This window comes from Pseudomonas sp. S4_EA_1b, assembly GCF_016307435.1.
Classification (GTDB): domain Bacteria; phylum Pseudomonadota; class Gammaproteobacteria; order Pseudomonadales; family Pseudomonadaceae; genus Aquipseudomonas; species Aquipseudomonas rhodesiae.
On the sequence record NZ_JAEILC010000081.1, the window covers coordinates 1 to 42,481 of the forward strand.

General features: G+C 60.6%; 42 protein-coding genes and 1 pseudogene. 35 read left to right on the plus strand and 8 right to left on the minus strand.

The features are described from left to right. A partial coding sequence (locus YA0848_RS23465; protein WP_232925168.1) for a hypothetical protein occupies nt 1-709 on the plus strand: 709 nt, incomplete at its 5' end. Nucleotides 710-800: 91 nt separating this feature from the next. Here YA0848_RS23465 and YA0848_RS23470 read toward each other — a convergent pair. Continuing rightward, a complete protein-coding gene (locus YA0848_RS23470; protein ID WP_034099909.1) occupies nt 801-3,695 on the minus strand; it encodes a ribonucleoside-diphosphate reductase subunit alpha in 2,895 nt (964 codons plus the stop codon). 786 nt (nt 3,696-4,481) lie between these two features. Here YA0848_RS23470 and YA0848_RS23475 point away from each other — a divergent pair. Both YA0848_RS23475 and YA0848_RS23480 read left to right on the plus strand, forming a co-directional pair. After that, a complete protein-coding gene (locus YA0848_RS23475; RefSeq protein ID WP_034114870.1) occupies nt 4,482-5,207 on the plus strand; it encodes a response regulator in 726 nt (241 codons plus the stop codon). Next, on the plus strand, nt 5,204-6,820 hold the full coding sequence (locus YA0848_RS23480) for an ATP-binding protein (protein ID WP_047882815.1): 1,617 nt from the start codon (nt 5,204-5,206) through the stop codon (nt 6,818-6,820). The genes YA0848_RS23475 and YA0848_RS23480 overlap by 4 nt, the downstream gene beginning before the upstream one ends. Here the strand turns inward: YA0848_RS23480 and YA0848_RS23485 are convergent, their stop codons facing one another. Further along, nucleotides 6,821-7,546, minus strand: coding sequence for a 4'-phosphopantetheinyl transferase family protein (locus YA0848_RS23485; RefSeq protein ID WP_040269231.1), 726 nt, complete (start codon nt 7,544-7,546; stop codon nt 6,821-6,823). Nucleotides 7,547-7,681: 135 nt separating this feature from the next. On the opposite strand from YA0848_RS23485, the gene YA0848_RS23490 reads away from it, so the two are divergent. The 3 genes from YA0848_RS23490 to YA0848_RS23500 are packed head-to-tail and all read left to right on the plus strand — an operon-like array spanning nt 7,682 to nt 10,029. Next, complete coding sequence (locus YA0848_RS23490) at nt 7,682-7,990, plus strand: hypothetical protein (RefSeq protein ID WP_169903829.1); 309 nt, start codon at nt 7,682-7,684, stop codon at nt 7,988-7,990. An 18-nt stretch (nt 7,991-8,008) separates the two neighbouring features. Next, the gene (locus YA0848_RS23495; protein WP_034099904.1) at nt 8,009-8,686 is read left to right on the plus strand and encodes a response regulator; all 678 of its coding nucleotides are present in this window, start codon (nt 8,009-8,011) and stop codon (nt 8,684-8,686) included. Then, the gene (locus YA0848_RS23500) at nt 8,683-10,029 is read left to right on the plus strand and encodes an ATP-binding protein (RefSeq protein ID WP_034099903.1); all 1,347 of its coding nucleotides are present in this window, start codon (nt 8,683-8,685) and stop codon (nt 10,027-10,029) included. The genes YA0848_RS23495 and YA0848_RS23500 overlap by 4 nt, the downstream gene beginning before the upstream one ends. A gap of 99 nt (nt 10,030-10,128) precedes the next feature. On the opposite strand, the gene YA0848_RS23505 is transcribed toward YA0848_RS23500, so the two are convergent. Beyond that, a complete protein-coding gene (locus tag YA0848_RS23505; RefSeq protein ID WP_034099902.1) occupies nt 10,129-11,127 on the minus strand; it encodes an AraC family transcriptional regulator in 999 nt (332 codons plus the stop codon). Between the two features lie 340 nt (nt 11,128-11,467). On the opposite strand from YA0848_RS23505, the gene YA0848_RS23510 reads away from it, so the two are divergent. The 3 genes from YA0848_RS23510 to YA0848_RS23520 all read left to right on the plus strand — a co-directional run bounded on the left by YA0848_RS23510 (nt 11,468) and on the right by YA0848_RS23520 (nt 14,503). After that, entirely contained in the window at nt 11,468-12,799 is a 1,332-nt protein-coding gene (locus YA0848_RS23510) for a dicarboxylate/amino acid:cation symporter (protein WP_034099901.1), read from the plus strand. Between the two features lie 136 nt (nt 12,800-12,935). Further along, nucleotides 12,936-13,922: an XdhC family protein gene (locus YA0848_RS23515; protein ID WP_169903830.1), complete on the plus strand. Its 987-nt coding sequence runs from the start codon at nt 12,936-12,938 to the stop codon at nt 13,920-13,922. After that, on the plus strand, nt 13,919-14,503 hold the full coding sequence (locus YA0848_RS23520; protein WP_040269227.1) for a nucleotidyltransferase family protein: 585 nt from the start codon (nt 13,919-13,921) through the stop codon (nt 14,501-14,503). The genes YA0848_RS23515 and YA0848_RS23520 overlap by 4 nt, the downstream gene beginning before the upstream one ends. Nucleotides 14,504-14,562: 59 nt before the next feature. On the opposite strand, the gene rne is transcribed toward YA0848_RS23520, so the two are convergent. Further along, nucleotides 14,563-17,763, minus strand: coding sequence for a ribonuclease E (gene rne, locus YA0848_RS23525; protein WP_082238724.1), 3,201 nt, complete (start codon nt 17,761-17,763; stop codon nt 14,563-14,565). Between the two features lie 767 nt (nt 17,764-18,530). Here rne and rluC point away from each other — a divergent pair. Genes rluC through YA0848_RS23540 form a run of 3 tightly spaced genes read left to right on the plus strand, consistent with a single transcriptional unit; the run spans nt 18,531 to nt 21,144 of the window. Next, on the plus strand, nt 18,531-19,490 hold the full coding sequence (gene rluC / locus YA0848_RS23530; protein WP_034114867.1) for a 23S rRNA pseudouridine(955/2504/2580) synthase RluC: 960 nt from the start codon (nt 18,531-18,533) through the stop codon (nt 19,488-19,490). After that, the gene (locus tag YA0848_RS23535) at nt 19,477-20,139 is read left to right on the plus strand and encodes an HAD-IA family hydrolase (RefSeq protein ID WP_034099897.1); all 663 of its coding nucleotides are present in this window, start codon (nt 19,477-19,479) and stop codon (nt 20,137-20,139) included. The genes rluC and YA0848_RS23535 overlap by 14 nt, the downstream gene beginning before the upstream one ends. A 21-nt stretch (nt 20,140-20,160) precedes the next feature. After that, on the plus strand, nt 20,161-21,144 hold the full coding sequence (locus YA0848_RS23540; protein ID WP_034099896.1) for a S49 family peptidase: 984 nt from the start codon (nt 20,161-20,163) through the stop codon (nt 21,142-21,144). A gap of 133 nt (nt 21,145-21,277) precedes the next feature. Here the strand turns inward: YA0848_RS23540 and YA0848_RS23545 are convergent, their stop codons facing one another. Then, nucleotides 21,278-21,856, minus strand: a complete 579-nt coding sequence (locus YA0848_RS23545) for a Maf family protein (protein WP_169903831.1) — start codon at nt 21,854-21,856, stop codon at nt 21,278-21,280. Between the two features lie 105 nt (nt 21,857-21,961). Between YA0848_RS23545 and YA0848_RS23550 the strand changes: the two genes are divergently transcribed. The 20 genes from YA0848_RS23550 to YA0848_RS23645 all read left to right on the plus strand — a co-directional run bounded on the left by YA0848_RS23550 (nt 21,962) and on the right by YA0848_RS23645 (nt 39,479). Beyond that, nucleotides 21,962-22,492, plus strand: a complete 531-nt coding sequence (locus YA0848_RS23550; protein ID WP_034099894.1) for a YceD family protein — start codon at nt 21,962-21,964, stop codon at nt 22,490-22,492. Between the two features lie 13 nt (nt 22,493-22,505). Next, entirely contained in the window at nt 22,506-22,688 is a 183-nt protein-coding gene (rpmF, locus tag YA0848_RS23555) for a 50S ribosomal protein L32 (RefSeq protein WP_003179396.1), read from the plus strand. Between the two features lie 4 nt (nt 22,689-22,692). Further along, on the plus strand, nt 22,693-23,703 hold the full coding sequence (gene plsX / locus YA0848_RS23560) for a phosphate acyltransferase PlsX (protein ID WP_082136201.1): 1,011 nt from the start codon (nt 22,693-22,695) through the stop codon (nt 23,701-23,703). Between the two features lie 127 nt (nt 23,704-23,830). Beyond that, the gene (gene fabD / locus YA0848_RS23565) at nt 23,831-24,769 is read left to right on the plus strand and encodes an ACP S-malonyltransferase (RefSeq protein ID WP_047882809.1); all 939 of its coding nucleotides are present in this window, start codon (nt 23,831-23,833) and stop codon (nt 24,767-24,769) included. A 31-nt stretch (nt 24,770-24,800) separates the two neighbouring features. Next, on the plus strand, nt 24,801-25,544 hold the full coding sequence (gene fabG / locus YA0848_RS23570) for a 3-oxoacyl-ACP reductase FabG (RefSeq protein ID WP_034099891.1): 744 nt from the start codon (nt 24,801-24,803) through the stop codon (nt 25,542-25,544). Nucleotides 25,545-25,737: 193 nt separating this feature from the next. After that, a complete protein-coding gene (gene acpP, locus YA0848_RS23575; RefSeq protein ID WP_016973676.1) occupies nt 25,738-25,974 on the plus strand; it encodes an acyl carrier protein in 237 nt (78 codons plus the stop codon). A gap of 128 nt (nt 25,975-26,102) precedes the next feature. Next, a complete protein-coding gene (gene fabF, locus YA0848_RS23580; RefSeq protein WP_034099890.1) occupies nt 26,103-27,347 on the plus strand; it encodes a beta-ketoacyl-ACP synthase II in 1,245 nt (414 codons plus the stop codon). Continuing rightward, nucleotides 27,347-28,162, plus strand: a complete 816-nt coding sequence (gene pabC / locus YA0848_RS23585) for an aminodeoxychorismate lyase (RefSeq protein ID WP_169903835.1) — start codon at nt 27,347-27,349, stop codon at nt 28,160-28,162. The genes fabF and pabC overlap by 1 nt, the downstream gene beginning before the upstream one ends. Before the next feature lies 1 nt (nt 28,163). Next, nucleotides 28,164-29,273 (plus strand): endolytic transglycosylase MltG, encoded by a 1,110-nt coding sequence (gene mltG / locus YA0848_RS23590; protein WP_034099888.1) that lies wholly within the window; start codon nt 28,164-28,166, stop codon nt 29,271-29,273. Between the two features lie 19 nt (nt 29,274-29,292). Then, on the plus strand, nt 29,293-29,925 hold the full coding sequence (tmk, locus tag YA0848_RS23595; protein ID WP_034114864.1) for a dTMP kinase: 633 nt from the start codon (nt 29,293-29,295) through the stop codon (nt 29,923-29,925). Beyond that, the gene (locus tag YA0848_RS23600) at nt 29,918-30,907 is read left to right on the plus strand and encodes a DNA polymerase III subunit delta' (protein ID WP_034099886.1); all 990 of its coding nucleotides are present in this window, start codon (nt 29,918-29,920) and stop codon (nt 30,905-30,907) included. The genes tmk and YA0848_RS23600 overlap by 8 nt, the downstream gene beginning before the upstream one ends. 65 nt (nt 30,908-30,972) lie before the next feature. Next, nucleotides 30,973-31,758: a TatD family hydrolase gene (locus tag YA0848_RS23605; protein WP_034099885.1), complete on the plus strand. Its 786-nt coding sequence runs from the start codon at nt 30,973-30,975 to the stop codon at nt 31,756-31,758. 443 nt (nt 31,759-32,201) lie between these two features. Next, complete coding sequence (locus YA0848_RS23610; RefSeq protein WP_034099884.1) at nt 32,202-32,861, plus strand: TetR/AcrR family transcriptional regulator; 660 nt, start codon at nt 32,202-32,204, stop codon at nt 32,859-32,861. A 107-nt stretch (nt 32,862-32,968) separates the two neighbouring features. After that, nucleotides 32,969-33,937 carry a GTP 3',8-cyclase MoaA gene (locus YA0848_RS23615; RefSeq protein WP_034099883.1) on the plus strand — a complete coding sequence of 323 codons (969 nt, stop codon included), beginning with the start codon at nt 32,969-32,971 and terminating at the stop codon, nt 33,935-33,937. Nucleotides 33,938-34,024: 87 nt separating this feature from the next. Then, complete coding sequence (locus tag YA0848_RS23620; RefSeq protein ID WP_025854156.1) at nt 34,025-34,630, plus strand: DUF4823 domain-containing protein; 606 nt, start codon at nt 34,025-34,027, stop codon at nt 34,628-34,630. 27 nt (nt 34,631-34,657) lie between these two features. Further along, nucleotides 34,658-35,218 carry a DUF1285 domain-containing protein gene (locus YA0848_RS23625; RefSeq protein ID WP_034099882.1) on the plus strand — a complete coding sequence of 187 codons (561 nt, stop codon included), beginning with the start codon at nt 34,658-34,660 and terminating at the stop codon, nt 35,216-35,218. A 70-nt stretch (nt 35,219-35,288) separates the two neighbouring features. Next, complete coding sequence (locus tag YA0848_RS23630; protein WP_184316513.1) at nt 35,289-36,002, plus strand: GntR family transcriptional regulator; 714 nt, start codon at nt 35,289-35,291, stop codon at nt 36,000-36,002. Next, a complete protein-coding gene (locus YA0848_RS23635; RefSeq protein ID WP_047882805.1) occupies nt 35,999-37,000 on the plus strand; it encodes an ADP-ribosylglycohydrolase family protein in 1,002 nt (333 codons plus the stop codon). The genes YA0848_RS23630 and YA0848_RS23635 overlap by 4 nt, the downstream gene beginning before the upstream one ends. A 102-nt stretch (nt 37,001-37,102) precedes the next feature. Continuing rightward, nucleotides 37,103-38,569 carry a purine-cytosine permease family protein gene (locus YA0848_RS23640; protein ID WP_047882804.1) on the plus strand — a complete coding sequence of 489 codons (1,467 nt, stop codon included), beginning with the start codon at nt 37,103-37,105 and terminating at the stop codon, nt 38,567-38,569. After that, the gene (locus YA0848_RS23645) at nt 38,562-39,479 is read left to right on the plus strand and encodes a PfkB family carbohydrate kinase (protein WP_047882803.1); all 918 of its coding nucleotides are present in this window, start codon (nt 38,562-38,564) and stop codon (nt 39,477-39,479) included. The genes YA0848_RS23640 and YA0848_RS23645 overlap by 8 nt, the downstream gene beginning before the upstream one ends. 51 nt (nt 39,480-39,530) lie before the next feature. On the opposite strand, the gene YA0848_RS23650 is transcribed toward YA0848_RS23645, so the two are convergent. From YA0848_RS23650 to YA0848_RS23660, 3 genes are read right to left on the minus strand one after another with little or no spacing between them, the layout of a single operon-like run. Further along, the gene (locus YA0848_RS23650; RefSeq protein ID WP_169903833.1) at nt 39,531-39,911 is read right to left on the minus strand and encodes a termination factor Rho; all 381 of its coding nucleotides are present in this window, start codon (nt 39,909-39,911) and stop codon (nt 39,531-39,533) included. A 50-nt stretch (nt 39,912-39,961) separates the two neighbouring features. Further along, nucleotides 39,962-40,228, minus strand: a complete 267-nt coding sequence (locus tag YA0848_RS23655; protein WP_034114858.1) for a hypothetical protein — start codon at nt 40,226-40,228, stop codon at nt 39,962-39,964. A 51-nt stretch (nt 40,229-40,279) separates the two neighbouring features. Then, the gene (locus YA0848_RS23660; RefSeq protein ID WP_034114857.1) at nt 40,280-40,612 is read right to left on the minus strand and encodes a hypothetical protein; all 333 of its coding nucleotides are present in this window, start codon (nt 40,610-40,612) and stop codon (nt 40,280-40,282) included. 219 nt (nt 40,613-40,831) lie between these two features. Here YA0848_RS23660 and YA0848_RS23665 point away from each other — a divergent pair, with 219 nt between their 5' ends. The 3 genes and pseudogenes from YA0848_RS23665 to YA0848_RS23675 all read left to right on the plus strand — a co-directional run. Further along, nucleotides 40,832-41,311 carry a GNAT family N-acetyltransferase gene (locus YA0848_RS23665; protein ID WP_034099874.1) on the plus strand — a complete coding sequence of 160 codons (480 nt, stop codon included), beginning with the start codon at nt 40,832-40,834 and terminating at the stop codon, nt 41,309-41,311. A gap of 167 nt (nt 41,312-41,478) precedes the next feature. Continuing rightward, entirely contained in the window at nt 41,479-42,300 is an 822-nt protein-coding gene (locus YA0848_RS23670; protein WP_034099873.1) for an SDR family oxidoreductase, read from the plus strand. 38 nt (nt 42,301-42,338) lie between these two features. After that, a pseudogene (locus YA0848_RS23675) lies at nt 42,339-42,481 on the plus strand (arabinose ABC transporter substrate-binding protein); the annotation flags it as partial.

Sequence of the window (42,481 nt, forward strand, 5' to 3'; positions counted from 1 at the left end):
TGGCAGGGTCAACCCTACGGACTTCGGTCCCGTGCAGGCTATGACCAACAAGCCGTTTACTGAAGGCGCCAAGTACACTGATTATAAAATCGACAAAAGCAATCCGGGGCAAAAACCTGGCATGTCTAGAGAGGCCGGCAATATCTGGAGCGGTTTCAAGCAAGGTCCTGATGGGAACTGCACCACAGTGGCTGCAATAAAGGCTGCAATGATGAAGTTTGGTCAGAAACCCACCGATATTTTCAAGGACGTGACAGCCAATGGCGATGGTTGGGATATACAGATGCGAGATGGGTTCCAACTCCATCTAAGCAAGAGCGAACTGCAGCAGGCCACCCAGCAGGCTCGGTTCATGGGTGATGATGCGGGCATGATGACCGATGCCAACTTCTTATACGCAGCAAGTGCAAAGCGGGCTCATATGGAGGGCAATCAGGGATGGGGATTTGGTAATGACGCTAATGCACGCAGAAGCTTCGCAGATGCGTTGGTCAGTTTGAATGACGGTGAAATGCTCTCCGAGGGACTTGATCGCCTGGGGTTGAAAGGTTTGTACCGGCAATCTTCAAGTTCTGAGCTTGCGAGCGGCGTGCTTGGCGTCGTGGCTTATGGCGGCCATGCGATGGCATCCATTGGCGGACATGTGGAGCTATGGGGCGGACGAGGCGGCCAGCCTCAGTATGGTGGCGAGGCGTATGCATTCAAATAATGGCAAAGACCGTTCAGGATTCGTGGCGCTGTAAAAACAAAAAAGCCCGTCAATCCAAAGGGATGACGGGCTTTTTAGTCATGAGCTCAGCTTATTGGCAAGCTTCGCAATCCGGCTCGTCGATAGCACAGGCCTTTGGCACTGGCGCTGGGCCGGCCGGGGCGGCGAGTACCGAATCATCACCGTGGTTGCCGCTGGACACTGCGTTCAGCTTACCGGTGTTGATGGTCGACTTCTCGGTGCTGGTTGCGGCCAGGGCGCGGAGGTAATAGGTGGTTTTCAGGCCACGGTACCAAGCCATGCGGTAGGTCACGTCCAACTTCTTGCCCGAAGCGCCGGCGATGTACAGGTTCAGGGACTGCGCCTGGTCGATCCACTTCTGACGACGGCTGGCAGCGTCAACGATCCACTTGGTGTCCACTTCGAAGGCAGTCGCGTAGAGCTCTTTGAGTTCTTGCGGGATGCGCTCGATCTGCTGCACGGAACCGTCGTAGTACTTCAGGTCGTTGATCATCACCGAGTCCCACAGGCCGCGGGCTTTCAGGTCGCGAACCAGGTACGGGTTGATCACGGTGAATTCGCCCGACAGGTTCGATTTCACATAAAGGTTCTGGTAAGTCGGTTCGATCGACTGCGACACGCCGGTGATGTTGGCGATGGTGGCGGTCGGTGCGATGGCCATGATGTTGGAGTTACGAATACCTTTCTGCACACGGGCACGTACCGGCGCCCAGTCCAGGGTTTCGTTCAGGTCAACGTCGATGTACTTCTGGCCACGGGCTTCGATCAGGATCTGTTGCGAGTCCAGCGGCAGGATGCCCTTGGACCACAGCGAACCCTGGAATGTCTCGTAGGCGCCGCGCTCGTCGGCCAGGTCGCAGGAAGCCTGGATCGCGTAGTAGCTGACCGCTTCCATGGACTTGTCGGCGAACTCGACCGCAGCGTCCGAACCGTAAGGAATGTGCTGCAGGTACAACGCGTCCTGGAAGCCCATGATCCCCAGGCCCACTGGGCGGTGCTTGAAGTTGGAGTTCTGCGCCTGTGGCACCGAGTAGTAGTTGATGTCGATCACGTTATCGAGCATGCGTACGGCGGTGTTGACGGTGCGTTCCAGCTTGGCGGTGTCCAACTTGCCGTTGACGATGTGGTTCGGCAGGTTGATCGAGCCCAGGTTGCAAACGGCGATCTCGTCCTTGTTGGTGTTCAAGGTGATCTCGGTGCACAGGTTGGAGCTGTGGACCACGCCCACGTGCTGCTGCGGGCTGCGCAGGTTGCACGGGTCCTTGAAGGTCAGCCACGGGTGGCCGGTTTCGAACAGCATGGACAGCATCTTGCGCCACAGGTCTTTGGCCTGGATGGTCTTGAACAGCTTGACCTTGCCTGGGTACTCGGTGAGGGCTTCGTAGTACTCGTAGCGCTCTTCGAAGGCCTTGCCGGTCAGGTCGTGCAGGTCCGGCACTTCGGAGGGCGAGAACAGGGTCCACTTGCCGTCATCGAAGACGCGCTTCATGAACAGGTCAGGAATCCAGTTGGCGGTGTTCATGTCGTGGGTACGACGACGGTCGTCACCGGTGTTCTTGCGCAGCTCGATGAACTCTTCGATGTCCATGTGCCAGGTTTCCAGGTAGGCACACACAGCGCCTTTGCGCTTGCCACCCTGGTTAACGGCGACGGCGGTGTCGTTCACCACTTTCAGGAACGGTACGACGCCCTGAGACTTGCCGTTGGTGCCCTTGATGTAGGAGCCCAGTGCACGCACCGGCGTCCAGTCGTTGCCCAGGCCACCGGCGAATTTGGACAACATGGCGTTGTCGTGGATCGCGTGATAGATGCCCGACAGGTCGTCCGGCACGGTGGTCAGGTAGCAGCTGGACAGCTGTGGGCGCAGGGTGCCGGCGTTGAACAGCGTCGGTGTCGAGGACATGTAGTCGAAGGACGACAGCAAGTTGTAGAACTCGATGGCGCGGTCTTCTTTGTGCTTCTCTTCGATCGCCAGGCCCATGGCCACGCGCATGAAGAACACTTGCGGCAGTTCGAAGCGGATACCGTCCTTGTGGATGAAGTAACGGTCGTACAGGGTTTGCAGACCCAGGTAGGTGAACTGCTGGTCACGCTCGTGGTTGATGGCCTTGCCGAGCTTTTCCAGGTCGAAAGTGGCCAGGACCGGGTTCAGCAATTCGAATTCGATACCCTTGGCGATGTACGCAGGCAGGGCCTTGGCGTACAGGTCGGCCATTTCATGGTGGGTGGCGCTTTCGGCGACTTTCAGGAAGCCCAGGCCTTCGGCACGCAGGGTGTCCATCAGCAGGCGCGCGGTTACGAACGAGTAGTTCGGCTCGCGTTCAACCAGGGTACGGGCAGTCATCACCAGCGCGGTGTTGACGTCGGTCAGGGCCACGCCGTCGTACAGGTTCTTCAGGGTTTCGCGTTGGATCAGGTCGCCGTCGACTTCTTCCAGGCCTTCGCAGGCCTCGGTGATGATGGTGTTCAGGCGGCCGAGGTCCAGCGGCGCAAAGCTGCCGTCGGCCAGGGTGATGCGGATCGACGGGTGCGCTTGTACCGCTGCTTCTTCGGCGGGAGTGCGCACGGCACGTTCCTTGGCGCGCGAATCGCGGTAGATCACGTAGTCGCGGGCGACTTTCTGTTCGCCGGCACGCATCAGGGCCAGTTCGACCTGATCCTGGATTTCTTCGATGTGGATGGTGCCGCCCGAGGGCATGCGACGCTTGAAGGTTGCGGTGACTTGTTCGGTCAGGCGGGCAACGGTGTCGTGGATACGCGACGAGGCGGCAGCGGTGCCGCCTTCAACTGCAAGAAACGCTTTGGTGATGGCGACGGTGATTTTGTCATCGGTGTAAGGAACGACAGTGCCGTTACGCTTGATCACGCGCAGTTGGCCAGGTGCAGTGGCGGACAGATCCATAGTCGAATCGGCGGCCTGCGGCACGGAGCCCTGCGGGTTCTCGCGAGTTGTGTCGGTTTGCATGGGGGGGTGTCTCCACATTCTATATTTATTTGGGCACCATCACGGTGCCCACCGTTCCGTCCTGAAGCACTTACAGCAGGCCTGGGCCTGGCATAACAACTTCGGGACAGTAGGAAGGGGGCTGTTCGCGCCGCTTCCATGCCGAAGTCTTCGGTTCGGGGCTCAATGCCCGTGGCCGTATTCCTGGTAGGTGACAGTTGCCGGATTCAAGCACTGCAACACCCATACCGTTTTACGCTGTTGAAGCTTGAAAACGGTCGCCATCCGCGTGCGCGGTTTGGGCTTTCAAAAATTGCTTTGGTTCAACCAAACGGGAGCAAGAAATGACTTGAGTTTCTTGTCTGATCTGTGTTTGGTGGTTTCGCTTAAAACCCTACATGTAGGGGTTTTTTAGCGCCGAGCTACAAGATAATGCGTTTTGGAGGGCTTAGCAACGCACGGCCTGTGGATAACGCTGTGGGTAAAATGTGTATGAAACGTGGAACGCCCGCGTAGGCCGCAGCACTGCTGGATTCAGCCGTTTGTCACTGAATATTCCAAGATGAAAACAGCCGGTTGGATTTTTGAGGGCGCGAACCCTATCACAAAAAAAGGTGATCACCGAATGGATTTCCTGGCTTGTGTTTGAAGGCTGGCCCATGGCTACAATCGGCGGTAGTTTGCCCTTGCCAGATGACAGCTGTAGGAGCGCGCCTTCCTGCAGACGAGCTCGGCGATCACCCTGGCATCTTGCATAGACGCGGGCCCCTTGGGCTTCTCCAACAATAAATACAACCGAGGTAGCGGATGGAGCATGACGCCTGGCAAATCCTGATCGTCGAAGACGACGAGCGATTGGCCGAGTTGACCCGTGATTACCTGCAAAGCAACGGTCTGAGGGTTGCGGTGGAAGGCAATGGAGCGCTGGCGGCTGAGCGCATCATCGACGAGCAACCGGACCTGGTGATCCTCGACCTGATGCTGCCTGGCGAAGACGGCCTGAGCATCTGCCGCAAAGTGCGCGAACGCTATGACGGCGTGATCCTGATGCTCACCGCGCGCACCGACGACATGGACCAAGTGCTCGGCCTCGACCTGGGCGCCGACGATTATGTGTGCAAACCCGTGCGTCCGCGCTTGTTGTTGGCGCGTATCCAAGCGCTGTTGCGCCGCAGCGAGCCGGCAGAACCGGCGACGGTGGAGCTGCAACGGCGCCTGCAGTTCGGCCCGCTGGTGGTGGACAACGCCCTGCGCGAAGCCTGGCTGCATGACACCGGTATCGAGCTGACCAGCGCTGAGTTCGACCTGCTGTGGCTGCTGGTGGCCAACGCCGGGCGCATCCTGTCCCGCGAAGAAATCTTCATCGCCCTGCGTGGCGTCGGCTATGACGGCCAGGATCGCTCCATCGATGTGCGCATCTCGCGGATTCGCCCGAAAATCGGCGACGACCCGATCCACCCACGCCTGATCAAGACCATCCGTAGTAAAGGCTACCTGTTCGTCCCCGAAGCCGCCGCTGACATGCCGCTGTGAACTCGATCTTCCTGCGTATCTACGGCGGCATGTGCGCCGCGCTGATCCTGGTGGCGTTGCTTGGCGTGCTGGCGCTGCACCTGCTTAATGAGGTGCGCAGTGGTCAGTATCGCGAACGCTTGGCCCACGGCACGTTTGCCTTGATGGGCGACAACCTGCAGCCCATGAGCGCCATTGAACGTCAGCGCGCCCTGGCGGTATGGGAACGTCTGTTAGGCATTCCTCTGGAGTTGCGCACCCTCGCCGAAGCCCGCCTGGACCTCAGCCAGCGCACGCGCCTGCAACGCGGCCAAGTTCTGGTGGAACAGACCGGCCCCCACGCGGCGCGGGTGGTGCGCCTGGTCAGCGAGCAGGAACAACTGGTGCTGACCGGCGAAGTGCAGCAGATCAGCGAGCAATTGGCCCGCGCGACTATTTATTTACTGGCCGATGAGCTGGTGCGCTATCCCGAGGCCGAGCAGCCGCAGCGGCTGGCGGATATCAAAGAAGCCAAGGGTTTCGGCTTCGACATGCATTTGATGACCCTCGACCAGGCCGACATGGACGATGATCAGCGTCGGCGCGTGTCCGAGGGCGACACGGTGATGGCACTAGGCAAGGGCGGCGATTCGATCCGCGTGTTCGCCGGTATGGTCGGCACGCCGTGGGTGCTGGAAATCGGCCCGTTGTACCAAATGAACCCGTACCCGGCGCAATGGCTGATCCTGATTGCGTTGATCGGCCTGACCCTGATCGGCTTAATCGTCTATTTCTTAGTCCGTCAGTTGGAGCGCCGGCTCAAAGGGCTGGAAGCGGCGGCTACCCGTATCGCCAAGGGCAATCTGCAAGTGCGCGTACCGGCCCGTGGCGCGGACTCGGTGGGGCGCTTGGCGGCGGCGTTCAATGGCATGGCCGAGCACTTGCAGCAATTGCTGGCGATCCAGCGCGAACTGGTGCGTGCGGTGTCCCATGAACTGCGCACGCCAGTGGCGCGCCTGCGCTTTGGCCTGGAGATGCTAGGCGATGCCGCCACGCCGGAAGCGCGACGCAAGTACCTGGACGGTATGGACAGCGATATCCAGGATCTGGATGGACTGGTGGACGAAATGCTCACCTACGCACGCCTGGAGCAAGGCTCGCCGGCGCTGAATTTCCAGCGGGTGGACCTCAATGCGTTGCTCGATCAGGTGATCGGCGAATTGTCGCCACTGCGCCCGCAGATCACCGTCAGTCGTGGCATTTGTCTGTCATCGGTGCATTGGGATGATGCCTGGGTCGATGCCGAGCCGCGTTATCTGCATCGCGCGTTGCAGAACCTGGTGTCCAATGCCATGCGTCATGCCCAGGGGCAAGTGTTGATCAGTTATCAGGTGGGCCAGGTACGTTGCCGCATCGACGTGGAGGATGACGGCCCCGGCGTGCCGCAAAGCGCTTGGGAGCGTATCTTCACGCCGTTCCTGCGCCTGGACGACAGTCGCACCCGCGCTTCGGGAGGCCATGGTTTGGGCCTGTCTATCGTACGACGCATCATTTATTGGCACGGCGGGCGGGCGTTGATCGGTAAGAGCAACAACCTGGGCGGGGCGTGTTTCAGCCTGAGCTGGCCGCGGAGCCAAGAAAAACCGGCAGATTGATCAATGGGGCTGGTTGGATACCGCGACGACGCTCAAGAGCTGACCATCGTCAAGCGCAAACTGCCCCTGCAACTCTTTGCCCTGGCACCACTCATGGGACAGGTCCGTCAGCAACCGCAGGCGCACCTGGCCTGTTTCGGACCACTCCAGCAACTCGGCGTGCTCAAAGTAAAAGCGCTTCTGCACAATCGGATAGAGCGCCTTGAACAGGCTCTCCTTGATGGAAAACGTCAAGGTCACCAGCAGGGCGACCTGCTCTGGCGCCAGGGCGACCATGCGTTGCAACTCATCGGCGGTCAGGATTTCCGCGGCCAGGCGTTGCGCCCGCTCCAGGCTCAGCAGGTTCTCCAAGTCCATCCCCAGGCCGCGCCACTGCGCCTTGTGCCCGACAATCGCGGCGGCGTGGCCGGTGCTGTGGGTGATGGAGCCGCTGATAGACGTGGGCCATACCGGCGCGCGGTCTTCGCCAATGGCCGGGATGCAGTCGTGGTGACCGAGCTGATGCAGCGCGGCGCGGGCGCACACACGACCGGCGAGGAACTCGGCCTGACGCTTGGCGACCGAACGCTGGATACTGGCCGGCGGCGGCACGGCGCAACGTTGGAAATCATCCGCTACCAGTGACGCAGGATCGAAGCGGGTGCTGAGGAATACCGTGCCCGGCAAGCGTTCGGGTAACGGCCAGCGGGCGTCAAGTGGGGTGCAGCAAGCGGGTAGAGGATTCATGGGCGCTATTTTGCCCAGTTGCCGCGCCACAGGATAGCCCGCGCCGGTTCAGGTTGGGTTCAGAGCCTGTTCAGGGGGAGTTCAGGGGCGCTTGCGTAGTCTGGCTCTACAGCCAAACGCGTATGAGGTAACACCATGACTGCGATCAAAAAGCTGATGCTGGCCTTGACCCTGCTGAGTGCCACCGCTGGCGCCCAGGCATCCGAAGGCGCTTTCGCCGAATTCGGCAGGGAGAAAACCAGGAAGCCCAGTAGCCTGATCCATCGTGTGAACTTCGAAGAGGTCAGCAGCCAGGTCTCGCCCTGGGGCCAACCCTTGGGCGCCACCGCCGCGCAGCCAGCCTACCGCGTCGGTTATGCGCACCTGACCGGCCAATTCAATGGCATTAAACTGCGCCCGCAAGACCTGCAGGGCCGCTATGATGTCACCCAGTCGGACAGTTGATTTGCTTTGGAGAGCCTTATGAAATTGCTGGTGGTGGAAGATGAGGCGCTGCTGCGCCATCACCTGTTTACCCGCCTGACCGACAGTGGCCATGTGGTCGAGGCTGTGGCCAACGCCGAGGAAGCCTTGTACCAGACCGGCCAGTTCAATCACGACCTGGCCATCATCGACCTGGGCCTGCCTGGCATGGGCGGCCTGGACCTGATTCGCCAGTTGCGCGCCAAGGGCAAGACGTTCCCGATTCTGATCCTCACCGCGCGCGGCAACTGGCAGGACAAGGTCGAAGGCCTGGCCGCCGGCGCCGACGACTATGTGGTCAAACCCTTCCAGTTCGAAGAGCTGGAAGCGCGGATGAATGCGTTGTTGCGCCGCTCCAGCGGGTTTACCCAGTCCACCATCGTCGCCGGGCCGTTGCTGCTGGATATCAACCGCAAGCAAGCCTCCCTCGACGAGCAACCCCTGGCGCTGACCGCCTACGAATACCGCATCCTCGAATACCTGATGCGCCATCACCAGCAAGTGGTGGCCAAGGATCGTTTGATGGAGCAGTTGTACCCGGACGACGACGAGCGCGACCCGAATGTCATCGAAGTGCTGGTCGGCCGCCTGCGCCGCAAATTGGAAGGCCCGGCCGGGTTCAAGCCAATCGACACCGTGCGTGGCCTGGGCTACCTGTTCAATGAGCGCTGCCGTTGATTCGCTCGTTACGTGTGCGCTTGATGCTGGCGGCCGCCACCCTGGCCGTGCTGTTTATGCTCGGTTTGCTGCCGGCAATGCAAGGCGCCTTCAGCCTGGCGTTGCAGGATTCCATCGAGCAGCGCCTGGCGTCGGACGTCACCACGCTGATCTCCGCCGCGCGGGTGGAAAACAACCACTTGCTGATGCCTGCGCAATTGCCCGATGAGCGCTTCAACCTCGCCGACAGTCGGCTGCTGGGTTACATCTACGACCGCGAAGGCCATTTGGTATGGCGCTCGCGCGCGACCCGCGAAGAAAACATCAACTACAAACCGCGCTATGACGGACGCGGCAATGAGTTTGCGCGGATTCGCGAAGACAACGGCCAGGAATTCTTCGTGTATGACGTCGAGGTCAAGTTGCTCGGCGGCAAGAGCGCGGCGTTCAGCATCGTGGCCCTGCAACCGGTGCGCGAATACCAACTGACCCTCGAAGGCCTGCGCGAAAACCTCTATCTGGGCTTCGGCGCGGCATTGCTGGTGTTATTGACTCTGTTGTGGCTGGGCCTGACCTGGGGCTTGCAGGCGCTACGGCGGTTGAGCCAGGAACTGGACCAGATTGAAGGCGGCACCCGCGAGAGTTTGTCCGAGCAGCACCCCCGCGAGCTGCTGCGCCTGACGGGCTCGCTCAACCGCTTGTTGCACAGCGAACGGGAACAGCGGGCGCGTTACCGCGACTCCCTCGACGACCTGGCCCATAGCTTGAAAACCCCGCTGGCGGTCTTGCAGGGCGTGAGCGAAGACATGGCTCAACGCCCTGCGGACCGCGACCAGGCCAGGGTGCTGCAAACACAGATCGAGCGCATGAGCCAACAGATCAGCTACCAGTTGCAACGCGCCAGCCTGCGTAAAAGCGGCCTGGTGCGCCATCAGGTGCGCCTGGAGCCGGTAGTGCAAAGCCTTTGCGATACCCTGGGCAAGGTGTACCGCGACAAAGCGGTGACGGTGTCTTTCCAGCTACCAGAGGAGTGTGACGTGCCCATCGAGAAGGGCGCCTTGCTCGAACTACTTGGCAACCTGCTTGAAAACGCCTACCGCCTGTGCCTGAGCCAGGTGCGCGTCAGCCTGGTGGAAAGCGACGACGGCACCGAGTTGTGCATCGAAGATGACGGCCCCGGTGTGCCGCCGGACCAACGTGCGCGCATCCTGCAACGTGGCGAGCGTCTGGACCGCCAACACCCGGGTCAGGGCATCGGCCTGGCGGTGGTCAAAGACATCATCGAAAGTTACGGCGCGCGCTTGACCCTGGACGATTCACCCCTGGGCGGCGCGGCGTTCAGGATTCACTTTCCGGCCGTGTGATCAGTTGTAGCTGGTTCGCTCGCCCGCATTTTTGATGCGCGAACCCGTACAAATGGGGAAGGGAGCTTGCTCCCGATGAGGCGCACCAACACCACCTCTCTAACTCTCCTGCTCGCGATAGGCGCCCGGCGTCAGCCCCGTCCACTTCTTGAACGCCCGATGAAACGCCGAAGGTTCGGAGAATCCCAACTGTTCGGCAATTTCCTGCAATGACAAGTCCGCCCGTCCCAAGTGAAAAATGGCGATGTCTCGCCGCAGTTCATCCTTGAGTGCCTGGAAACTGGTGCCTTCTTCGCGCAGATGTCGGCGCAGGGTCTGCGGGCTGATGTGCAGGTGCTGGGCAACCGCTTCAAGGTCCGGCCAAGGCGTGCGGTCGCGGCTCAGCAGGCGGCGCAACTGGCTGCTCAGGCTGTCGCCTTCGTCCGGGCGTGAGAGCAGGTCGGCGGGGGAGCGTTCGAGGAAATGCTTGAGGGTACGCTCGTCCTGCAGCAGTGGCAGGCTCAAATAGCGCACCGGAAACACCAGGCTGCTGTTCGGTGCACCGAATACCTGAGGGCACGGGAACAGCAGATCATATTCGCTGGCGTGGGCCGGTTTCGGGTAGGCGAAGGTGGCCTGGTGCAGTCGAATGCGCTGGCCAATCAGCCAACTGCCCAGCCGATGCCAGATGACCAGTAGGCATTCACTGAGGAAGTGGTCCGGGTCCCAGAGTTGGGTGTGGTCCAGGCTTAAGTGCGCCATTTCCCCTTCACGCGTCAGCTGCCAGCGGGGCCCCTGCGGGAACAGGCTATAAAACAACAAGCCGCGTTCCAGAGCCTTCTCCAAGGTACGGCAGTGGATCAGCGCGTGGCACATCATGGCGAAGGTGCCGCGTTTGCTGGGGCCTTCAGCAAACCCCAGGTATTCGTCGTCCAGCGCCAACCAGAGCAATTGCAACAGTCGGGTAAATTGTTCCGGTGCGATGCGTGCGCGTGGTTCGCTCAACAGCTCCTGGGCAATGCCCACCTGCTGCAGCAGGGCCGAATAGTCGTAACCGACCCGCCGCGCACCGCCCAGGGCTGCGCGGGCAAAGTGGCTGGCGATGGTACGTTCGCGCATAGGGGGCCCTCGTCCATAGAACGGCCGATGGTAGCCACCACCTAGGGGGAGCGACAAGGCGGATATCCGCCAAATTGCAGGATGGTATCGGTCGGTACGGCGGAAATCCGCCATGTGCTCGTCTACTTGGAGGGGCCGCTTGTAAACGCAGGGCCCGCTGTCTTAAGGCATAAAGCGGATTTGCGCAAAGTGGCACGACGTTTGCGATAGGTAAGACAGCGCAGGACTTATCTCACAGCCCTCGCAAACAACAAATCCCTCCAGTGCAGGAGGGTTCGCAATTCAAGTGTCGTGGGCAATGGCGGATATTTGCCACACGGGACGATTGAGGAATTTTGCAATGACGACTCGTCAGCCACTCTACAAATCCCTGTATTTCCAGGTGATCGTTGCAATCGTTATCGGTATTTTGCTCGGTCACTTCTACCCGCAGACCGGCGTGGCCCTCAAGCCATTGGGTGACGGGTTCATCAAACTGATCAAAATGGTCATCGCCCCAATCATCTTCTGTACCGTTGTCAGCGGCATCGCCGGCATGCAGAACATGAAATCGGTGGGCAAAACCGGTGGCTATGCGCTGCTCTACTTCGAAATCGTCTCCACCATTGCCCTGCTGATCGGCCTGGTCGTCGTCAACGTCGTGCAACCGGGCGCCGGCATGCACATCGACGTGTCGACCCTGGACGCGTCCAAAGTGGCTGCTTACGTCACCGCCGGTAAAGACCAGAGCATTGTCGGCTTTATTCTTAACGTGATCCCGAACACCATCGTCGGCGCCTTCGCCAACGGCGACATTCTGCAAGTGCTGATGTTCTCGGTGATCTTCGGCTTTGCCCTGCACCGCCTGGGCGCTTACGGCAAGCCGGTGCTGGACTTTATTGATCGCTTCGCTCACGTGATGTTCAACATCATCAATATGATCATGAAGCTGGCGCCGATCGGTGCCCTGGGCGCCATGGCGTTCACCATCGGTGCCTACGGCGTGGGTTCCCTGGTGCAACTGGGCCAGTTGATGATCTGCTTCTACATCACCTGCGTGCTGTTTGTGGTCCTGGTGCTGGGCGCCATCTGCCGCGCTCACGGTTTCAGCGTGCTGAAATTGATCCGCTACATTCGTGAAGAGCTGCTGATCGTTCTGGGTACATCCTCCTCCGAATCCGCGTTGCCACGCATGCTGATCAAGATGGAGCGCCTGGGTGCGAAGAAATCCGTAGTAGGTCTGGTGATCCCGACCGGCTACTCCTTCAATCTCGACGGTACCTCGATCTACCTGACCATGGCGGCCGTGTTTATCGCTCAGGCGACCGACACCCATATGGACATCACCCACCAGATCACCCTGCTGCTGGTGCTGCTGCTGTCCTCCAAAGGTGCTGCGGGCGTGACTGGTAGTGGTTTCATCGTACTGGCTGCAACCCTGTCGGCCGTTGGCCACCTGCCGGTTGCCGGTCTGGCGCTGATTCTGGGTATCGACCGTTTCATGTCCGAAGCCCGTGCGCTGACCAACCTGGTGGGTAACGCCGTTGCCACCATCGTTGTGGCCAAGTGGGTGAAAGAACTGGATACCGACAAGCTGCACAGCGAACTGGCATCTGGCGGGACCGGTATTTCCGAAACCCGTGAACTCGATGACCTGGGTGTGGCCGAAGGTCCTGCACCGGTGGTCAAGTAAGCCGCTGATGGCGTGAACTGACGCCCCCAGCTCTGCGCAAACGCCCCGACTTGTTCGGGGCGTTTGCGTTTCTGGCGCGCGGCACCCGGGTTATTTTTTGGTTACAGTAAGCGCGATATTGCCCGCGGGAGGCTTGATGGACAGTGTGGATCTGAATGTGCTGCGCAGTGTGCTGGAGTGGCGTCGTGCCGGGCAGCGAGTGGTGTTGTACAGCGTGGTCCAGACCTGGGGCAGCGCGCCGCGTCCACCGGGCGCCATGTTGGCGCTGCGCGGCGATGGTATCGTCATCGGCTCGGTGTCTGGCGGTTGCATCGAAGATGACCTGATAGCCCGCTTGCACGACGGCCGCCTGGCGGACGACGGGCCGCCGGTGCAGTTAGTGACCTACGGCGTGACCCAGGACGAGGCCGCGCGTTTTGGCCTGCCCTGCGGCGGCACCTTGCGCCTGACCGAAGAGCGGGTGCTGGACTGGCAATGGGTCGCCGACCTGCTGGCGCGTTGCGAAGCCCATGAGATCGTCGCGCGGGAACTGAACCTGGCCACGGGCGAGGTTACCTTGAGCAGCGCCACCAAGACCGATGGCCTGAGTTTCGACGGTGAACGCTTGCGCGCCATCTATGGCCCGCGCTGGCGTCTGCTGCTGATCGGCGCCGGGCAATTGTCGCGGTACGTGGCGGAAATGGCGCGCTTGTTGGATTTCGAAGTGCTTATCTGCGATCCCCGCGAAGAGTTCGTCTACGGTTGGGAGGCGCAACGCGGGCGCTTCGTGCCCGGTATGCCCGATGAAGCGGTACTGTCTATCCAGACCGACGAGCGTACGGCCATCGTTTGCCTGACCCATGACCCGCGCCTGGACGATATGGCGCTGCTGACGGCGTTGGATTCCCGGGCGTTCTACATTGGCGCGCTGGGCTCGCGGGTCAACAGTCAGAAGCGCCGGGAGAACTTGTCGGCGCTGGGCCTGTCGGCGCAGGCGATAGCGCGGCTACATGGGCCGATCGGCTTGCATATCGGCAGTCATACGCCGTCGGAAATCGCACTGTCGCTGATGGCGGAAATTGTCGCGATCAAAAACGGTGTAGCACCGATGCAGAAAAAGCCGCTGCCGGTGGTGGCCGAATGACCGTCACCGCGATTGTGCTGGCGGCGGGGCAGGGCAGTCGTTTCCGCGCCGAGGCGGGAGCTGATCAGGATAAATTGCTGGCGCCTTGCCTGGGGCTGGACGGGGTGACGCGGCCGGTGATCGAGCAGGTGTTGGTGAATTTGCCGACGTGCGTGGTAGAGCGCTGGCTGGTGACGTCGCCGGAGCGTGCCGAGGTGATTCAGTTGGCCGAGGCACATGGGTGTAAGGTTTTGCAACTGACGTCGGCAGGCATGGGCGACAGTATCGCAGCGGCGGTAGCGGCCAGCGCTACGGCCGAAGGTTGGTTGGTGGTACTGGGGGATATGCCCTTTATCCAGTCATCCAGCATCGAGCAAGTGATTCAGGGGCTGCCGGAGCAGGGCATTCGCGTGCCAGTGCAGGATGGCCGTTATGGTCACCCTGTGGCGTTTGGGCGTGACTTCGGGCCGGGGTTGAAGGCGCTAGCGGGTGATCGAGGTGCCAGGCTCTTGTTTACACCGACGGCTGTGAGGGAGGTGCCGGTGAATGATCCAGGCGTGTTATGGGATGTGGATGTACCAGAGCGACTGAATTACCGCTGATCCGATATAAAAAAGCCCCGCCTGATCACTCAGGCGGGGCTTTTTAGTGGCGGTTGGAATCAGACGAGAGGTTTAGGCTCGTGTTCTTCTTCCTGAACTTTGCGCTCGGCCACTTCTTCGACAGCAGAGTGCTCAGTCACGGTTTCTGCAGCCGGGGCTGGCGCCTCGACAGCTTCAACCACAGCCGGTGCAGCAGCTGCCGCAGCGGCGGCCGCCTCGGCTTCCTTGCGACGACGACGCACTTCACGCGGGTCGTTCGGCGCACGGCCGTTTTCGGTCAAGGCGCTGGCCGGTGCGGCTTCAACTACCGGCGCGGCGACTTCGGCAACCACGGGCGCTTCAACCACAGGCGCAGGTTCAGCCACCGGAGCGGCCTCCACCACGGGTGCAGGCTCGGCAACTACCACTTCGGCAACCGGTGCCGGTGCTTCTTCCGCCGCCGGCGCAGGCGCTTCAACCGGCGCAGCAGGTTCGGCGGTCCACTGGAAGGCGGTCTGTTCTTCACGAACTTCGCGCACTGCCGGGGCGGCTTCTTCTACAGCCGGCGCTTGTGCAGCGGCTTCAACCACGGGTTCAGGCTCAGCCACTGGCGCCACTTCAACCGCAACCACGTCGGTCACTGGCTGGGCGTCGCGAACCGGTGCGACTTCCACTTCCGGTACCACGGGGGCTTCGATCGGAGTTGTTGCTTCTACTACCGGCGCTTCAACTGCTGGGGTCTGCACCACAGGCGTTTCGGCGACAACGGTGTCCTCGACAGCGGCGGTAGCGCGTTCAGCCTGCTGATGAGCCTGGGCTTCAGCCGGTGCACTGATAACCGAGCTGGCAACCGCTGCGGTAACGGCCAGACCTGCAGCCAGTTCAGTAGTGGTCGGCTCGCTGTTGGCGCCTTCGGTGTTCTCGCCGGTCTCTTCCGAGCCTTCGATCACATTGCCGTTGGCATCACGCTGACGCTCACGACGGTTGCTGCGACGACGCTGGCCACGGGAGCGGCGGCGTGGACGATCGCCTTCGGCGTTGTCCTGACCGTCTTCCTGCAGCTGCTCTTCGCCGGTCAGCACTTCCTCTTCGCTTGCGGCAGCGGCCTGCTCGGCGCGCGGTTGACGCTCTTCACGCGGGGCACGAGGCTGGCGTTCTTCTCGTGGCGCACGCTCTTCGCGAGGCGCACGGGCTGGGCGTTCTTCGGTGGCAGCAGCAGCGGCAACGGCCGGGGCGGCATCCAGAGGCTCGCGCAGTTCACGCACACGCTCTTCACGCTCACCGCGAGGCTTGCGATCTTCACGCGGGGCACGCGGCGTACGTGGCGCGCGCTCTTCACGCGGTGCACGCTCTTCGCGGGCTACGGTCGGAGTGTCTTCGCGGGCTTCACGAGGCTGACGCTCTTCACGCGGCGCACGTTCTTCACGCGGTGCACGCTCTTCGCGAGGCTTGCGCTCTTCGTCACGGCGACCGTTGCGGTTACGGCTTTGCTGGCGACCGTTGCGACGCTCTTCGTTGCGCGCTGGGCGCTCGGCGGCAGGTTTTTCGACGACGACCGGTGCGACAGGCTCTTCCTTGGTGGCGAACAAGCTAACCAGGGATTTCACCAGGCCTTTGAACAGGCTTGGTTCAGGCATCGCGGCTGGTGCGGCAACCGGTGCAGCGGCCTCAACCGGAACCGGTGCGTTGGCACGGGCTGGAGCGGTCTTCACGGCGGCTTCCTGGCGGACCAGGGTGCGGGTTGCGGCGGCTGGCTGGACTTCTTCCACCTCGGCAGCGGCAGCAGCGATTTCGTAGCTGGACTGACCGCTGTGGGCTTCCGGGCTGTCATCACGCAGACGCTGCACTTCGAAGTGCGGCGTTTCGAGATGGTCGTTCGGCAGGATCACGATACGAGCGCGGGTACGCAGTTCGATCTTAGTGATCGAGTTGCGTTTTTCGTTGAGCAGGAACGCGGCCACCGGGATCGGCACCTGGGCGCGGACTTCGGCGGTACGGTCCTTCAGGGCTTCTTCTTCGATAAGGCGCAGGATTGCTAGCGACAGCGATTCAACGTCACGGATGATGCCGGTGCCGTTGCAACGCGGGCAGACGATGCCGCTGCTCTCGCCCAGGGAAGGACGCAGGCGCTGACGGGACATTTCCAGCAGGCCGAAGCGCGAGATGCGGCCCACTTGCACGCGGGCACGGTCGGCTTCGAGGCATTCGCGGACTTTTTCTTCCACGGCGCGCTGGTTCTTGGCCGGGGTCATGTCGATGAAGTCGATCACGATCAGGCCGCCGATGTCGCGCAGGCGCAGCTGGCGGGCAATTTCTTCGGCCGCTTCCAGGTTGGTCTGCAGGGCGGTTTCTTCGATGTCGCTACCTTTCGTGGCGCGCGCCGAGTTGATGTCGATGGACACCAGGGCTTCGGTCGGGTCGATCACGATGGAGCCGCCGGAAGGCAGTTCGACCACGCGCTGGAAAGCGGTCTCGATCTGGCTTTCGATCTGGAAACGGTTGAACAGTGGGACGCTGTCTTCGTACAGCTTGATCTTGCTGGCGTACTGCGGCATCACCTGGCGGATGAAGGTCAGGGCTTCGTCTTGGGCTTCGACGCTGTCGATCAGCACTTCGCCGATGTCCTGGCGCAGGTAGTCGCGGATGGCGCGGATGATTACGTTGCTTTCCTGGTAGATCAGGAACGGCGCGGAACGATCCAGCGAGGCTTCCTTGATGGCAGTCCACAGTTGCAGCAGGTAATCGAGGTCCCACTGCATCTCTTCGCTGCTGCGACCCAGGCCGGCAGTGCGCACGATCAGGCCCATGTCGGCCGGGGCGATCAGGCCGTTGAGCGCTTCACGCAGTTCGTTGCGCTCTTCGCCTTCGATGCGGCGGGAGATGCCGCCGGCGCGCGGATTGTTCGGCATCAGTACCAAGTAGCGGCCGGCCAGGCTGATGAAGGTGGTCAGGGCGGCGCCCTTGTTGCCACGTTCTTCTTTTTCCACCTGAACGATGACTTCCTGGCCTTCGCTCAGGACGTCCTTGATGTTCACGCGGCCTTCTGGGGCTTTCTTGAAGTATTCGCGGGAGATTTCTTTGAGGGGCAGGAAGCCGTGGCGCTCGGAGCCGAAATCGACAAAGGCAGCCTCAAGGCTTGGTTCGATGCGAGTAATACGGCCTTTATAGATGTTGGCCTTTTTTTGCTCGCGTGCACCGGATTCGATGTCCAGGTCGTAGAGGCGTTGGCCATCTACCAGTGCAACACGCAACTCTTCGGGTTGAGTTGCGTTAATCAGCATTCTTTTCATGTTGTACCGTCGGTTTCCGGGCTGCCGGAAACGGCGTTCGGCACACACGACTTCTCACGGTCGGTGTCAGGTGCGTCAAGAGTGGTTGGCCACTCCAGTGTCCAGCAAAACCTGCCAATTGGGCGGGAGTCGCGACGGACGCGTCCTGCTTGTTAGCGGCGGTGACAAAGGCACCGCTTCAACAAAAGCTAAGGTCAGGAGGAGGAATCAACCGGCGACTGTGGACGAGATGAAGCGTCTAAATATAAGCCTAGTGCTACACGGTCCGACGGTTGTGCATCTCCACCCTACACGTATCCCTGATAATTCGGGTGCTGCCGCGCGCAGAATCCGCAGCGGGTTGGCATTTACCGTGTTCTCCAATGGGGAGTCCACGCTCATGGCTAAACAGGCCTGAATGAAAACGACTGCGCTCTCACTCAGCTCTTAACAGGCGTTGTTTCCGAAGCATTCGCCATGGTCTGGCTCAAAACTGACTGCACTTTGTGAACTGGCCGTAAATATCGGCGCCAAACGCGAGTATTCACTCTGCTTTTGGCACTCGCTTCAGGCCTCATGTCACCTGCGCTTGTTACAACTTTGAGCTTTCCAGGGTGGCAAACGCCCCGTAGGACGGCCTCGCGTCCTGATGAATTGCGATGGTCAGGGCCGGCAGTTTGCCGCAAGTCCTCTGGCCAGGCCGCTTTTGGCGGCGTTCGCGACTATAGCAGTAATGATTAAGTGCTTCAATTCCATAAAAAATTGTTATCATCGCCGCCATGACGACTACCGCCCCCCCGACCCCCAGCGTTCAGCTGCTTGAGGTCTCGCCGGAATATGCCGGCCAACGCATCGACAATTTTCTCCTGGCCAGGCTCAAAGGCGTGCCCAAGACCTTGATTTACCGCATCTTGCGTAAAGGCGAAGTGCGCGTGAACAAGGGGCGGATCAAGCCCGAGTATAAATTGCAGGCGGGCGATATCGTCCGTGTGCCGCCGGTTCGGGTGCCTGAGCGCGACGAGCCGGTGCCGCTGGCACAAGGCCTGCTTCAGCGCTTGGAAGCATCGATAGTCTTCGAAGACAACAAGCTGATCGTGATCAACAAGCCCTGCGGCATTGCGGTGCACGGCGGCAGCGGCCTGAATTTCGGCGTGATCGAAGCCTTTCGTCAGTTGCGCCCGGATGCCAAGGAGTTGGAATTGGTGCACCGTCTGGACCGCGACACCTCTGGCCTGCTGATGATCGCCAAAAAACGCAGCATGCTGCGTCATCTGCATACCGCTCTGCGCGGCGATGGCGTGGATAAGCGCTACATGGCGCTGGTGCGGGGCCACTGGGCCAGTTCGATCAAGAGCGTTCGTGCGCCGTTGCAGAAGAGCAACTTGCGCTCCGGCGAGCGCATGGTGGAGGTGGACGAGGAGGGCAAAGAGGCGCTGACTCTGTTCAAGGTACTGCGCCGCTTCGGCGACTTCGCCACGCTGGTGGAGGCCAAACCCGTTACCGGGCGTACCCACCAGATCCGCGTGCACACCCTGCACGCTGGTCACTGCATTGCCGGTGACACCAAGTATGGCGATGAAGATTTTTCCAAGGAAATTCGCGATCTGGGCGGTAAACGCCTGTTCCTTCACGCCTATATGCTGACCGTGCCGCTGCCCGATGGCGGTGAGCTCAAGCTGCAGGCGCCGGTTGATGAGATGTGGGCCAAGACCGTGGAGCGTTTGAGTGTCGCACCGTGACTACAAACTGCTGATTTTCGATTGGGATGGGACCCTGGCCAACTCCATTGGTCGCATCGTCGAATCGATGCACATGGCCTCGACCCGCTCGGGGTTCGAGCTGTGCAGCGACCGGGCGGTCAAAGGCATCATCGGCCTGGGCTTGCCTGAGGCGATTCGTACCTTGTATCCGCAGATCGCCGATCAAGAGTTGCTCGCATTCCGTGAGCACTACGCCGATCACTACATTGCGCTGGAGGCCGAACCTTCGCCTCTGTTCGAGGGTGTGCGCCAATCCCTGGAGGCGTTCCGTGCCGATGGCTACCACTTGGCTGTCGCCACCGGCAAGGCCCGTCGCGGTTTGGATCGGGTACTCAAGGCCCACGGTTTTGAAGATTATTTCGATATCACCCGCGCAGCCGATGAAACCGCCAGCAAGCCTCACCCTCTGATGTTGGAGGAGATTCTGGCCCATTGCGCTGTTTCCCCGCGTGAGGCGTTGATGGTGGGGGATGCGTCCTTTGACCTGATGATGGCGCGCAATGCGGGTATGGACAGTGTGGCCGTCAGTTACGGCGCGCAGTCGCCCGAGGCGTTGCAGCAGTACGAGCCCAGGGTCACGATCGATCATTTTTCTGAATTGCACGCCTGGCTCAATCGGGCTCAATAAGTCTTTGCTGGGGTTTATGGCATGAGTGACGAGTGGAAAGCGCCCGAAAAGGCTGAAAGCAGCGACGACAAAAGCTGGAAACTGCTGGAGAAAACCCTGCTGGCCAGTGTGCAGGAGCAGCGTCGCTCGCGGCGCTGGGGGATTTTCTTCAAGCTGCTGACCTTCACTTACTTGTTGATCATGCTGGCGCTGTTCAGTCCATTAATGGATATGGAGAAAAGCGCGACCCGTAGTGCCAACTACACCGCGCTGATCGAAGTGCGTGGGGTGATTGCCGATAAAGAGCCTGCCAGTGCAGACAATATTGTCAGCAGTCTGCGCGCCGCGTTCGAAGACACCAAGGTCAAGGGCGTGATCCTGCGCATCAACAGCCCGGGCGGCAGTCCTGTGCAGTCGGGCTATGTGTATGACGAGATTCGTCGTCTGCGCGCTCTGCATCCGGACATCAAGCTGTACGCGGTGATCTCTGATCTTGGCGCCTCCGGTGCCTACTACATTGCCAGCGCGGCTGACCAGATTTACGCCGACAAGGCCAGTCTAGTGGGCTCCATAGGCGTGACGGCGGCCGGTTACGGGTTTGTCGGTACCATGGAGAAGCTTGGCGTGGAGCGCCGTACCTACACCTCGGGTGAGCACAAAGCGTTTCTTGACCCGTTTCAGCCGCAGAAGCCCGATGAAACGCAGTTCTGGCAGAGCGTGCTTGATACCACTCATCGCCAGTTCATTGCCAGCGTCAAGCAGGGCCGAGGCGATCGTCTGAAGGACAAGGAGCACCCTGAGTTGTTTTCCGGCCTGGTCTGGTCCGGCGAGCAGGCGTTGCCGTTGGGCTTGATCGACGGCTTGGGCAGTGCCAGTTCGGTGGCGCGGGATGTGATTGGTGAGAAAGAACTGGTGGACTTCACTGTTGAAGAGTCGCCGTTCGATCGGTTCTCCAAGAAGCTCGGCGCCAGCGTGGCTGAAAAACTGGCGCTCTATATGGGCTTTCAAGGTCCGACGTTGCGTTGAGATAGTCAGGCTGACATAGCCAAGATGTGGGAGGGGAAGGGCCTGCCCCTGATTGCTGTGGTGCTACAGACAGATTGGCTGATCCAATACTGTCGGGAGAAAGCTCCCTCTCACAATGGGTTTTGCGGTGTTCTTAAGGGACCTGCACGCCTTCGTTGAGCAGCATGTCCACCAGTCGAATCAGGGGTAAACCGACGAGGCTGGTGGCATCCGGCCCCTCGGTGCTCTGGAACAGGCTCACGCCCAAGCCTTCAGCTTTGAAGCTGCCCGCGCAGTCAAATGGTTGCTCGATGCGCAGGTAGCGCTCGATGCGCTCAATGTCCAGCTCGCGCATATGCACGGTAAAAGGCACGCAGTCGACTTGGCAGTGGCCGGTTTCGCTGTTGAGCAATGCCAGTCCGGTAAGAAAGCTGACACGCTTGCCGCTTGCCGCCAGCAACTGCTCGCGGGCGTTCTCGAATGTATGCGGCTTGCCGATGATCCGGCCGTCGAGCGCGGCCACCTGGTCCGAACCGATAATCAAATGCCCCGGATAGCTGGCAACCAACGCTCGGGCCTTCTCTTCGGCCAGGCGTTTGACCAGCTCCACCGCCAGCTCATTTGGACGATGGCTTTCATCGATATCCGGAGAGCTGCAGATGAAGGGTAGGTGCAGGCGGTTCAACAATTGCTGGCGATAAACCGAGCTGGATGCGAGTAATAAAGGCAGCATGGGCGACTCCTCAGGGCAGGCCGGGATTCTAGCGGGGTGACCGGCTGACGCACAGGGCTGAATTTCCTTTGACATGGCCGGGTGCATCCCTATAATGCTGCGCCTATGTTGAATGACCCGATTCCACCTCACGTTGACCCGCGCAAATTGGCTGATCGTGGCACCTCCCTTCAAGGTGAAGTGCTGCTGGCCGATTTGGAGAGACTCTGCGACCCGCTTTCCGACACTGTCGGTACGGTGCAGGCCAAATTCGTTTTTGAACGAGATGAACGTAAATCTGTGGTAATTCACAGCTTTATCGACACCGAAGTCAAAATGGTTTGCCAGCGTTGTCTTGAGCTGGTCACCCTGCCGATCCACAGCGAATGCAGTTACGCCGTGGTGAAGGAGGGTGCGAATACCCAGTCGTTGCCGAAAGGTTATGACGTGCTGGAACTGGGCGAAGATCCTTTGGATCTGCATGCACTGATCGAGGAGGAGCTTCTGCTCGCCTTGCCCATTGTGCCTGCTCATCATCCGGAAGAATGCCAGCAGCCGGCGGGCCTCGATGACGAGCCCGAACCGAGCGAGGACGAGGTAACGCGGTCCAACCCGTTCAGTGTATTGGCGCAGTTAAAGCGTGACCCAAACGTTTAGGAGTTAATCAATTATGGCTGTTCAGCAGAACAAAAAATCCCGCTCCGCTCGTGACATGCGCCGTTCGCACGACGCTCTCGAGGCAAGCACTCTGTCCGTGGAAAAGACCACTGGTGAAGTTCACCTGCGTCACCACGTATCGCCAGAAGGCGTATACCGTGGCCGTAAAGTGATCGACAAGGGCGCTGACGAGTAATCACTTGTCTGCTCTCGTCATCGCGATTGACGCAATGGGCGGGGACTTCGGTCCCCGCAGCATTGTTCAGGCCTGCGTTGCCAGCCTGTCTGCAACACCCTCGCTGCACCTGACCCTTGTCGGTCAACCCTCCCTTCTTGAAGAACTGATTGCCAGCCATCCGGCGGTGGATCGCGCGCGCCTGAGCATTGTGCCGGCCAGCGAAACCATCACGATGGATGAAAAACCGGCGGCGGCCCTGCGCGGTAAACCTGACTCTTCGATGCGGGTGGCCCTGGAATTGTTGCGCGACGGCAAGGTGCAGGCCTGTGTCAGCGCCGGCAATACCGGGGCCTTGATGGCGTTGTCGCGGCATGTGCTCAAGACTTTGCCTGGGATCGACCGGCCTGCCATGGTGGCGGCGATTCCCACGCAAACAGGCTATTGCCAGTTGCTGGACCTCGGGGCAAATGTGGATTGCACTGCTGAGCACTTGTTCCAGTTCTCTGTGATGGGCTCGGTGGCGGCGGAGGCCCTGGGAGTGGCCCGCCCGCGCGTGGCGCTGTTGAACATCGGCACCGAAGACATCAAGGGCAACCAGCAGGTCAAGCTCGCCGCGGCCTTGTTGCAACAAGCGCGGGGCTTGAATTACATCGGTTTCGTCGAAGGTGACGGTTTGTACCGGGGCGAAGCGGACGTGGTGGTGTGCGACGGCTTTGTGGGTAACATCCTGCTTAAATCCAGCGAAGGGCTGGCGACTATGATTGCCACACGCATCGAGTCGTTGTTCAGACAGAGCCTGGTCTCGCGTCTGGTGGGCGCTTTGGCGCTGCCATTGATGCGTCGCCTGCAGGCTGATCTGGCGCCGGCGCGGCATAACGGTGCGAGTTTTCTGGGCTTGCAAGGCATTGTGGTGAAAAGTCACGGTTCGGCGGGGGTGGAAGGTTTTCAGAGTGCGATTGCCCGCGCGGTGATCGAGATCCAGGAAAACCTGCCGCAACGCCTGCACGGCCGTCTCGGGGATCTGTTGCCTTAGGCGAATTGGTCCAGGAATGCTTAAATGTGACCGACCAGTTCAATTGACCATCCAATCTGTCAGTTTCGTGCGCTCCCACCGTAGGAGCGATCATTTTCCGACGACCAGATCATTAGGGGCTTGTTACATGTCTACATCCCTCGCATTCGTCTTTCCAGGGCAGGGTTCGCAGTCCCTCGGCATGTTGGCCGAGCTGGGCGCGCAATACCCGTTGATCCTGGACACTTTCAAGGAAGCTTCCGATGCCTTGGGTTACGACCTGTGGGCACTGACCCAACAGGGGCCGGAAGAGCAACTCAATCAAACCGATAAAACCCAACCGGCGATTCTGACTGCCTCGGTTGCCCTGTGGCGCTTGTGGCTGTCAGAGGGCGGCGCGCGTCCCGCATTCGTCGCCGGTCACAGTCTGGGCGAATACAGCGCGCTGGTGGCGGCGGGCAGCCTGACCCTCGGTGAAGCGGTCAAGCTGGTCGAGCGTCGTGGCCAGTTGATGCAAGAGGCCGTTCCGGCCGGGCAGGGCGGCATGGCCGCTATCCTGGGTCTGGACGACGCGGTGGTGATCGAAGCCTGCGCCGAAGCCGCTCAGGGCGAAGTGGTCAGCGCTGTCAACTTCAACTCCCCTGGCCAGGTGGTGATTGCCGGTGCCAAGGCCGCCGTCGAGCGCGCCATTGAGGGTTGCAAGGCGCGTGGTGCCAAGCGTGCGCTGCCGTTGCCGGTGAGCGTGCCGTCCCATTGCGAGCTGATGCGTCCGGCGGCCGAGCGTTTTGCCGAGTCCATCGCTGCGATCAACTGGCAGGCGCCGCAGATCCCGTTGGTACAGAACGTCAGCGCAGCGGTAGTGGCCGACCTCGACACCCTCAAGCGCGACCTGCTGGAGCAGCTCTACAAGCCGGTGCGTTGGGTTGAGTCGGTTCAGACCCTGGCCGCCAACGGCGCCACCGAGCTGGTTGAGTGCGGTCCGGGCAAGGTCCTGGCTGGCCTGAACAAGCGCTGCGCCGATGGCGTCTCGACATCCAACCTCAATACCCCGGATGCCTTCGCTGCCGCTCGCGCGGCACTGGCCTGAACCCTGAATTCCGAACTTAGGAGAAGCCTGCATGAGTCTGCAAGGTAAAGTTGCACTGGTTACCGGCGCAAGCCGTGGCATTGGTCAGGCGATCGCCCTGGAACTGGGCCGTCAGGGCGCCGTCGTGATCGGCACCGCCACTTCCGCTTCGGGCGCCGAGCGTATTGCCGCGACCCTGAAGGAAAACGGCGTTCAGGGCACTGGCCTTGAACTGAACGTGACCAATGATGAGTCCGTGGCTGCTGTACTGGCCGAGATCACTGCACAGTTCGGTGCGCCGTCGATCCTGGTAAACAACGCCGGTATCACCCGCGACAACCTGATGATGCGCATGAAAGACGACGAGTGGTACGACGTGGTCGATACCAACTTGAACAGTCTGTTCCGCCTGTCCAAGGGCGTTTTGCGCGGCATGACCAAGGCGCGCTGGGGCCGAATTATCAATATTGGTTCCGTAGTGGGTGCCATGGGCAACGCAGGCCAAGTAAACTACGCAGCCGCCAAGGCCGGCCTGGAAGGTTTCAGCCGCGCACTGGCGCGTGAAGTCGGTTCGCGCTCGATTACGGTCAACTCGGTAGCCCCAGGGTTCATCGACACCGATATGACACGCGAACTGCCGGAAGCACAGCGTGAAGCCTTGCTGACGCAGATTCCGCTGGGCCGTCTGGGCCAGGCTCAAGAGATCGCGAATGTGGTCACTTTCCTGGCATCTGACGGTGCGGCATACGTGACTGGGGCTACAATCCCGGTGAACGGCGGGATGTACATGAGTTAAATTGTGACGGATCGCTTCAAAAAAATGTCATACGAGCTGTCTAAAATCCGTTATAAAGCTGCAACTTAATTTATAGGCAGAGGGTCGTTCGGGGTACAGGGTGAAGCTTTCAGTTGAAAAGCTGAAAAGGCTTTCTATACACTTACCCACTGGCCAGCTGCCTGAATTTGTCCATTAGGAGTGAAAACAAGGTATGAGCACCATCGAAGAGCGCGTCAAGAAAATCGTTGCCGAGCAACTGGGTGTTAAAGAAGAAGAAGTGACCAACAGCGCTTCCTTCGTTGAAGACCTGGGTGCCGACTCCCTTGACACCGTTGAGCTGGTGATGGCTCTGGAAGAGGAATTCGAGACCGAAATCCCGGACGAAGAAGCTGAAAAAATCACTACTGTTCAAGCTGCTATCGACTACGTTACTGCCCACCAGGCGTAATAGTTTGTAGTCGTCGCTTGCTGTCAGGGAAAAACCGCACTGCTGTAACGGCGTGCGGTTTTTTCTTTAGCTCCAATGAAAAGTGAGCGCTGAAGCAAAGTGTCGTCATCAAGAAAAAGGAGAGTGCTGTGTCGCGTAGACGCGTCGTAGTCACCGGTATGGGTATGTTGTCGCCACTGGGTACAGATGTGCCGAGCAGTTGGCAGGGCATTCTGGCTGGCCGCAGTGGTATTGGTCTGATCGAACACACGGACCTTTCTGCCTATTCCACCCGTTTTGGCGGCTCGGTAAAGGGGTTCAACGTCGAGGAATATCTCTCGATCAAAGAGTCCCGCAAACTCGACCTGTTCATTCAATACGGTTTGGCCGCTGGTTTTCAGGCAGTGCGTAATGCTGGCTTGGAAGTCACTGACGCCAACCGTGAGCGTATCGGCGTAGCCATGGGTTCGGGCATTGGCGGTTTGACCAATATCGAAGAAACCAGCCGCACGCTGCATGAGACGGGCCCACGTCGGATTTCGCCGTTCTTCGTGCCAGGCTCGATCATCAATATGATTTCCGGCTTCCTGTCCATCCACCTGGGCGCACAGGGACCCAACTACGCAATTGCCACGGCCTGCACCACGGGCACCCACTGCATCGGCATGGCGGCGCGCAACATTGCCTATGACGAGGCGGACGTGATGATTGCCGGCGGCGCCGAAATGGCCGCCTGCGGCCTTGGCATGGGTGGCTTCGGTGCCTCTCGTGCGCTGTCGACCCGCAACGATGAGCCGACCCGCGCCAGTCGTCCCTGGGACAAGGGCCGTGATGGCTTCGTGCTGTCCGACGGTGCCGGTGCCTTGGTATTGGAAGAGCTGGAACACGCCAAGGCGCGTGGTGCCACCATCTATGCCGAACTGATTGGCTTTGGCATGAGTGGCGACGCCTACCACATGACTTCGCCACCGTCCGATGGTGCTGGCGCCGCGCGCTGCATCACCAATGCGTTGCGTGATGCAAAGGTCAATGCCGACCAGGTGCAGTACATCAACGCTCATGGTACCTCGACCCCGACCGGCGACCTGGCGGAAGCCGAGGCCATCAAGTCGGTGTTCGGCGAGCACGCCTACAAGCTGGCGGTCAGCTCCACCAAGTCCATGACCGGTCACCTCTTGGGTGCGGCGGGCGCGGTTGAGGCGATCTTCAGCGTGATGGCCATCAAGGATCAGGTCGCACCGCCGACCATCAACCTGGATGAGCCGGACGAAGGCTGCGACCTGAACTTCGTGCCTCACGAAGCCCAGCCGATGCCGATCGATGTCGCCATCTCCAACTCGTTTGGCTTTGGTGGCACCAACGGCTCCCTGGTGTTCCGCCGGTTCGCCGAGTGATGCACTGCTGGGTCGACGGTCAGCCAGCGGACACCGTGCCCCTGAAAGACCGGGGCCTGGCATACGGCGATGGTCTATTCGAGACCATTGCCGTCAAGGCCGGGCGGCCCGTGCTGCTCGACCGACATCTGCAGCGCCTGGAAGAGGGTTGCCGGCGCCTCGCTTTAAAGGTCGACCACCGCCTTGTACGCAATGAAGTGCTGGCCTACGCCGCCGGCCTCGGCGAAGGCGTTCTCAAGTTGATTCTCACCCGTGGCGACAGCCTGCGCGGTTACGGCATGAACCCTGACGCAGCGGTGCGTCGCATTGTGCAGGGCAGCCCGCCCGCCTCCTATCCCCTGGCCCATGGAATCGACGGCATTCGTTTGTTTTCGTGTGCTACTCGTCTGGCCGAGCAACCGCTATTGGCCGGTCTCAAACACCTGAACCGGCTGGAACAAGTGATTGCCCGTGCCGAATGGCAGGACTCCGAGCATGCCGAAGGCTTGATGCTGGATATGTCCGAACGTGTCATCGAAGGCGTGTTCAGTAATTTATTTATCGTAAGCAACGGTTTGTTACTAACCGCCGATCTGAAGCGTTGCGGGGTTGCTGGCGTCATGCGTGCCGAGATTCTGGCTCAGGCCGAAGCGCTGGGCATCCCGGTGGCCGTGGCCGACATCAATGTCGAGCAGTTACGGCAGGCGGACGAAGTCTTCGTCTGCAACAGCGTTTATGGCATTTGGCCGGTGCGTGAGTGCGCGGCGATGAGCTGGTCGGTTGGCCCGCTCACCCGTAAACTGCAGGGCATTGTTCGCGCCCTATTGGATATTTGAGTTGATACGAAAACTGGTTGTACTGCTGCTGATCGGTCTGTTTTCCGCCGGTCTGCTGTTGGGCTTTTCTGCCTGGAAACTCGACTCTGCCCTCAAGCAGCCCTTGAAGCTGACCCAGGAGCAATTGCTTGATGTACCGGCCGGGGCAACCCCCACCGGTACCTTCAATCGCCTCGAAGCCGACGGTGTGCTCGACGACGCCTTTTGGTTGCGCTTGTACTGGCGCTTCAACCTGGACGGCCAACCGCTGCATAGCGGTGAATATCGCATGACCCCCGGCATGACTGCCCAGGGGCTGATCGGTTTGTGGCAGCGTGGCGAAGTGGTGCAATACAGCCTCACGTTGGTGGAAGGCTGGAACTTTCGTCAGGTGCGGGCGGCGTTGGCCAAGCACGAAAAGATCGTACAGACCTTGGCGGGCCTGACCGACAGCGAAGTCATGGATAAGCTCGGTCATCCTGGTGTATTCCCCGAAGGGCGATTCTTTCCCGATACCTACCGCTTTGTGCGGGGCATGACTGACGTCGAATTCCTGAAAAAAGCCTATAACCGCTTGGACGATGTCCTGGCTCAGGAGTGGAGTAAGCGCGCCGCTGATGCGCCCTACACCGATCCTTACCAGGCGCTGATCATGGCGTCTTTGGTGGAGAAGGAAACCGGCGTACCGGAGGAGCGCGGTCAGATTGCCGGTGTGTTTGTGCGCCGCTTGAAGATCGGCATGTTGCTGCAGACCGATCCCACGGTGATCTACGGCCTGGGCGAGCGCTACAACGGCAAATTGACCCGCGCCCATCTCAAGGAAGCCAACCCCTACAACACTTACATGGTGGCCGGGTTGCCGCCGACACCGATCGCCATGGTCGGCCGTGAGGCGATCCATGCGGCGTTGAACCCCGCACCGGGCAGTAGCCTGTATTTTGTCGCGCGTGGCGATGGCAGCCATATTTTCTCGGATGATCTGGATGCGCATAATGCGGCCGTGCGCGAGTTTCAGCTCAAGCGTCGGGCCGATTACCGCTCCAGCCCGGCACCGGTGGTGAAGCCGCCGGAAGAGGCGGCACCTCCGGCCGAGGCGGTGCCGGACACCGCCGCGCCGCAAAGCCCGCAATGACTCTGACTAAGGACCGCCTGTGACTGGCTTGTTTATTACCCTGGAAGGCCCGGAAGGCGCCGGCAAAAGTACCAACCGCGACTACTTGGCCGAGCGCTTGCGCACCGAAGGGATCGAGGTGGTGTTGACCCGTGAGCCTGGCGGTACGCCTCTGGCCGAACGCATCCGTGAAGTGCTGTTGGCCCCGGGCGAAGAACAGATGAATCCGGACACCGAGCTGCTGCTGGTATTCGCCGCCCGCGCCCAGCATCTTGCCGAAGTGATCCGTCCGGCCCTGGCCCGCGGCGCCGTGGTGATCTGCGATCGTTTCACCGATTCGACCTACGCCTACCAGGGCGGTGGTCGCGGCTTACCCCTGGAGCGCATAGCCACGCTGGAAACCTTTGTACAGGGCAGCCTGCGCCCGGACCTGACCCTGTTGTTCGATCTGCCGGTGGAAGTGGGCATGGCGCGCGCCAGTGCCCGTGGCCGTCTGGACCGTTTCGAGCTGGAAGGCCAGGTGTTCTTCGACGCCGTGCGTCGCGCTTTCCTCGCGCGCGCCAAGGCCGAACCTGCGCGCTATCACCTGCTGGATGCGGCGCAACCGTTGGCCAATGTGCAACAGGCCATCGATGCGCTGTTGCCCGCGCTGCTGGAGCGCGCCCGTGGCTGAAGCCTATCCGTGGCAAGACAGCCTTTGGCAGCAGTTGGCCGGACGTGCCCAGCATGCCCATGCCTATTTGCTGCATGGGCCGGCGGGCATCGGTAAGCGCCATCTGGCCGAGCGCTTGATGGCCAGTCTGTTGTGCCAACGGCCGGTCAATCTGGAGGCTTGCGGCGAGTGCAAATCCTGCTTGTTGCTCAAGGCGGGCAGTCATCCGGATAACTACCTGCTCGAACCGGAGGAGGCCGACAAGGCGATCAAGGTCGACCAAGTGCGCGATCTGGTCAGCTTCGTGGTGCAGACCGCGCAGATGGGCGGGCGCAAAGTGGTGCTGATCGAGCCGGTGGAGGCGATGAACATCAATGCTGCCAATGCCCTGCTTAAAAGCCTCGAAGAGCCTTCCGGCGACACTGTTCTGTTGTTGGTGAGTCACCAGTCCAGCCGCTTGTTGCCCACCATTCGCAGCCGCTGCGTGCAGCAGGCTTGCCCTCTGCCAAGCGAGGCGATGAGTGTGCAATGGCTGGCGCAGGCCCTGCCGGATTGCTCCGCTGAGGAGCGCGTGGAGTTGCTGACCCTGGCGGCCGGCTCGCCACTGGCGGCCGTCAAGCTGCAGGCCCAAGGCGTGCGTGAGCAGCGGGCCCTGGTGGTCGATGGAGTGAAGAAACTGCTCAAGCAGGAGCTGTCCGCCACTCAGTTGGCCGAGACGGCCTGGAAGGATATCCCTCTGCTGCTGTTGTTCGACTGGTTCTGCGACTGGTCCAGTCTGATCCTGCGCTACCAACTGACCCAGGACGAAGCCGGCCTGGGTCTGCCGGATATGCGCAAAGTGGTGCAATACCTCGCGCAGAAAAGCCCCCAGGCCAAGGTGCTGACTATCCAAGACTGGATCCTTGCCCAGCGCCAGAAAGTCCTCGGCAAAGCCAACCTCAACCGTGTGCTGCTGCTTGAAGCGCTGCTGGTGCAATGGGTTGGCCTGCTCGGGCGCCGTTGATCCTTCGATGGCCGACGGGTGTATCGTTGGTCAGACATTTACCGTGACTTAAGTCGTACCTTCTTATGCTCGTAGATTCCCATTGCCACCTTGACCGCCTTGACCTCGCCCAGCATGCCGGGTCCCTTGACGCTGCGCTTGAAGCCGCGCGCCAGCGCGGGGTAGGGCATTTCCTGTGCATCGGCGTCAGCGCCGAAAACGCCGCTGATGTCAAAGCCCTCGCCGAGCGCTACGCCGATGTGGATTGTTCGGTGGGTATCCACCCGCTGGACCTCAAGCCTGGTGAAGCGCCAGCGCTCGATTGGCTGCTGACAGAGCTCAATCATCCACGCGTGGTGGCCATTGGCGAGACCGGCCTGGATTACCACTACGAGCCCGAAGCCGCCGAGTTGCAGCAGGCGTCCTTCCGTTTGCACCTGCAAGCCGCCCAGCAGACCGGTAAACCGGTGATCGTCCATACCCGTGGCGCCCGTGCCGACACATTGACGCTGCTGCGCGAAGCCGCCTTGCCCCAGGCCGGTGTGCTGCATTGCTTCACCGAGGACTGGGACATGGCCAAGGCCGCCCTGGACCTGGGTTTCTATATCTCCTTGTCGGGGATTGTCACGTTCCGCAATGCCGATGCCCTGCGCGACGTGGCGCGACAAGTACCGGCCGACCGTCTGCTGGTGGAAACCGACTCGCCGTATCTGGCCCCTATCCCCCATCGCGGTAAGCCGAACCTGCCGGAGTACGTACGCGATGTGGCGGATTACCTGGCGATGCTGCGCGGCGTGCCCTACGAGCGGTTCGCCGAGCAGACCACCGAGAACTTCAAACGCCTGTTCCCGTTGGCTCATGTCGCCGCTTGAGGGAACAAATCCCAGGCAAAAAAAACCCGGGTTCTGGGGGGTGAATCCGGGCTAAGACCATTAGGAGTAAACAAGGGCACGCAGTCCGTCGGTACCCAGATCGGCGTTTCACTTGGGGGAGATGTCACGCCGACAGTTGAAGTATTGATCAGTATCCGATTCAGTCCAGTCGCCCCTGATCGTTTTTTAAACAGATTTGGAATACGTGCGCTTCAGTTGAGTTCTCATCGACGCCATGGTCATGGGTGCGTGTTGCGTATTATTTCTGACTGATAACCGCTGATTCGTTGGCATGCTGTCATTAAAGTGCAGAGTGGGTTCACATAGGCGTTGCCCAACGACCGTTCAGTCGGGATAATCCCTCGCATCGGCTAAATCGTATCGCCACGTATCCGTGGCCTTGCATGGCCCTCCCTCTACCGACCTCTGCAGACCTCTTCCTCATGCACAAAGAACCCCGTAAGGTCCGTGAGTTTCGCCGCCGAGAGCAGGAAATTCTCGACACCGCGCTCAAGTTGTTCCTCGAACAAGGTGAAGACAGCGTCACCGTCGAGATGATTGCGGATGCCGTGGGTATCGGCAAAGGCACCATCTACAAACATTTCAAGTCCAAGGCCGAGATCTACCTGCGCCTGATGCTCGACTACGAGCGCGATTTGAACGAGTTGCTGCATTCGGCCGACGTGGACAAGGACAAGGAAGCCCTGTCCCGCGCCTACTTCGAATTCCGTATGCGTGACCCCCAGCGCTACCGCCTCTTCGACCGTCTGGAAGAGAAGGTGGTCAAAGGCCATCAGGTACCGGAAATGGTTGAGGAGTTGCACAAGATCCGCGCCTCGAACTTCGAACGCCTGACCCTCCTGATCAAAGGCCGTATCAGCGAAGGCAAGCTGGAGGATGTACCGCCGTATTTCCACTATTGCGCCGCCTGGGCGTTGGTGCACGGCGCCGTGGCGCTGTATCACTCGCCGTTCTGGAGCAATGTGCTGGAAGATCAGGAAGGGTTTTTCCAGTTCCTGATGGATATCGGTGTGCGTATGGGCAACAAGCGCAAGCACAGTTCCGAACCGGCGCTTGAAGCCACGCCCGCCAGTCAAGATTAGCTGCCAGGCGCAGTAACCCAGGAATATACTCAGGCAAGGATCTTGCTAAAAGCTGATTTATAGGTCAGCTTTCAGTGCGCCCGAATTATCCTCTGCCGGAGTGATCCATGATCGTTGATCGTCAAGGCAGGCGTTTTCGCAATTTGCGGATCAGCCTGACCTCAGCCTGCAATTACGCGTGTACCTACTGCGTGCCTGATGGCAAGCGGCTGGTGGCTGCCCAGGACGAACTCTCGGCCGAGGCCATGGCCCGTGGCGTTGCGTACCTGATTGAAGCGGCCGGCATCGAGCGTTTGCGCATCACTGGCGGTGAGCCGCTGGTCAGTCCCAAGCTGGAAGCTTTCCTCGGTGCCGTGGGCCAGTTGGGGCTGGGCGATATCAGCCTGACCACCAATGGCCAACTGCTCGCTCGCAAATTGCCGCTGCTGGTGGATGCCGGCATCCGTCGTATCAACGTCTCCCTCGATACCCTGGACGCCGGCGCGTTCCGCAGCATTGCCCGTGGCGGCGACCTGGCCACCGTGCTCGATGGCATGGATCAGGCTCGCGCCGCCGGGCTCAAGATTAAGGTCAATATGGTGCCATTGCGCGGCCAGAACCTGGATCAGGTGATGCCGCTGCTTGATTACTGTTTGGAGCGCGGCTACGAGTTGCGCTTTATCGAGTTGATGCGCATGGGCCACCTGGCCAGGGATTCCAACGCCTTTCTGCAGCAGTTCGTCAGCCTGCAACAACTGTTGAGCCTGATCGGCGAACGCTACGAATACTTGCAAGCCAATGCCCCAGTGGACGCCACGGCGGTGCGCTATGAAGTGCCGGGCAAAGGCCATTTCGGCGTGATCGCCAACGAAAGCGTGCCGTTCTGCCGTACTTGCTCGCGGTTGCGGCTGTCGTCCACCGGTTGGTTGCATGGCTGCCTGTCGTCGAGCAACCGCCACTATGTCGGCGACTTGCTCGACAAGCCCCGTCATCAGGCGCTGCCGGCCTTGCAGGGTTTGTTGATGAAAGCCCTGGGTGATAAGCAGGAAGTGGCGTTCTCCGGCGGCGCAACCATCATGAAAATCATCGGCGGCTAATGCCGCATGCGCGCGCCTCCCCTGGCCCAGATTCTGCATCTCGTGCCCATTCGCCGGTTTTCCGTCACCGGCTTCTGGAGGAATAGGATGCGTAGTCTGGTTTTGTTGCTGGCGTCGTTGACGCTGAGTGGTTGCATGACCGTCAGCGATATGGCCGAAGGCACCCGCTATCAGATGAGTGACGCCGGGTTGCTGGATCACAGCGACACTCGCCGCACGGCGTCGATTCGTGTGCAGCCGGATTCCTTTATTTTTATCGCCCAGGGCGCGTTTGTGCCGCCGGGCAGTGCCTATCCGCGTCCGAACGTGGTGGCTGAGGAAGCCTTCAATGGTTTCGTCGAATATTTCCCCATGGTGCGTCGCGCCCGCCAACCTGAAGGCCTTGAGCAAGCCATGGCCGAAGCCCGTGCGGCGGGCGCTCATTACCTGCTGTACTGCCGCTTCGCCAAGGCCGACGACCGTATCGGTAATGCCGATGAGTGGGCCGATCAAGAGGCGCTCGACCGTGTTGGCCTGGACAGCGGCGTTATCCAGATCATGTTGATCGAGACCAGCACCCAATATTTGATTGATACTGCACGTATTCGCAGTCGTGGCGGTTTACTGACATTCCACGACAACAAGCCACAAGACTTGATTGCCCGCCCCCTGGCGCAGTACGCACGAGGCTTGCTGGGGATGAGTGATCAGTAGGTCCGGCACGTAAACAAGGGAGAACCCATGACCGATTCCGCCAAGGCCAACGATCTGTTGGCGCAACTGCCTAAAGGCAAGGGCCCGGCACCGGTGCATCTGTGGAACCCGGATTTCTGCGGCAATATCGACATGCGCATCGCCCGCGACGGCACCTGGTTTTACCAAGGTACGCCGATCGGGCGAAAGCCGATGGTCAAATTGTTCTCCAATATCATTCGCCGCGATGGCGATGATTACTTCCTGGTTACCCCGGTGGAAAAAGTCGGGATCGTGGTCGACGACGCGCCGTTCGTTGCGGTGACATTGGAGGTGGAAGGCGAGGGCGAAAGTCAGCGGCTGCGCTTGACCACCAACGTCGACGAGCAGATCGAGGCGGGGCTCGAACATCCCCTACGGGTGGTGATTGACCCGGTCACCGAAGAGCCATCGCCTTATCTGCGCGTGCGCGCTAACCTCGAAGCCCTGGTGCATCGCAACGTGTTCTATCAATTGGTCGAGTTGGCGGTGAGTCGTCCGATCAACGGGCGAAATTGGCTGGGTGTGTGGAGCGGCGGGGAGTTTTTCCCGATTGGCCTGGAGCCCTGAGGCCGCTTATTACCAAGCCCTGACATAATTCGCTTGCCGCTCACCGGGCCTTTCGGTTATCAATTTGTACATGATTAGACATGTGCGATTCGATAAGAAAAAACGCGTCGTCGACGAACTCATCCGCCGCATTGAAGGTGGCATGATGGCCGACGGTTTCCTGCTGCCGGGCGAGCACCAATTGGCCGAAGAGTTCGGGGTCAGCCGAGGCACCTTGCGCGAGGCTCTGGCCGAGCTGAAGCGCCGTAATTACATCGCCACCCAGAGCGGGGTCGGCTCCATTGTCACCTTTGACGGCATGGTGCTCGATCAAGCCAGCGGCTGGGCGCAGGCCCTGGCCGATACGGGGGCGTTGATCACCACTGACGTCCTGCGCCTGGAAGCGGTAACCCGCCCGGACTTGCTCAACCGCTTCGGCAGCGATCAGTTCATCGCCCTCGACCGTCGCCGTCGGACCACCGATGGCACTGCCGTGTCCCTGGAACGCTCGTTGATGCCCGCCTCTGGCAGTCTTGAGAGCCTGCCCCGGGTCGGCCTGATCGACAATTCTCTGACCATTACCCTGGCGGCCTATGGCTATGTCGGCGCTGATGGCGACCAGTGGATCGGTGCCGAGCCATTGAGCGACGAAGACGCCGAGCTGCTGGGGCGCCCAGTCGGCACGGTGTTTTTGAAGGCGTCGCGAACCACTTTCGACCGTCGCGGACGTTTTATGGAGTACGTCGAAAGCGTGCTTGACCCTGTGCACTTTCGCCTGCACCTGCAATTCGGACCCGCCAAATGACCCCGCATAATCGCGCCCTCGGCGCCTTTTACGGCCTGGCCCTGGGCGATGCCCTCGGCATGCCGACCCAGTCGCTCAACCGCGAGCAGGTACGCGCGCGTTTCGGCGCGATCACGGCGCTGGTCGATGCCCACGCCGACCAACCCATTGCCCCCAACATGCCCGCCGGCTCGGTCACCGATGACACCGAGCAAGCGATTCTGGTGGGCGAGTTACTGGTGCAGGGCCAGGGCACGATCGAGCCTGCGATCCTCGCCCAGCGCCTGATCGACTGGGAAGCGAGCATGCGCGCCAAGGGCTCCCAGGACTTGCTCGGTCCCTCCACCAAGCGCGCGATCGACATGATCCTCGCCGGCCATACTCCAGAGGAATCCGGGCGTTATGGCACCACCAACGGCGCGGCCATGCGTATCACCCCCGTGGGCATTGCCGCCGATGTCAACGACTCGGTTCGATTTGTCCAGTCGGTGATTCAGGCGTGCCAAGTCACCCACAACACGACCCTGGGCATCTCCAGCGCGGCAGCGGTGGCTGCGGTGGTTTCGGCCGGTATCAACGGCGTGGATCTGGGCGAAGCGTTAAGCATCGGCACCCAGATTGCCCAACAAACCGAGAGCCATGGTCATTGGGTGGCGGGTGGGCGGATTTCCACGCGCATCAGTTGGGCCCGCACCTTGAGCGTTGGCAGCGGCGATACCGCGCTGTTCGCTGACCTGTTGTATGAGTTGATCGGCACCTCCGTGGCCTCCCAGGAGTCGGTGGTGGTGTCGTTCGCCCTCGCGCAGCGGGTGGCGGTGGGTGAGCTGACGGCGCTGGACGCGTTGTGCCTGGCCGCCAGCCTGGGCGGCGATACCGACACCATCGCAGCGATGCTGGGCGCCATGCTTGGCGCTTGTCTGGGCATGCAGTGCTGGCCACCAGCGATGATCGAGCAGATCAAACGGGTCAATGGGCTGGATTTGCAACCCTTGGTCCAGGGGCTTCTCGCCTTGCGTTAAGCGCGCGTTGCGACGTGCGTTGCTGAACACAGTCAGGATGACGGGTTAACCCTTTAACTATTTGCCATTACCACAACAAATACAGGCATCAGGAGCAACACCATGAGCAGCACGTCCGCCGGCCAAAACGCCGGGCAATTGGAAACACGCGGTATCGAACCGGTCCCCGAAGCGGAGTGCAATGGCCATCCGCTGCAGCTGTTCTGGGTGTGGTTCGCCGCCAATATCAGCATCCTCGGCCTGCCGCTGGGTGCCACGTTGGTGGCGTTTCGCGGCTTGGCGATCTGGCAGGCGGTGATCGTGGCGATGCTCGGCGCCGCCGGTTCCTTTGCTGTGGTGGGCATCATCTCCATCGCCGGCCGACGCGGCCGCGCACCCAGCCTGACGCTGTCGCGCGCCATCTTCGGCGTGCGCGGTAATATCGGTCCGACTTTGGTTTCGCTGATGTCGCGCCTGGGCTGGGAAACCGTCAACACCACTACCGCTGCGTTTGTGCTGCTGTCGCTGTGCTCAATCCTGTTCGGCTCGGCGGTCGAGGCCAAAAGCGCGCCGGTGCTGACCCTGATCTTTATCGGCATTTTCGTGCTGCTGACCCTGGCGGTCTCCGGCCTGGGCCATGCCACGTTGTTGGTGATCCAGAAATGGGCCACTTACGTGTTTGGCGCGCTGAATATCCTAGTGGGTGGTTTTCTCTGCGCCACCATCGACTGGAACGCCGTGTTCAATGCCACGCCGGCACCCCTGAGCGCGATGATCATCGGCATCGGCACCATGGCGGCCGGTACCGGTATCGGCTGGGCCAACGCCGGTGCCGATATGTCGCGTTACCAGCACCGCAGCGTCAAGGCCGCGCGACTGGTGGCGTCCGCCGCCTTTGGCGCGGGCATTCCGCTGGTGCTGTTGATCACCCTGGGCGGCCTATTGTCGGTGGGCAATAACGACCTGGCGGCGGCCACGGACCCGATCATCGCGATCCGCGACATGCTGCCCACCTGGATGGCGGTGCCGTACCTGATCACGGCGTTCGGTGGGCTATTGCTGTCGAATAACCTGTCGGTGTATTCGGCGGGGCTGACCACCCTGACCCTCGGTTTGAAGGTCAAGCGCGTACATGCGGTGATCGTCGATATCGTGGCGATCTTCGCCGGTTCGATTTACTTCATGCTGATTGCCGACAGTTTCTACGGCCCGTTTATTACCTTCATTTCGCTGCTGGCGGTGCCGATTACCGCGTGGGTCGGCATTTTCGTGGTCGACTTGATCCACCGTCACTACTACAGCGCCCAGGATCTGCTGGACGTCAGCCCCAGCAGCGCCTACTGGTATCGCGGCGGCGTGGAATGGCGCGCATTCGGCGCGTGGGCCGTGGCGATCGTGCTGGGTTTCAGCTTTACCACCATCGGCACTACCGCTGACAACATATGGTTTGCCGGGCCGTTGTCCGACTCCTGGCTGGGCCATAACGGCCTGGGTTGGATTGTCACGTTCTTGGTCGCGGGTGGGATCTACGCCGTGCTGGGTGGTGCATCTGATCGACGCCCGGCGCTGGTCGAGGGCGCACATGTCTAGATTGCTGCACACGGGGCAGGTCATCGTCGACCTGGTCATGGCCCTCGATACGTTGCCTGCCACGGGGGGCGACGTACTGGCCCAATCGGCCAGTTTCGAAACCGGCGGCGGCTTCAATGTGATGGCCGCCGCGCGACGCAACGGCATGCCGGTGGTGTACTTGGGGCGCCATGGCACCGGGCGCTTCGGCGATCTTGCCCGAGCGGCGATGCAGGCGGACGGCATCGACATGGCCCTGGCACCGAGCAGTGGAAAGGACACAGGCCTATGCGTGGCCCTGACCGAGGCGTCCACGGAGCGCACTTTTATTTCACGCCTTGGGGCAGAGGGCGAACTGAGCGCCGAAGATTTGGCCTGCGTGGTGCCATGCGCCGATGACTACGTGTATGTCAGCGGCTACAGCCTGCTGCTGGAAGGCAAGGCCCAGCCGCTGATCGACTGGCTGCTGGCCTTACCGCGGTCCATCGCGGTGGTGTTCGATCCGGGGCCGCTGGCCAAGGGGCCGAATTCGGCGCTGATGCTTGCCTTGCTGCCGCGCATCGATATCTGGACCAGCAACGGGCCAGAAGCGCTGGCATTCACCGGGGCGGCGGATATTTCGCAGGCGTTGACCGACCTCGCTCGCCACTTACCCGCTGACACGCTGTTGGTGGTACGCGATGGTCCGAATGGCTGCTGGGTGGGGCGTGGGGCTCGGATCGAACATGTGCCGGGGTTCACGGTGCAGGCGGTGGATAGCAATGGCGCCGGGGACGCGCACGCGGGGGTGATGATTGCCGGTTTGGCCCAAGGCCTCGAACCGGTGGAATCGGCGCGCCGTGCAAATGCGGCGGCGGCGTTGGCGGTGACGCGCTGGGGCCCGGCCACTGCGCCGACCGGTGCTGAAGTCGACGCCTTCCTCAAATCATGACAACCAACGGTGGCAGGACGCGGACGTCCTCCCACCGTTGTCAGGCAGGGGTCAACTTGCCTTCTTCAACGCTTCGATCAACTGATCTTTACGCATGCTCGAACGCCCGCGGATATCTTTCGCCCGGGCTTCCTTGAGCAGGCTTTCCTTGGTCTGGGTGCTTAAGGACACACTGCTGTTGCGCGGATGCCCTTCACGGCTGGCGGCAGCCCGCTTGGCCGAGTCATGACGATCCTGGGCCTTCTTCGCCGGGGCCTTGCGCTGACCCGAGCCGCCGGCCTTTTCGCCCCCGCCGGACTGCTTGTTGACGGTGGCCCACGCACGGGCTTCGGCTTCGGATTTGGGCACGCCTTTGTCCTCGTAACTCTGTTCGATACGGGAGGCTTTGCGCTTCTGTGCGGCGGTGTATTTGGCTTTGCTTCCAAGAGGCATTGCGATACTCCTACTGGCCCTGTCGCCAGGGCCAGACCAGACAAAATGAATTACTGAGGGTCGGCACTTTCCAGCTTGCGCGCCTCATCGACACCCGACGCGGTCAGCTTGATCGGCAGGTTCAAGGCATATTCACCGGCAGCGTCGGTGGTCACGTGACCGTCCTTGATAAGCCCACGGTCTTGAAGGAATGCCAAGGCACTGGCGACTACTTTCTCGCCGCGGTAGTTGTCCAGTACCTCCTTGCCCAAACCATGGGGATGGGCGTGCAACAGGCGGGTGAGGACTTCTCTCTCAAGGTTCTTATCGACGTTCATGCGTACCTCTTCATGGGAAAATGATCGGGTGTTCGTCTCGCGTGCGATGAATCAAGGTGCAGTTTGTTTCGGCGCGCCCGGCAGGTTCGAGTCGTCGCCTTTGTTGACCTTGGGCTCATCGACCGACGGGCCCATCTTGCCGTTACCTACCGCAGCCGGTGCCTGGCGCTGGGTGTCATGGCCTTGAGTGTGCGGGTCGGCCGCGTTGGTGTTATCGATCACCGCGCCACCATTGGTGTCCAGGCCAGTGCCCATGGACTTCTGCGACTCGGTGGTGGCGTCCGGGTTGGTCGGGCCGGTGGACGAGGTCGCGGCGAAGCTGCTCAGGGAAACCGCGGACAGCAGACCGGCGAGGGCGAGGGCAGCACATTTGGAATGGTTCATGAGGGTGTCTCCTTATGATTAATGTCCTTACCCTTTGTTGGTCAGCCGACGTTTATTGATCGTGCCTCGATGGCGACGAACGGTATCAAGTTGCCTGTAAAAATTTGTGTGTCAGCGCACCGGGCCACAACGACGCCACCTCGTAGCCCATAAAATTGCGCTGCAATCAGTCATCAAAGCGCCTTAGTATGTGGGCTTTGACATTGCCAAGGCTCGCCCATGACCATCGAGATTCGTCCCGCCGTGCCCAGTGACGCTGCGCAGATCCTGACTTTTATCACCGAGCTTGCGGAGTACGAAAAAGCCCGGCATGAAGTGATCGCCAGTGTGGTGGACATCGAACGTAGCCTGTTCAGCGAGGGCGCCACCGCCCATGGTCTGATTTGCTCGCGGGACGGCGTGCCCATCGGTTTTGCAGTGTTCTTCTTCAGCTACTCCACCTGGCTTGGCAGTAACTGCCTGTACCTCGAAGACCTCTACATCAACCCGGAACAACGTGGCGGCGGGGCGGGCAAGAAGTTGTTGCGCCACCTGGCCAAGATCGCGTTCGACAATGGCTGCGGGCGCTTTGAGTGGAGCGTGTTGGACTGGAACGAGCCGGCGATTGCCTTCTACAAATCCATTGGCGCACAGCCGCAGGAAGAGTGGGTGCGGTACCGCATGGAAGGCGATGCGTTGCGTGACTTTGCCTTGGGTTGAGGCTGAAAGTCGTCCATGGCTTGATCAATAACCGGCATGAATGTGCCGGTTTTTTTACATCTGTTCTCACAATATGGGATGTAAATTTATATATTGAGATGTTTCAAGTTCTAGGTTTATAGTCGGCGGCATCAGCACTCACTACCAAAAATAAAACAGGTGAAGCGATGCAGGCACAACCGTTGTCGTTGCCCAGGGTGCCCGAGCCTACTTACGGCGAGCGTCTCAAAGGCAAGGTGGTCGTGATCACCGGTGCCGCTCAAGGCATTGGCGAGGCGATCGTCGCGTGCTTTCAAGCCCAGCAGGCGCAGTTGGTGATCGGCGATATCCTGGGCGACAAGGTCGAGGCCGTTGCCGCTCACTGGCGCGAACGCGGCGCCCAGATCCATGCACTCCCTATCGATATCACCGCCAAGGAACAGTGGCAGGCGCTGGTCAACCTGGCCATCGAGCGCTTCGGACGTGTGGATGTGCTGGTCAATTGCGCCGGGGTCAATGTGTTCCGCGACCCGCTGGAAATGAGCGACGAAGACTGGCGCCGCTGCTTCGCCATCGATCTCGACGGTGCCTGGTTTGGCTGTCGCACGGTGTTGCCGCACATGATCGAGCAGGGCATCGGCAATATCATCAACATCGCCTCCACCCATTCCAGCCACATCATTCCCGGGTGCTTTCCGTACCCGGTGGCCAAACATGGCCTACTCGGCCTGACCCGCGCTCTGGGTATCGAATACGCGCCCAAAGGCATCCGCGTGAATGCGATTGCGCCGGGCTATATCGAAACCCAGCTGAATGTCGATTACTGGAACGGTTTCCCCGACCCCCACGCCGAACGCCAGCGCGCCTTCGACCTGCACCCGCCCAAGCGCATCGGCCAACCGGTCGAGGTGGCGATGACGGCGCTGTTCCTGGCCACCGACGAAGCGCCTTTTATCAATGCCACCTGCCTGATGATCGATGGCGGGCGGTCTGTGATGTACCACGACTAGAACCTGCCGCTCTCCAATAACAACAAGAGGTGCCGTTCATGAAAAAAGCCTTACGTGTTCTCGCTACCGCCGTGGCGTTCAGCAGCCTCAGCTCCTTCGCCCTGGCCGCTGATGCAGTCAAAATCGGCTTCCTGGTCAAACAAGCCGAAGAGCCCTGGTTCCAGACCGAGTGGGCCTTCGC

Coding starts and splice junctions, on each gene's coding strand:
- YA0848_RS23470 (WP_034099909.1), bottom strand. CDS start 3,695: ATGCAAACCGACACAACTCGCGAGAACCCGCAGGGCTCCGTGCCGCAG.
- YA0848_RS23475 (WP_034114870.1), top strand. CDS start 4,482: ATGGAGCATGACGCCTGGCAAATCCTGATCGTCGAAGACGACGAGCGA.
- YA0848_RS23485 (WP_040269231.1), bottom strand. CDS start 7,546: ATGAATCCTCTACCCGCTTGCTGCACCCCACTTGACGCCCGCTGGCCG.
- YA0848_RS23490 (WP_169903829.1), top strand. CDS start 7,682: ATGACTGCGATCAAAAAGCTGATGCTGGCCTTGACCCTGCTGAGTGCC.
- YA0848_RS23495 (WP_034099904.1), top strand. CDS start 8,009: ATGAAATTGCTGGTGGTGGAAGATGAGGCGCTGCTGCGCCATCACCTG.
- YA0848_RS23505 (WP_034099902.1), bottom strand. CDS start 11,127: ATGCGCGAACGTACCATCGCCAGCCACTTTGCCCGCGCAGCCCTGGGC.
- YA0848_RS23510 (WP_034099901.1), top strand. CDS start 11,468: ATGACGACTCGTCAGCCACTCTACAAATCCCTGTATTTCCAGGTGATC.
- YA0848_RS23515 (WP_169903830.1), top strand. CDS start 12,936: ATGGACAGTGTGGATCTGAATGTGCTGCGCAGTGTGCTGGAGTGGCGT.
- YA0848_RS23520 (WP_040269227.1), top strand. CDS start 13,919: ATGACCGTCACCGCGATTGTGCTGGCGGCGGGGCAGGGCAGTCGTTTC.
- rne (WP_082238724.1), bottom strand. CDS start 17,763: ATGCTGATTAACGCAACTCAACCCGAAGAGTTGCGTGTTGCACTGGTA.
- rluC (WP_034114867.1), top strand. CDS start 18,531: ATGACGACTACCGCCCCCCCGACCCCCAGCGTTCAGCTGCTTGAGGTC.
- YA0848_RS23540 (WP_034099896.1), top strand. CDS start 20,161: ATGAGTGACGAGTGGAAAGCGCCCGAAAAGGCTGAAAGCAGCGACGAC.
- YA0848_RS23545 (WP_169903831.1), bottom strand. CDS start 21,856: ATGCTGCCTTTATTACTCGCATCCAGCTCGGTTTATCGCCAGCAATTG.
- YA0848_RS23550 (WP_034099894.1), top strand. CDS start 21,962: ATGTTGAATGACCCGATTCCACCTCACGTTGACCCGCGCAAATTGGCT.
- rpmF (WP_003179396.1), top strand. CDS start 22,506: ATGGCTGTTCAGCAGAACAAAAAATCCCGCTCCGCTCGTGACATGCGC.
- fabD (WP_047882809.1), top strand. CDS start 23,831: ATGTCTACATCCCTCGCATTCGTCTTTCCAGGGCAGGGTTCGCAGTCC.
- fabG (WP_034099891.1), top strand. CDS start 24,801: ATGAGTCTGCAAGGTAAAGTTGCACTGGTTACCGGCGCAAGCCGTGGC.
- acpP (WP_016973676.1), top strand. CDS start 25,738: ATGAGCACCATCGAAGAGCGCGTCAAGAAAATCGTTGCCGAGCAACTG.
- pabC (WP_169903835.1), top strand. CDS start 27,347: ATGCACTGCTGGGTCGACGGTCAGCCAGCGGACACCGTGCCCCTGAAA.
- YA0848_RS23605 (WP_034099885.1), top strand. CDS start 30,973: ATGCTCGTAGATTCCCATTGCCACCTTGACCGCCTTGACCTCGCCCAG.
- YA0848_RS23610 (WP_034099884.1), top strand. CDS start 32,202: ATGCACAAAGAACCCCGTAAGGTCCGTGAGTTTCGCCGCCGAGAGCAG.
- YA0848_RS23615 (WP_034099883.1), top strand. CDS start 32,969: ATGATCGTTGATCGTCAAGGCAGGCGTTTTCGCAATTTGCGGATCAGC.
- YA0848_RS23620 (WP_025854156.1), top strand. CDS start 34,025: ATGCGTAGTCTGGTTTTGTTGCTGGCGTCGTTGACGCTGAGTGGTTGC.
- YA0848_RS23625 (WP_034099882.1), top strand. CDS start 34,658: ATGACCGATTCCGCCAAGGCCAACGATCTGTTGGCGCAACTGCCTAAA.
- YA0848_RS23630 (WP_184316513.1), top strand. CDS start 35,289: ATGATTAGACATGTGCGATTCGATAAGAAAAAACGCGTCGTCGACGAA.
- YA0848_RS23635 (WP_047882805.1), top strand. CDS start 35,999: ATGACCCCGCATAATCGCGCCCTCGGCGCCTTTTACGGCCTGGCCCTG.
- YA0848_RS23640 (WP_047882804.1), top strand. CDS start 37,103: ATGAGCAGCACGTCCGCCGGCCAAAACGCCGGGCAATTGGAAACACGC.
- YA0848_RS23645 (WP_047882803.1), top strand. CDS start 38,562: ATGTCTAGATTGCTGCACACGGGGCAGGTCATCGTCGACCTGGTCATG.
- YA0848_RS23650 (WP_169903833.1), bottom strand. CDS start 39,911: ATGCCTCTTGGAAGCAAAGCCAAATACACCGCCGCACAGAAGCGCAAA.
- YA0848_RS23655 (WP_034114858.1), bottom strand. CDS start 40,228: ATGAACGTCGATAAGAACCTTGAGAGAGAAGTCCTCACCCGCCTGTTG.
- YA0848_RS23660 (WP_034114857.1), bottom strand. CDS start 40,612: ATGAACCATTCCAAATGTGCTGCCCTCGCCCTCGCCGGTCTGCTGTCC.
- YA0848_RS23665 (WP_034099874.1), top strand. CDS start 40,832: ATGACCATCGAGATTCGTCCCGCCGTGCCCAGTGACGCTGCGCAGATC.
- YA0848_RS23670 (WP_034099873.1), top strand. CDS start 41,479: ATGCAGGCACAACCGTTGTCGTTGCCCAGGGTGCCCGAGCCTACTTAC.